We start from the raw sequence: 44,914 nt of genomic DNA on the forward strand, positions 1-44,914 counted from the left end.
CCAGCCATGATAATGGCACCAAATCCCCCAACCGCAGCATAAGTTGCTATTTTTTTGATGTGTTTCATATCTCTCCTATCAACTCTTTTAAATTTTTATGTCTTCTAACAAGTATCACGCCGCGTTTAAATTTAATAAATTTGGAGTGATGTATCGCTTTTATTATCTTTTCACTGATCTTTTTTGTCGCTTTTGGCTTTAAATTTAACTCCTTTAGATATTCGCTTAAATTTATCCATTTTGACTCATCCTCTATCTGCGCATCTATCGCCACTTCGCTTGCGGCACTTTCATTTTTAGGCGCTAAAAGTGGCCTTTGCATAGCATTTAGAAACTGCATGAGCTTCTCGTCTCTGTCCTTGTAAATTTGCAAAATTTCATTTTTTCGCTCGATAAGCATCTGCTCTTTTTCTTTAAAAAGCCTATCTTTATCGGCTTGCAAATTTAAATTTAAACTCTTAAGCTCATTTAGCTCATTTAGCAAATAACTTACAAACTCGTCATTTTGGAATTTAGTTTTTGTGCTTTTTGAAGCGGTTTTTGCGGGTTTTTCGCTACTTGGCTCCTCGTCAAGGATGACAAATTTAGTGCCATTTTCAATGAGCGTTTTCAACGAGCCTCGGCGGATTCTATTATAGACTGCTTCTTTTGTTATGCCTAAAATTTCTGCAGCTTCATTTACAGCTAGCTTTTGCATCGGATTTCCGTTTAAAATAAAATAAAAAAATTGCTTTGATTATAAAAAAATAAGGCTAAAAGAAGAGTTAAACAAAGAGAGCAAAGCTCCCTTTGTCTTGGTTTTAGAGTCTTGACTCGTAGCGTCTAAGCATATAAAGACGTTTAAGCATTTTCTTGCGAGCTGCAATTTTTTGTTTCTTGCGGATCTCAGTTTTAGGCTCAAAGAAGCGTCTAGCTCTTGCTTCAGTAACGACTAAGTTACGGTCAGTTTGTTTTTTAAACTTTCTGTAACCCTCGTCAAATGACTCGTTAGGATGTACCTTAATACCAGGCAACGTCCTCACCACCTTTCAGATTAAAATAAGCAGTGAGTATAGTTTAACTTTCATAAATTTAAGCTTTCAAGATATGCTCAGCAGCTATCAAACCAGAGCTAATGCAGTCTGGCGTAGAGCAGCTAGTTAGCCTTGCATAGCCGTGAATTCCGCCTGTTGCTTCGCCTATGGCATATAAATTTTTAATAGGCATATTATCTTTTAAGCCTAGCACTTCAAAATTTAAACTAACCCTTACTCCACCTGGCGTGTAGCTTATGCCAGGAGCCGCTAGTATGCCGTAAAATGGCGCTTTTAAGATAGGATTTACCTTGCTAAGGTCCTTTTTAAAGTCACTATCATCTTTTTTCTCGATATTTTCATTATATCGCTTGATCTCACTGTTTAAAACATCTAAATTTAGCCCAAATTCTTTTGCTAGACCTTCCAAATTTTGAAATTTCTTTATCTTGCCATCTTCTACAAATTTATTTAGCCTTTTTGGATCGTGGCTACTTTCAAAACCGATCTCATCGAAGATTATCACTGCAAATTTATCCGAGCTGTTATCTTGCATATTTTCTAAAATTTTATCTGACAAGACCTGCCTGTCGCCATCTTCATTCATAAATCTTTTTGAGTTTTTACCATCAACTATCATTGAAAAGACTAGGTCTTCAGTTGGAATTCCAAAAGAGTACCTGCCAAGACTTAGCTGTATAGGCGTAGCACCTGCTGCTAGCATGGTTTTTAGCGCTCCAGCTGTTGCACCTGGGCTTGAAGGCGTTTTGGCAAGAGCTAGTCTTGGATTTTGAGCGGCTTTAAATGCCTTATCTGCCGAATATCCACCACTTGCAAAGATGACAGCTTTATTTGCTTTATAAAATTTGCTATCACCTGTTGTATTTTGCATGTCATCATCAGCCAAGCTCTTATCAAATTTATACCCTTCTCTCACCTTTAGGCCTGCCACCTTACCACTATCATCAAATATAATTTCTTCAGCCTTTACGCGCTTAAGGCTCGCCCCGCCTTTGCCTTCAAAGTGCGAATTTAAAGTCTGAATAAACGCTCCACCGCCGCCCTCTGTCTCTAAGCTTCTAGCTACGCTATGACCGCCAAGATGTTTTAGCTTGTTAGCAAATTTAACGCCCCTTGCCTTTACAAATTCATACGATCGTTTCGAATTTTCAGCTATGCGCAAAGATTGCGCAACGTCGTTAAAACCCTTACCTGCTTTGTTTAGGTCTTTGACAAAAAGTTCTATGGAGTCTTTTATGCCAGCATTTACCTGTTCGTCTGATCCAACGCATGCAAAGTCAAGCTGTGAAATGACTGAGTTGCCACCAAGCCTTGACATCTTTTCAATCAGCGCTACCTTTAGTCCAGCCTCTGCCAGAACTATACCAGCAACATTTGCACTAAGTCCGCTACCAACGATAAGTACGTCAAATTCTTTATCCCATTTTGGCTCATTTTGTGATGCCTCTAAATTTAAAGCAGCTAGTGTTGTGGCTGCTAAACTTGTCTTGATAAATTTTCGTCTAGAAATCATGCCCGCTCCTTTAATAAATTTGTCAAAATATAACTTAGAAAAAGGGCAAAAAAGGGTTTAAAGCGGTTTTAATGTATAATCACAAAAAATCAAAAAGGCTCACCATGTCAAAGGATGTTCATCTTAGCTACGCCAAGAGGCGTTACATTTTTTTTGCCTGTATCACGCTGTTTGTATTTATTTTGCCATTTATCAGGATAAACGACGCGCAGCTATTTTTGCTGAGCTTTGATAAGAGCAGAGTTGATCTATTTTTTACAAAATTTGACATGCAAGAGCTATATTTGCTGCCATTTTTGTTTATAACTTTGTTTTTGACTATATTTTTCTTAACGACGCTTGCAGGGCGCGTCTGGTGCGGTTGGAGCTGTCCGCAGACCATTTTTAGAACGCTCTTTCGTGACCTTTTGCAAACTAAAATTTTAAAGATCCGAAAAAATATCCAAAACAAACAAAATGAGCCACAAGGTCAAATTTTTAAGCGTGCATTAGCAGTCGGAATTTGGTGCGTTTTAGCCCTTATCATAGCTGCAAATTTTATGTGGTTTTTTGTGCCACCATTTGAGTTTTTAGCCTATATAAGCGAGCCAAGCGAACATAAAATTTTACTTGCATTTTGGCTTAGCATCGCTGCTTGGCTAGTCTATGACGTGGTCATTTTAAAAGAGAATTTCTGTGTCTATGTCTGTCCGTATGCGAGAGTGCAGTCAGTTATGTTTGATAGCGACACGATCCAAGTTATCTATAATCAAAAACGAGGCGGCGTCATATATGATGGCAAAGAGAAATTTAAAAAGCCAAAAGAAGAAGGCGCGCTCTGTACTGGATGCGAAGCCTGCGTGAGGATATGCCCAACGCATATAGATATAAGAAAGGGCATGCAGCTTGAGTGTATAAACTGCCTTGAGTGTAGCGACGCATGCGCTAAAGTGATGGGGCATTTTAACGAAAGCTCGCTCATCGAGTGGAGAAGTATAAATTCTCAAAATGAAAATAAAAAGGTGAAAATTTTTAGATTTAGAACGGTTGCTTATCTTGTCATTTTGTGCGTAGTTTTGGTAGCTGCAGCGCTGATGAGCGGCAAAAAAGAGAGCATGCTTTTAAATATAAATAGAACAAGCGAGCTTTACAAGGTTTTGGATCAAGGTGAGGTTGAAAATTCTTACGTTTTTTTGGTACAAAATACCCAAAGCAAAGAGCATAAATTTTACTTTGAGATAGATGATAAAAGCATAGAAATTTCTCGTCCAAATAGGCCTTTTACGCTAAAATCTGGTGCAAAACAAAAGGTCATCGTTACGCTAAAATCAAAAAATGAAAACACAAGCGAAAAAGATCTTTTAAAACATATAAATATAAGAGCTTACGCCACTGACGAGCCAACTATCAACGTGCAAAGAGCTAGCACCTTTATCTATCCTAAAAGATGATAAAATGGCGAAAATTTAGCGGGAAGTGAAATGGCGATCTCAGAAAAAGGCAAAAAACGATACGAGCTCATCGTAAAAACAGCGCTTGAGCTATTTTTAAAAAATGGCTACGAAAAGACAAGCCTTAGCGATATCGTGGCGATAAGTGGCGGCTCGCTTGCAAGCATTTACACATTTTTTGAGAGCAAAGAGGGGCTTTTTCAAGCGATCATCGAGCAAGAGATAGACGCTCTTATAAAAGAGGTCGATGAGAGGATAGATCTTAAAATTTCTCACAGCTTGGAGGAGTTTTTAACCAAATTTGCAACCATTATTTTTTCTATCGTCTGCACCAAGAAAAATATCTCACTTGGTAGGATAATGATGAGCGAGGGCTCTAAAAATGGCGGCAAGCTTGGCAGGGTATTTTTAGATCAAATTTTAAATAGGATCGACCTTGTGCTTATAAATTTCTTTGAAAGAGATGAGATAAAAGCACAGCTAAATCCAAAATTTCCAGCCAAATTTGCTGCAAAGTGCTTTATGAAAAATGTAATTGGTCTTTATTACTTCGACTCACTTATGGTAAATGAGGAGCCAAAACTAAGCAAAAAAGAGCGTGAAAAGCACGTTGCTTTATGCGTGGAGCTATTTTTAAATGGCGTTAGAAAAAAGTTGGATTGACTTTTAATTTATATTTAGTTATAGTCAGTGACTTTTATGATTTGTAATGAAAATTACAAAACTAAACTTGGGATTAAAATTTAAAATTAAGAGAGGTTTTTATGTTGAAATTTAAAAGTTTTCTTGTGCTTTCAGCTGCCGTTTTTTTGCTTTCTGGCTGCTTTGAAAGTGGCGACAAAAAGGCTGCTGCAGGCCGCCAGATGCCAACATCTCATGTTGATATATTTGTTGCACAAAAAGCAGATGTGCCTATTAGCTTTGACTACACAGCCACAGTTACTAGCAACCAAGATGTCATTATCTATCCAAAGGTTGGCGGCACGATCATAAAGCAGTTTTTTAAGCCTGGCGATAAGGTCAAGGCTGGAGAGAAGCTATTTCTCATAGATCCAGAGAAATATCAAGCCAGCTACGACTCACTTGACGCAGCTGTTGGCGTGGCAAATGCAAATTTAAAAAATGCCGAGACTGAGTTTAAAAGAATTTCTGCCCTTTATAAGAAAAATGCAGTATCTCAAAAAGACTACGACGCAGCCGTTGCAGCTTACGATATAGCAAATGCAAATTTAGTAAGCGCAAAAGCAACTTTAAAAAATGCCAAGATCGATCTTGGCTATACAACTATCACGGCTCCATTTGACGGCGTTGTTGGCGATAATAAAGTCGATGTTGGCTCACTTGTCATAGCAAGCCAAACAAAACTTGTAAGGCTAACTAAGATAAATCCGATCGAAGCTGACTTTTACATCGCAGATGTGGATAATCTAAGTAGAAAAGCAAATTTAGATAGTGGCGCTTGGCAGCAACTAAATAGCGAGGCTGTTTTAAATTTAAACAATGAAAATTTCACCGGCAAAGTGACATTTATAGATAATGTCGTAAATACCGCAACTGGTAGCGTTTTGGCAAAGGCTAGCTTTGATAACAGCGAAGGTAAAATTTTACCAGGTGCGTTTGGTCATATAAAGATGAGCGGATTTGTTCAAAAAAATGCCTTTAACATCCCGCAAGTCGCCCTTCAACAAAGCGCTACAAACACTTATGTTTTGGTCGTAAAAGATGGCAAAGTAGGACAAAAAAATGTAAAAACAGGATATCAAACAAAAGATATGGTCGTAGTGACTGAGGGTCTTGAAGAGGGCGATAAGATAATAGTTAATAACTTCCTTAAAATCGGAGTTGGCGCACCAGTTGAAACTGATAAAGACCTAAGCGCAAATTTCTTAAACAAAGATGCAAACGCTACAAGTAGCAAGTAAAGGCAGATAGATGTTTTCAAGATTTTTCATAAACCGCCCGATATTTGCAACTGTTATATCTATCATCATAGTTATAGCAGGTTTTATGGGTATCAAGGGGCTTCCTATAGAGGAGTATCCAAGTCTTACTCCGCCTACTGTCTCTGTAACTGCGACATATAGCGGTGCAGATGCGCAGACGATCGCTGACTCGGTCGCAAGTGCCATTGAAGATCAGATAAATGGTGTTGAAAATATGCTTTATATGCAAAGCACCTCAAGCTCAGCTGGTACTATGAATATAAGCGTATATTTTAAGATCGGCTCATCAGCAAAGCAAGCTACGATCGATGTAAATAACCGCGTGCAAGCTGCCCTTTCAAGATTGCCTCAAGAGGTGCAAAGCATGGGTGTAACGGTGCGCGAAAGAAGTGGCTCGATCCTTCAAGTAGTTGGCTTTACAAATCCAAATATGAACCAAGTTGAGCTATATAACTATGTAAATTTAAACATCGCTGATGCGATCAAAAGGGTAAATGGTATCGGCGATACAGTGCTAATTGGCAACAAAGAGTACTCGATGAGAATTTGGCTAAAGCCAGACAAGCTCGCTCAGTTTAAACTAACTCCAAGCGACGTCATCTCTCAAGTAAGAATTCAAAACTCACAATACGCCGCTGGTAAGATCGGTGAGCAGCCATCAAAAGGTGAAAATCCTTATGTTTATTCAGTAGTTTCTGAAGGACGCTTTAAAGATCCAAAACAGTTTGGTGAAATTTTGATAAAAAGTGATGACGGCACAGTCGTCAAGCTAAAAGAGGTCGCCACAGTCGAGCTTGGAGCTGCTAGCTACGCATCTGAAGCTATGCTAAATGGCAAGCCAGCAGTGCCACTTTTGCTATTTTTACAAAACGACGCAAACGCACTAGCAACTGCTGAAGCGGTCAAAGCAAAGCTTGAAGAGCTAAAGAAAACCTATCCAGTTGGCCTAGAGCACACCATAGCTTACAACCCAACTGAATTTATCACCGTCTCAATAGACGAAGTCATAAAAACTTTCATCGAGGCGATGGTGCTAGTTCTTATCGTAATGTACTTCTTCTTAAAGAGCTTTAGAGCTACCATCATACCGATGCTTGCTGTGCCAGTCTCTATCATAGGCACATTTGGCGGGCTTTATGTGATGGGCTTTAGTATAAATTTGATCACACTTTTTGCCCTGATCCTAGCCATCGGTATCGTCGTTGATGACGCGATCATCGTTATAGAAAACGTCGAGAGAATTTTGCATGAAGATAAAGAGATAAGTGTAAAAGACGCGACATTTAAGGCGATGGAGGAGGTGCAAACTCCAGTCATCTCTATCGTGCTCGTGCTTTGCGCGGTTTTCGTGCCAGTTTCATTTATGGAGGGCTTTGTTGGCGTTATACAAAAGCAGTTTGCGCTAACACTTGTCGTTGCTGTTTGTATCTCAGGCTTTGTCGCTCTTACTCTTACGCCAGCGCTTTGTGCGGTTATGCTTAAGAAGCAAGAGAGCAAGCCATTTTGGATAGTTCAGAAATTTAACGACTTCTTTGACTTTAGCACTAGGCTCTTTACAGCAGGCGTGGCAAAAATTTTAAAACATGTCATCATTAGCTTTATAGTCATTGGCATAATGGGATTTGCAACGTATGGCTTGTTTCAAAAGGTGCCAAAAGGACTTGTGCCTTCAGAAGACAAAGGCGCTTTGATGGTTATCACCTCACTTCCACCTTCAACAAATATGCTAAAGACTAAAGAAGAGGTAAAATCTATTAGTAACGCCATTTTGAGCAACCCAAATGTCGAATTTACCATGGGATTTGCAGGCTATGATATGCTAGCTAGCTCACTTAGAGAAAACTCGGCCATTAGCTTTGTCAAGCTAAAAGACTGGAACGAAAGAAAGGGTGCAACGGACGGTGCAGATGCCTTAGTGGGTCAGTTTAACGGCATGCTTTGGGGTTCAAAAAACTCAATGACCTTTGTCGTAAATGTGCCACCTATCATGGGTCTATCAATGACTGGCGGCTTTGAGATGTATCTACAAAATAAGAGCGGCAAGAGCTACAACGAGATAGAAGCGGACGCTAGAAAGGTAACTGCAGCTGCAAACGCAAGGCCTGAACTAACTGGTGTAAGAACGACGCTTGAGACAAACTACCGCCAGTTTAAGATAATTGTTGATAAAGAGAAAGCAAGGCTATTTGGCGTAAGCGAGAGTGAAATTTTCAGCACGATAGCGGCTACTTTTGGCTCTTACTACATAAACGACTTCAACCTTGCAGGCAAATCTTACCGCGTATATGCAAGGGCAAGTGATAACTTTAGAAACAACCCTGAGGATCTAAGAAAAATTTTCGTTCGTTCAAATGATGGTGGCATGGTGCCATTAAATTCAGTAGCAACGCTTACAAGATCGATCGGACCTGATATCGTTGATAGATTTAACCTCTTCCCTGCGGCGAAGATCATGGGCGATCCAAAACCTGGCTACACATCAGGCGATGCGATAAGAGCGATACAAGAGGTCGTAAATGACACACTAAGTAGTGATGAGTACGCTATAAGCTGGGCTGGAACGGCGTATCAAGAGGTAAATTCTCAAGGAACAGGCACGGTCGCCTTTATCTTTGGTATGGTCTTTGTCTTTTTGATCCTTGCGGCTCAGTACGAAAGATGGCTCATCCCACTTGCAGTCATCACTGCCGTGCCGTTTGCGGTATTTGGCTCGTTGCTAGCTGTTTGGATAAGAGGGCTGACAAACGATATCTACTTTGAGATCGGACTCTTGCTACTCATCGGTCTAGCGGCCAAAAACGCCATTTTGATCGTAGAATTTGCTATGCAAGAGCGCGAGAGTGGAAAAAGCATATTTGAATCAGCTGTAAATGCGGCCAAACTTCGCTTTAGACCTATCGTAATGACCTCGATCGCATTTACTCTAGGCGTTTTCCCAATGGTTATAAGCACTGGTGCTGGCGCTGCATCTCGTCACTCACTAGGAACTGGCGTAGTTGGCGGCATGATCGCTTCTACTACGATAGCGATATTTTTCGTGCCTATGTTTTACTATTTGCTTGAAAATTTAAATGAAAAATACTGGAAAAAGGGAGCAAAAAAAGATGAAAAATAAGGCGTTTATACTTATAACAGCGGCGTTTTTGGCTGGTTGCTCGTTTCGCCCAGATATGCCAAATGTGGATACAAATTTTACCTCAACATACACTTTCGAGACAAGCGATATAAGAGATCTTTGGTGGAAGGAATTTAAAGATGAAAATTTAAATATTCTTGTTGAAAGTGCGCTTGAGAAAAATACAAATTTACGCATTGCCTATTTAAATTTAGAGAAGGCAAAGGCGAGCCTTGGCGTTGCTGAGGCTAGCTTGCTCCCTGGGGTAAATTTAAATGTAAGTTATACCAAAGCAAAAACCAGCGGTGAAACTTACACTGGGCAGCCTCAAACACGCTATAGAAGCTCTAGCATAAATTTAGGGCTAAACTATGAGATAGATCTCTGGGGTAGAGTGCGAAATAGCGTGCTTGCAGCTAATGAAAGCTTAAATGCTAGCAAATTTGACTACGATAGCGCCAGACTAAGCCTTAGCTCAAGTGTGGCGAAAAGCTACTTTGCTCTAGTGTCGCTAAACATGCAAGAAGCGGTGTTAAAAGAGACACTAAAAACCTACGAAGATACGCTAGCGCTTCGCAAGACGCAGCTTGATCTTGGTGGCATAAATGAGATGACCTATCTGCAAAGTAAAGCTGAGGTTGAAAGGGCAAAGACTAGTCTAACTTCAGTGCTAAACTCAAAGTCGCAAGCGCTTACTTCGCTAGCCATCCTAACTGGCAAGAGCAATGATGAAATTTTAAAAGGAGCCATTGCTAGTGCGCAAAATTTACCAAGCTCGCCAGAGATAAAGGCTGGCATCAGCTCAGATGTCTTACTTAGAAGAAGTGACGTGGCAAAGGCGCTAGCAGATCTAAAAGCTACAAATGCTCTTGTGGGCGTGGCAAAAGCTGATTATTTCCCTACGATCTCACTCACTGGACTTTTGGGCTTTACAAGTATTGATTTTGAAAATATATTTGTAGGAAATGCCAATACTTGGAACATAGGTGGCTCTTTAGCTCAAAAGATATTTGACTATGGCAGGACAAAAAACAATGTCCGAGTTGCTGAGACAAACGAGCAAATCGCGGCCGTCACTTACGAAGCGACTGTTAGATCAGCCCTTGGTGAGGTTAGAGATGCCCTTATATCAAGGCAAAACGCGAAGCTCTCTTTGGATCAGGTAAAAAATTTGCTACAATCGCAGCAAAAAATTTATTCGCTTGCTAAAGATCAGTATAACGCTGGCTATATCGGTCACTTAGAGCTTCTTGATGCACAGAGGAATTTGCTTCAAGCAAAGCTTCAAGATATCTCAGCTAAGCTTGATGAGGTAGATAGCGCGGTTGAAGTTTATAGAGCACTTGGCGGCGGATTTAAGGTAGATAAATAAACTCAAAAAGGAGAAAAGTTGATGACTAAGATTTTAAATTTCTTATTTTCTTGGGGATTTTTTGTTTTTGCTATCGCTCTTGGCGTAGCATTATGGTTTGCGATAAATTACGTGGATACCATTAGGCTTGAGTCAAGCTTTTATGATATCGGCGAGATATTTATGATGGCAGCTGTTTTTGGTATCGTTTTTTACCTTATTGCAGCGATATTTGTTATACCTATTAGGGCGATGACAAAAAAGGCCTAAATCCTCTTTTCATCTAAGAATTAAATTTCTTAGATGAATCCTCAAAACATCTTATAATTTTCTTTTTACTTATTTAAATTTGAAAGAGTAGAAAGGGCGAAGATCGCCCCTTGAAGCATAAAATTTGATTATTTTGCGCTTTTGCAGCCGCATGTGCAGCCTAAGATCCTATAAATGATAGCTCCGATAATAGCTCCAACGATAGGTGCAACCCAGAAAAGCCAAAGCTGCTCTAGTGCCCAAGTGCCTTGAAATATCGCAACGCCAGTTGAGCGAGCTGGATTAACCGATGTGTTTGTGATAGGTATCGAGATAAGGTGTATCAGCGTCAAGCCAAGGCCAATAGCGATCGGTGCAAAGCCTTTTGGAGCACGCTCATCAGTCGCACCTAGGATAATGATAAGGAAAAACGCAGTTAGAACGACCTCTGCAACTAGCGCTGAGACTAGATTATAGCCATTTGGTGAGTGCTCGCCGTATCCATTACTAGCAAAACCGCTCGCAGTAGCGTCAAATCCAGCCTTGCCTGAAGCGATAAGATATAGCACGCCAGCAGCTGCGATCGCTCCGATAACCTGTGCGATGACGTAAGGCACGAAGTCTTTTTTGTCAAATCTTCCGCCGACCAATAGACCAACTGAGACAGCTGGGTTGAAGTGTCCGCCACTGATGTGACCAACTGCGTAAGCCATCGTAAGAACTGTAAGACCAAAAGCAAACGCAACACCCACAAAACCAATACCAAGCTCTGGAAAAGCCGCGGCAAATATCGCACTACCGCAACCTCCAAAAACTAACCAAAATGTGCCAAAAAACTCGGCTAAATATCTCTTCATTTTCTCCCTTTTAGGTAAGTTAAAAAGGGCGATTTTAGCAAAAACGTGTGACATTACAAAATATTGTAAAGGTAAAGTTTTATGTAAATTTACTTGTGGTTTTGGGTTAAAATTTTTAATACTTTATTCAGCCAGTATTTATTGTTCTATCATCGTAAATTTTTTATTTTAATGCTGACTGACATAATATCGACAACTCACACAAAACAATATTCAAAATAGGATATAAATTTCAGCAGCATCAAAACTATGTTGCTTATCTAAAATCTAGTAAATTTACCAATTTTATGCGCCGCTATCGCCATCCAAAATTACTTCTATTCCATTATTAACTTTTTTAAAATCAACATTGAATAGAGATTCGTTAGAACAGTCATTGTATTCTAGTTTGAGATAGTCTTTACCAGCTCTTGTTAGGTTGAAATAGCATGTGTTTTCACTATCTTCTGGTCTACTTTTAAATTTATATTCAAGTCTTATGGTTTTATTTAAATTTGGCATTTTCATCTCTTTGGAGGCGCTCTTATATATCTCTTTTCTATCGTCTTGAAAGTATTGTTTTAAATATTGCTTGTACGCCCCAAGCAAATCTGTATTTTTATATATACACTTTGACGCAACGCAGCTATAATCGCCATTGCAAATTTTTTCTTCATAGCCCTCATCACAATCAACTACAATCTCACTTGACCAGCAAAACATAGATATTGCACTTACTGTAAGCAGTATTTTTTTCATAATTTCCTCCAGAATACTTTTATAAATTTATAACTACTTACCTGATTTTACCCTTTATAATGTCTAATCACAATATAGATAAAATTTAAAAATTAAATAAGACACAAAGACTAACATGCTCCATATAAAGTCTAAATAAGCGAAAATGCTGTTATCGCTTAATATTGAGCCACAAACAACCTCTGAATTTATATAAATTAAGCCAAGCAATCCAATAAAAATCATTTATGATAGTTAAATTATCGTAAAAATGATGCTAACCTTACCCAACTACCTAACCATATCTTGTCACGTGTTGCGTCAATAATATATTTTCTCATTATATTTTGGCACTATAAGTTCATTTTCTCCCAGTTTTATTTCATTCATATTTATTTGATTATTATTTTTTACATTAAACATAAAATTTTTAATATTTTTGCATTTATTTACCTCTTCGGTTAAGCACTCTACCTTGTATATAGCTTTCTTTGTTAGGAGATTATAGTCCAAGTTTTGATCTCTTACATTTTTATCTAGCATATCTACGGTAACGCCTATTAATTTCCAAATTTTATCTTTTAAGTCAAGTCTGTATTTATAGGCATAGCTCCACTCAAATCTACCACCACCGCCACTATGGTTTATTGTGATCACTCTATTTTTTATCTCCAAACCTTCAAAAGGATCTCCCATGGCACCACCATCATCAGACTTCATTATTACATTACTAAATTCTTGCCATTTTATCCATTTATTTTCACTATCTTTTTTGAAAATTTGCAAAACTCTATGCAAGTCACTATCTTGCCAAACCACTACCCTTTCATTCACGCTATCACCGTCTAAATCCCCAAAAGCTTCTGAAATTTCAGAAGCAAATAAAAATCTGCTTAGTAAAACTACTATATAAAATATTTTCATTCGAACACTAAACTTTCTCGATTATCATCCATTAATTTTTATCCTCACATACATATACTATTTTTATGTTTTTAATTTTAAATTTATCCAAGAAGTATTTTTAACAAAAGCTCTTTCAAATATTGAAGTGGTAAGTATATTTCAAACTTTACCGTCTTTAAAAATAATAATACAGTCATGTCGTCTTAAAAAAATAAAATAGAATCTTACTTAGCAACAAAAACAGACAATACACTATCCATAGCAATACAACGCCAATCCATTTTACTTTTTTCTGAAGATTGCTTAAGTTTTAAGATTTATGATAGTAGTCGTCAAAGGTCTTATATAGTTATCAGTCTTTTATCATAATCTCAAATTTAGCCACTGTGATATAAATTTAAATTTTTATATTACTAATCATTTTTATTTTTTAGTCTTGAAGCTATTTCCATAACCAATTCTTAAAATTTCTAAAGGATCTGATAAATCACTCCTTCTTTTAAATTTATTATTTGGATCGCGAACAGTCAATGGATCTCTTGTGTTATTTCCATCTGTGTAATATTCAAAGTGAATCATATATATTGTGTATCCTGAAACAACATTAATATGTTGATTTCTATCATTTAATAATTTGCCAGTTTGCCCTAAGAATTGACCTTTTTTTACCCTATCTCCTGCTTTTACAGGAATGTTAACTAACTCCCCATATCTTATTATAATTTTACGGCCTTTGAAATAATGCATAATGGTAACTTGATTTGTTTTACAATAAAAGAAGCTTGTATTTAAGACAATTCCATCTGCTATTGCAACAATCTCTGCATTCGCTAAAGTATATAAATCCCTACCCGCATGTCTTCTCTTGCCACCGCTTCTGCCACTACCAAAAGAGGCCTGATGTGCTCCTGGCGCACTAGCCCAGTAATACCTACTATGAACTCCATCTTTATCATTTAATGGCTTTACTTTAAGAGGGAAGATTATCTCATTATCCTCCTCAATAACTTCAAGGCTAACACTCTGGGTATTTTCTAGTTTAACTCTTTGCTTTACTTCATTAAATTTGGAGATAAATTTACTTTTATTTTCACTATTTATTAAATTTATTCCATTTTGGAAATTAGATATTGAGCTTTTAGTGTTGTCACCTGATGCATAAATTTCCAGAAGTGCTCTAGCAGGTCTATTGCGATCATTTATAGAACAATAAGCCAACTCTTTTAACTTATGATCTTTATAAATACTTATGCTTTGAGAATTTATATTTGAGCTTATATAGTATCTTCCCTTGGCATTATCTGTTTTTTTAGTGTCATTAATCTCATTAATAAAAGCATTTGACAAGCTTGCATCAAAGCTTAAACTCTTATCCGTATGCCCAAATTCATATATATAAAGTTTATTATTTTCATATTTTAGCTCCATAGGAACCCTAAAGTCTGCTCTTATATGTGTCTTGCCATATCTTGTCTTATAAGATGGGCTTCTTAAATATGCAAAAAATACTATCGTGCTGTTATTTTCTTTTAGTTTTTCAAGCAACTCCTTATCTTTTATGTCATTTTGCGGAGTAAAGCTTATCTCTTTACCTTTAAATTTATCACCTTCTAATACTATATATCCTGTAGGATTATTATCCTTTATCTCTTTGTTGTATTCATCTTGTCTTATGATCTCATAAGCCCAGTTTATATCTTTATAGTTATCATCGCCTTTATTTGGTTTATACATTGCCTTTAGTTTAATAGCTTCTTTTACATTTAGCTTGCCTGTATTTTCTATAACAACATTAGTTATGTTATTTGCGATATCAACAAGTGAAGTTTTTAGATCATATGTAGTACTGCCTTCAGCTTTTTTCTTTGCTTCGACTGATATAACGCCATTATCACTCATGCTATGAATTTCTTCTGTGGAGTGATCCTTACTAAGATCTCGTGAAGCCAATATCATCTTTGTAGTCTTTTTAAAAGCACTTTGATCTTTATCCTGTATGAGATTTATATTAAATTTAGCCGTATATGAGTCTTTATCTGCTTCATTGTCGCTAGAACCATTTTTTTCTAGATAGTAAGACTTATATACCTTTTTATCTTCTCCATTATGCAAATAAATTTTTTTGATATCTGTGCTGTTTTGATTTTCATCAGTGATAATTAAATCCGAAACAGTCAGATCGAAATTTCCTTTATGAGTAGTTGAAACACTTGGCTCTTTATCTGATAGTTTTAACTTTATATTAAACATTGAAGAAGCTTTATCGTTTCTTAGATTAAAGTTATTTTCTTTGGCAAAATTTAGTAGATTAAAGTTTAGGTTGTTAAAGAAATTTAAGGTTAACTTATTTGTATTATCAAAAAAATACTTTCCATCTTGAGAAACAAACTTGCCAGTATTATCTTTGTAAAGAGTTACCTCTGTACTTGTAGATGGAACTATAAATTTTATATTGTCGTTTTTATTTGTATTGTAAGGATTATACTTATAGTTAGTTAGTATGATCTTGCTCTCTTCTTTTTTTCCTGATGGATTTAAATTTACACAATCAAGATGTGTCTTATCCGCTAAGATGATGGTAAGTTTTGTATGTTTAGGCTGATATGGTGCTATTGGTTGAGCTGACTTATAAGGAAGTATTAGTAAAATTTCCTCTTTAGACTCTTCTTTAAATTCAGAATTTCTCTCTCGCTCTTCTAATGCCTTGTTTATCTTTGAGATGTTATTGGTGCCATCGGAATTTAAATTTACAACATATATATTTTTAAAATCAAAAACAGTACTTGTTACTTCTTTTATAAGAGAGTGGAATTTATTCAAAAAAGGTGCAACCACATCTTTTATCTTGCTATATTTAAACGAAAAATGGCCGGTAAGATTCCTGCTTGTAGCATCTTTTTTAAAAGAGCTAATATTTTCTTCTGTAAAATTTCTTTTTTCATATGCTTGTATATATTTAATCATTCTTTGTTCATTAAATTTAAATATATTTAAGCTACTAAAAATATTTATTACCGCTTCAAAATCATCCTTATATATGAGATCAAAAATATCTGATTCCCACAACCTTCTTTTGGTTAGACCGTTTAGCTCCTTGCCTCTTTGAGTGTTTATGGTATAACGTAGATGAAACCATATTAAAAATCTATCTCTTTGCGATACAGCTTTCATAAGATCTGAGCCATAGTGATTGTATGCTCTTGAGACTAATGCCAGCCTTTCGTAGGATTTTGGAATGTTACTATTGACTTTATTTTCATAAGTACTAAGAGTTAAAGAGTATAGTTTATATGCATTATCTCTTGTTTTTAAATCTAAGCTTAAATTTTGAATAGAGCCAAATTTACTTAATGCTGCTGAGGTTGTTATTTTTCCATTTTTATAGTCTTTTAAAACCAAAGTCTCTTCTTGCGTTAATTGCCATTTATCTCCAAAGACACCTCTATACATTTTTGTAATTTGAGCTATATCATTTACTTTTAAATCAAATCCATAGCCAATAGCGATATTTCCTTGATTAACATTTTTATAATTATCAGCGTAAGGCTTGAGAAAGCGTCCTGACTTAACTAATTCAGAGTTTGGATGCACTTCTATGTTGCACATGAATATGCCCAATAATTTGCCATATTCATCTTTGCTTAGCTCTTTAAAGATCATTTATCTTTCCTTATAAATTCTCCATTCCAATATGGATCAGTTCCTTCTCCGCAACCATAATCTATAAGTATATTTGCGCACTCTTTTGCATTTGTTTCTGGTTTGGTAAATTTAAAGCCTTTACCTGTTTTTATGATATTTGCACTGCATTTTTTACTTTTATCATTTGTTGCTAATCTTAAAACCGCTTCTTTAGAAGAAAGAATTTGTAAATTCATCGCTTTATCATCAACTTCTATCAGGCAAATATTTGCACCTTCGCTATCTTCATCTCCTTTAACGCCATATGTACGGTAACTTTCAAACCTAACATTACAAATATTGTTTTTGCACATCGATATATTCAAATCCTGAATATGCCCACGATAATTTTTTTCATCTAGCATAATCTGATCTTCAAACGAGTAATTTCCTGCCCACTCTTTTGATTCAAAATTTTCATTATCCGAGTATAAATTTACGATTAAAAATAGTATAAAAAAGACATTCTTCATATTATCCTCCGGTTATTTTTACAACGCCTTGATATCTCCGCCGATGACTCTTAGTCCCATGCTGTCAAATATCGCTTTTATGCCGCCAACTTCTATCACGACACTTGCGCCATTTATGGTTACTTTGGTGCTGCCTACTTGGTGGATGATCTCATTTTTAGCATTGACCTCGTATGTCGTCTCGATCTCGCTAAACTTAGAGTCTGCCATCTCGGTGTGCTGCGCGGCTGTTTTTGTTGTGAAATTTGACTTAGCATTTATGTCGATGTAGTTGTTTGCCTGAAGCACGATATGCTCGTTACTAAACTCATTTATACCCTTTTGAGAGTTTAGCTTGTAGCTACCATCTATGTTTTGCTCTTTGGTACCTTTTATCTCTTTAGTCTCATCGTTGTGTATGGTTGTGTTGAGGTTTGATTTTATCTCGACAAATTTGTCATTGCCGACAAACTCGTGTCTATCTTGACCAACTCTAGTTGTATCATCAACAGCTACATTTAGTGTATTTGAGACGCCTACTACCGTATCTTTTGAAAGTCCAACCGTCGTTAGATACTCGCCACCGACATTTACGTTTTTAGCAAGATCTATCGTTTGGATATGTGCTTTTTTGACCCTCTCTGTATAGCTGCCGTGTACCTGCGAGCTCTTGTCATTTAGTATCGTTTGTGAAAAGTCGTTATTTACTAGCTCATCGTAGTCTTTCTCGGCTTTTACATAAATTTGCTCTTTGTTTTTTAAGTTTGATAGAGTGATCTCGTTTATACCAGTCTCGTTTGCGCCGATCGTTTTTGAGCTAAGCGATGTTTGATGGTAGTTGTTATCTACATTTACTAGTGGCATATTTGAGGCATTATAGAGGCTACCGCTTACCACTGGGTTGTCTATGTCGTTTTGCAAAAATGAGATGATCACCTCATCGCCGACCCTAGGTATCGCAAAGAAGCCAGAGCTGTTGCTTGCGATAGGTGTGATCACTCTTAGATAGGCACTTTTATGATAGCTTGCGTTTATGGTGTCGTCTTTATCTATCTGCTCTTGCGTGCTAAAGGCGTTTAGTCTTACCTTTACTCTGCCGTAACTATCCGTATGGATGGTGTTTGTTTGGCTATTTAGCCCATCTTGTCCTACGACAAGGCCTAGAGTGATGTCAGGCGCTTTTGGCTTTTGCTTGTAGCTTGGTACAAATTTCACGCTGCTTGGGATGATGCTTAGCTCATTTGTATATGAGCTTATAAATTTCTTATCTTTTAAAGGGACATTGTCACCTAAATTTAGAGTATTTTCTAAAACACTTTCGTCTATATAAGTGTGTTTTATAGCTATTATTTTAAACTCATACTCGCCACTACTTTGATCTATGGCGACTGAGATATTGTCGTTTAAATTTAGAGCAAAGACGTTTGAGCTAGCGACAAATTCTTTCAAAAGCATATCGCTTCTTAGCTTTTTAAGATAGGTGCTGACCTCAAGCAACCTCGTATCACTAAATGAATACTCATCTAAATTTATATGCTTATCATAGATATTTACCTGCTCGTCAAATATCTTCTCATTTTTGCTCTCTAGCACGTTTGGATAGGCTGTGTTTTGAAATGAGTGGGTGAAGCTGTTTGCTTTTAGAGTTTCGCTCTTTGTTATTTTATTTATGTGTTCGCTTGCAAGGTTGTTATTTAAATTTACATTAAAGCTTACTTTTCTAGCCTCTTTACCTTTACTCGGTTCGCTTTGTGTTAGGCCTTCAGCTTGGTTGCTGTAAGCTAGGATAAAGGTATCATGAAAGTAAATTTTCTCATTATCTTCGTAAAAATATATGCCACTATCATGGCAAAGTCTTGTTATAAAGGCTAGGTCGCTTTCGTTGTACTGCGCTATAAATTCTTTTTTATTGTAGCTATTTTTGATATTTGAGAAGTCTAGCTCTTTAGTTAGCCTTTGCTTGTTAAAAGACAAAATTTCTTTTACTACTTCAAGCACGCTTTGGTCTGTGTAAATTCTATTTGCTCTATTGATACTTAGTCTATATAGCGAGGATGTGAGTTTAAATTTGAAGAAGTATTTTTTGTCTATATTTGTACTGCTATCGTCATCAACGCCTAGATACTCGACATCGCTTACTATGCCGCTAAAGTAGATATAGTCGCTGCCATTATTGCTTGGGATTATACTCTTGTTTGTAGAAGATGGTCTTTTTATACTTAGCTTCATACCCTTATCAAGGTATCTATATATACCAGTTTGAGCGTTATCATTATATATGCTCTCTAAATTTTCATAAAGCGGGTTTTTGACTAAATTTATATAGGCAAAGCACTCTATGCTAAATATATCTTCTAAACTCTCATTTATATCAGCCCTTGTAACTATAAATTTATCGTTTGCTATCTGAAGAGTAGAGAAGGCATCGTTAGAATCATCTTGTTTAAGGACATCAATAAGCATTTTTTTATTATTCAATGTATCATTATTTATGGTCATGGTGTAATCCTGTTTTTTAAAATCATATAAGCATTTGTTAAGTTCTTCAATAGATTTATGGCGCTCTCTAGCTTCAAAAGCCGTATCTGCTATATCTTTTGACAGCTTATCTAAGGTGTCTTTAGAGTTATCCATAAAATTTTCTACTCCTTTTGGTCCTAAATACGATCCAACAATTGCAGAAGCAACTATTAGATGCGGTTGTTTTGTAAATTTGCTCATGCTTTTTACTCCAGCAATGGCACCTTGCATGCCAGCCCAAACTTTGGCAACTGCCTTTGGCACCTCATATGTCGGATTACTTGAGGATATTGATTGTAAAACACTTGCCGTATCTGATACTTTTCCAACTCTACTAGATACAATACCAACGGCAAATGTTAATGTTTTACCATCTCTGAAACTTTTTGTTGCTTCATCAAGCCCTGTTGCAACAGTACCTAAACGATCCAATAAGTTATTATTTGTTGTTTTATTTATGTCTTTTATTTCCTGAATTGCCACAACTAGTCCTTAATTATCTATATGCATATTTTTTATGCCAAAAATTTTATAAAAGGTAACAGATATTGATACTGCTAACAAATAAACCCCAAACCCTGAAAAAAGAGCTTGAAAAAGAGAGATAACTATAAAAATTTCGAGCTTGCTTTGAAACATTACACTATAGTCCCAAGCAAAAAAGCTTATACCATCTGTCACTATATAACCAGTAGAATATACATAAATAGCAAAAATGCTAAATGAAAATCCAAAAATTAGCCATTTAAAATCAAGTCTTTTTATTGTTTCTGATGTTTCAATGTTATAAAAAATAAAGAAACGGCATATAGTATAAAAAACAGCTTCCAAAGCCCATAACAAGCCAACTATCCACATATAACTTACATAAAATTCTATCTCTTCTTTAAAAGAGCTAACTCCACTAAAAATTTCTATATTAATAAAATACTGCTTCATAAAATTTACAAATTCTTGGCATGTTTGAGACTTACTTAGTAAATCGCTTGGCAATATAAAGATACCCAAAGAAAAAACAAAATAACTTATCAAAATAAAAATAGTAACCATCTTATCATGAGCTTTATAGTATCTCACAAGCAAATTACCTATTATATTTTCTTTTATATTTTTATTAAATTTCATTAGTTTGTCCATGAAATACTAAATACACTGGCTTAGTTAGTGATGATGTTGGTGATGTTATGTTTTTGTCCATTTGTTGCTCTTTCAATCTTTTTTCGTTTTCTTCTTCTTGTAATCTTTCTTCAAATTCTTTAATATCAGCATCATTTAATTTAATCGTAGGCTTTGACTCTTCCAGTATGCCAAGCCTTTTTGCCTCTTTATATTTTCTGAATTTAATTTCTGTTTGATCGTCTATGCCTCTTTTTACTCCTTCTCCAGCAGCATCAAAAATTTTGTCCATTAGTGGAGGTTTAGGATAAGCTCTTATAAAAGCATCTACATTGTCTTTTGCATTTTGTGAGGTAGTTTTTTCTTTAAAGTCTTTCAAATCAGTGTTATCATTTTTTACTTCAAGTTTCTTCTTGCTTATATTAAATAAATCCATTACCTATTCCTGCCTTCTACTAACTCATCAAATTCTTTTTCGTCATTTACAATTTTTAAAATAGATTTTAAAACGACATAATCTTTTGGGTCTTGCCCATGATCTAATAGTTTTTTGATCAGTTTAAATTTCTCTTCTTTAAATTCCTTATATTTTGGTGTTTTTATAAATTTAAGCAATTCTTTACTGGCTCTTTTATTCTCTATTGGAACTCCATTACTATTAAAAAAAAACGAAAAGTCAAGCCCTATTGACGTAGATAGCCAGCCATTTGGAGTAGCACCCTTGTCTAAAAGCATGTCAATAGTTCTAGTTTTGTTTGCATCGTAAGCAAATTCTAATAAATTCGATCTAGCCATTAAATTATTTAATTTTACGCTAGCATTAGCATCACAACCCAGTTTGTCTATATAATATTCTATGTATTTAGCGGTATTTTCATCAGTTATTTTTTTATCAAAAATAACCCCAAACATATCCGTGCAATTTGCTTCGTGTGAATATAAAGATGTTATGAGAAATATGATCATAGCTAGGTGTTTCATATCGCATTTCACATATCATGGTGTTTTAAAAGATAATGATAAAAAGGGCTCATTTGTGTCCTTCCAACGAGAAGATTGATATCCCTAGGGAGGATCCCTAGGTTATTTTTTAAGCTTTTTTAGTAGCTTCTCTCCAGTCATCGCTTCCGCTTGTACCTGCAGCTACGTGCTCCCAAACTATCTTTCTATAGTTCATTGAAACTTTGAAAAGCTCAGTTTTGTCGCTGTTTAGCTTGTCTTGAGCATTTGGACTTACTAGAGTGATATCTGTTATAGTTGCATCTTCTAGTTTTGTAGTAAAGAAGTGCTCAGCGCCACCGCTAGTTGATGTTCTATACCAGTGGATCTCAACCTCTGGAAGTCTCTCGCCTTGAGTTAATGCGTTGTAAAGAAGTGGAACAGCTTTGTTTAAAGATGTTGTAAAGCTAAATGGCTTGTGTACTCTTTGTCCTGATGGTTGGCCACTTTGTGGATCCACTGGAACAGTTACGATGTGAGAAACCTCTTGTGCCATGATCTCATCTTCGTGACCTGACTGATAGCGATTACCGATACTAGCTTCTGTTGAAGCACCACTTGAGATAAGTCCTTGAGTAGAACCTTTCACCTTAATATACACTGGTTGTGACATATTTACTCCTATTAAAAAATTTGGTTATTTTAACTTTTATTAACTTTCTATTTTATTAAAAACATTACTTTTTTAACATATAGCTTTCAAGTGCTTTATGTAATAAATAATTAAACGCCTCTTTATCTTCTTTGGTGCTTTTTGTTACAGCACCAGAGAGATATTTGAAAAATGAATTATTCTCGACTATATCGTACATTTGACTATATAGCTCTTTGCAAATAAGCTTAAGTAAAACAGCATTAACAAGCGTCGTGTTGTCGCTTAGAGGCAGCGTTTTTATAATAGTTTCCATATCTTTTGTATTTAATGTCCTGCTTTGCTCACTTATAGGGCTCATATTTGGCTGTACTTTTATGCTCTCAACTAAATTCATCAAAAGCTCATCCATGCTCTTTGCTGTTAGCATCCTTTGACTATTTATATCTTCTTCGTCAAAATTTTGAGCACTCTCATTTAAATTTAAAGGTACATCATTAACATTTTCATTTAAAGTGATATCTTTTTCTTCATCTATGAGAGAATTTATCTTTGGCTCTTCTTTAAAATCAACATTTGAGATTTTTCCAACTGGCTCAAATTCTTTATTATCAAGCTCATCAAAATTTTTGGTATTTTCTATGATCTTGTGAGCTTTACCGACATATTCGTCTATCCTAGAAGGATCTATAAATATAAATTTAAGCTCTCCTATCCTAAAAATATCTCCTGGATTTATCACGCTTTCATAATCATCAGGTAACTTCGAATAAGAATCGCTATAAAATATCTCGCATCCTTCATATCCGCAAATGGTGAAAACTCCCTCTTCAAAGCCTATATGAGCGTGCTTTGAAGCTATAGAGCCGCTTGTATCACTGCACGGAAATTTAACCGTATCTAGCGAGCCTATGTCCCCACCGTTTTCATCAAAAATGACATACTGCGCCAAAAAGCTCGAAGCTTTATCAAAATTTTGTATAACCGCTGCTATTTCTTGCATATTTTTTCCTTAATAAAGCATCTTTCTTGGCAAATCAATCGTTGGTATGATATTCATAAGCTCTAAAAGCTCTCCGCCATTTGGAGTAACTTCAAAGCCAAAATATGACTCTTTTTTACCATCAAAGTTAAGCGTACTAACGCCAATGCTGCTGAAATTTGAAGCCTTTAAGAGCTTGTACCAGCCCCACTCACCATCAAAGCTGATCTCTTTTTTATCACTGCCTGCATTTGAAACTGCATTAAATTTAAACTGCGTTGAGATATCAAAGCTTTTACTTGAGACAAGTAAATTTGATGGGATCGTATGATCATACGCCAAAGAGTTATTTGCGTAGCCTATATTTATATGGCTGAAATTTGCCGATAGATCAACTGCTTTTAAGTTATAGTTTAGTTTTAGCTCGTCATTTGAATCAAGCATTAAATTTGAAATTCTATCGATATAAGCGATATTTTCAAGGAAACTTTTATTAAATCTTAGCTCTTTTGCATATTTTGGTCTTACCTTATAGCCACTGCCAGTTTTACTTAAAATTTGTTTTAGATATTTATCATAAAAGCTATTCCAAGTTCCGTCCTTGCCAAAAAATCTCTTAAATTCTTCGATGCTAACGGCCTTTGCTGAGTTTTCATTAAATGGATAATAAGGTTTTATAAGACTTTCAAAGTCGTCAAGAACATCATCTTTATAAGCAGTTGCTAAAAGTGATGAAGCTCCGTTTTCTACCTGTTTCCAAGCAAGCTTTGATAGCTTTTGATAGTACTCATTTAGCTCATCAGGAAGCTTTTTAGCGTCATTGTTTAACACAATAAATGGGTCATTCTCATTTTTTATGCCATTTATCGCATAAACTATCTTGTCGTCACTGCTTTGAAGCATCTCAAAGTTATAGTCGCTAACTTTTTTATATACATTTGTGACGTCATTGCTGATAAGATCTAGCGATCCGTCAGAATTTAGCGCATGATAGTTTGTAAATTTAGTACTAAAGTCTGCAAATACACGTTTTATCTCGCTTGAAGCAAAACCTAGAGAGTAGATGTATTTTAGTAAATTTTCATCATTTAAATTTGTATTTTGATTAGTTAATTTTATAAGAGAATTTAGTGGGTTTTCTCTTTTTGACAAAATTTCAAGCTCATCGATAACCTCTTTTTTAGTAGCAAATTCATTTGGCTCGATCGCTCTTAAAATTTGGTTCCATTTATCAGCGTAGTTTTGCAAGTAAAGCTCTACAACTGCAATGCTTAGCTCTTTTTTCTCATTTGAGCCAATATCTTTTAAAGATGAGTTAGTATCCATAAGCCATGACTCGATGCCCGCGGTCTCATCGATGTTTGAGCTAAGTTTTGCCAAGAAATCTCTTAAATTTTCTTTTGTATAAATTCTATTAAATGGATTAAATGCCTCTTTTTCTTGAACTACCTGGTTTAAATTTTCAACCTCTTTTTTGATGTCGTAGAATGATTTTTCATCTTTAAATGATATAAACTCAAGTATCGAGTAGAGCCTTTTTGCTCTTTGAACAGGTGTTAGCTTGGTATTTGCTGCACTTTGGGCGCTCTGATCTGCTGAAATGCTTAAATTTTTAGCATTTAAAATAGCTTCAATGTGTGCTAAAAACTCATCCTTGGCAACGCCATATTTTTCAAATTTATCCCAGTTTGCAGCTATCCAAATTTTAAATAGATCTACGTTTGTATAGTTTTTATCAAAAAGTGAATCATACATATAAAAGGCTTTTATAAGTTTATCTGGATCACTCTCTGTTTTTAGGATATTTTCCATCTCAGTTAAAACTGTATTTTTGAAAAAGTCAGCGCTAAGATCGTAATAAAGCGCTTTAACAGGTGCAAAACCTTTATAAGAGGTATCAAGAGTGATGTACTCAAATTTAGTATCGCCGCTAAAGATCCTTGGATAGTCGTTTAGACTTTGTTTTAGCAGATTTAAAAGCTCGATCTTTTGTGTAGCAGTAAGGTCTTTATACCTTTTGTTATCAAGATAGTTAGAAATTTTATCTACGTTGTTAGCCGCAATTTGCTCTTTTGTATTTTTGATATTTAAAATATAACTAGAAGCAAAATAAACTCCCACACAAAGTGCAGCCACTAGGGCGAAATTTACAAATTTAATAAATCTATTTTGTGCGCCAAATTTCGTTACATTTGCTTTAAAAGCAATCTCTTTTAAAAATGATTTTACAAAGTAGCTTTGTTTGCTGTAATTATTTACCGCTCTAAGAAGTGGTTTTTTGATGCTATATTTATCACAAATTGTATTTGTAAGGTAGTTTATAGGAATGTTTTCTTGATATGCACTTACAAAATAAACTCCGTTTATAACAGATGTGTTTTTAAGAGCATTTTGAGAGCTTAGTTTTGTAACAAAGTCTTTTACTAGCACAAAGAAATTTTCAAGCTGTTTTAAGAACAGATATGAGCGTTTTTTATCTTCTAGCATGTGCGAGATCGAGTTTTTGCTCATTAGGTGTTTAAATAGTGAGTTACTTAAGCCCTTAAGCTCTGTCTCAAGTGTTTGGGCGGTGAAATTTGAGTCTAAATTTATACCAAGTGCTTTGTTTGCCACGTCTTCATTAAATAATTTGAAATAATCACCCATACCATCTATAAGATCAAGCTTGCTAAAGACTACGTAGATAGGAAATTTAATGCCAAGGTGCTTCTCGCAGTCATTTATCCTCTTTACCATATATCTGATGAGCTCGTCAAAATACTCTTGAGTGCCTTCTAGGAATTTTTTAGTATCGATGATAAGCACGGCGCCGCTTAGTCTTGAGTTAAAATCATTTCTCTTTAAAAAGTGTAAAAACTCGTTCCAAACGCCTTTTTTAAGTAGATAGTCTCTATTTTTCTCTACATCATCTTCAGGAAGCTCCTCTGTTGCGGTTGGCTGATAGAGGCTCTCTTGCGCAAAATGAATGCCCTCAGTATCTAATAGTGCTCCAAATTTTGATACATAAAGGTTAAAATTTGTCGTACTTTGGTGTATCTTTTTATAAGTATCCAGGCTATCAGATAGAGGAAATTCGATATTTGAATAGTTTATAAAAGCACTTTTGCCAGCGCCCTCGTTGCCTATTATCATTATTAATGGCAATTTTTTAAAATTTATATCTTTCTTCCAAGTCGTTTTGGCGTCTTTTAGCGAAAGTAAGAAATTTCTCTTTGCCTTGCCAAAACTATCCATTGACTCTTTTTTTATCTCTTTTAGTTTGTCGTTTTTCTCATCTTTGCGTGATGCAAAATAGTTCATCAGCGGTCTAAGCAAGACAAAAAACAATATAACTGCCCAAAAAGCAACTAGCACGCTAACTCGTGAGCTAACGCTAGCAAAGCTGTATATATCGTTAAATGCTACAAGCGGGGCATAGAGCCAAAACAAAACACTAAGAGCGATAGAAGTTACTAAAACAACACTGTGTTTAAACCTAAAAAATGTGAAAAATCTGCGTAAGTAGTCGATAAATGCCATAGCTGCAAATCCTTTTACAAATAAATATATTTCTTTTATGTAATTATATCAGATTTTTTTGATTTTGGAGTTAAATTTTATGAACAAAGTCTAAATTTTATAAAATTTGACATTTTTTTATCATTTTTAAGCCTTGAACCAAAGCCAATTTGACTACTTGTATATTTTGATCCAAGCTTAAACTGCATCTTGTGAGAGTAATTTATCTTCAAATATAAATCAGAAACAAATTCATCATTAGTAAAATAAGAAAGAGTCTCTTGAAGCTCTTTAAATTTATCTTTTGTGGGGAAGAAATTCACAGCCTCTTCGTACTCTATGCCGTTTATAAAGACTGCGATCTTAGTTTGTTTTTCAAAAAGCTTTTTTCCAAGGATGAAATTTTTACCAAGTGTCCTATTTTTATGGCCTAAAGAGTTTAAATTTGATGGGGCTATGAAAATTTGGTTTGGTAAATTTTCAAGTATAAAAAGCTTATCTTTTAGCCCAAAGTGGCTCTGAAGCGCAAATTCAACCTCTTTTTTTGGCCTTCTTTGGCTAACTGCAAGTGGCGAAAATGGCAGAAACTTCTTTGCCAGCTGCTTTTCTTTTATATTAAGCATATCAAGTAAGATCTTTGAAATTTTATCATCAAGCTCATCTTCAAAAGATCTTGCGTAATTTTTCAGACTAATGCTGTCAAAAAATAGCCAAAGCAAGTAGTTGTCAAAAAAATCAAAAAATAGTTCATAGCTATTGTCATTAGTCTTTGAAATTTTCTCTAAAATGTAGCTTGTTAGGTGCGAGCTGCTTCCTAAAAGGCCCATAAAATTTACAATTATCTTTGTAAGCTCCTGCTCATCTAAGCTCTCGAGCTCTTTGATCGGGTAGGCAAAACTTGAGCTATTTTTTAAAAATATCTCGCTTCTATCCCTATTTTTTAGGATATTTTTTATCAGTTTAAAAAAAGAAGCTTGGCTTATCTCTTCGCTCATACTAGCTCTTTCGTGCCGCTTAAAAACCCATAATCAAATAGAATTTTACTCTTTACGCACTTGATCTTAAGCTCGCAAAATGAGTTGATAGAAGCAAATTTTGATAAAAACTTAGCCAAATTTATACCTAGGACATAGACATTTCCAAGGCTTTCAAACTCGCTCTCATCTATATAAAATATACAAAGCACTCCTCTTTTTGCAAAGCCTCCATCGACCCTGTGGATCTGTTTTGTTTTTATCTCATAAAGTGAGCTAGAAAATTTCTTCAAAAACTCATCATCAGGTAGCATAAAGGCATTAAGCAGTGCCAAAAAAGAGCCCTTGTTTAGTATGCTTTGATAGCTAAATGACAAGATACTAACTAGCCTCCAGAGTAAATTTCCATCTACATTTACACGTTTTACGCTAGTTGGGATAGTTAAATTTTTGGTTACTACGCCTTGGTGATTTTGGATTTTGTTTATCTCGCCTAGTTTTAGACTAGTTGGCAGGTCACCGTTGCAGCAAAGCGTCTCGATGCTCACGGTCTGCTCTTTAGTGTCATTTTTAAAAAATGAAATTTCTTTGTAAGAGTTTAGCTTCATATCTATTTTGTTGCTTACAAAGTAATAGTCCTTTGATCTTTGGCTATTTAAAAACTCAAACCTCTCAAAGCTTTTGTAGTTTTTAAGTATCCTTTTTTCATTATTGCTGCTGTGAGCGACGACCTTTGTGATAGAGACTATCTCGTAAGCGTTTATGTTTGAGCGGTCGATGAAAATTCTATATTCGCTTCGTTTGTTGTTATTTTGTATAGGCTCGGCACCTTTGGCAAACAAATTTATCGCTGGCGTGGCAAAAAGGGAGAAATACTCTAGCCTTGGCACATAACCATTTGGCATATCTTTTGAAAAGACAAATTTGATGTTAAAGCTTTTTGTGTCAAATCTCTTTAAAAAACAAAGTCCGTTTATACGGATGAAATTTAGTTTAGATGAAAAATACGAAAGCTCTTTTATAAGCTCAAACGCCTCAAAACCAAACTCATCGCTATTTATCAAAGCTTCATCAAATTCATCCAAGCTAAGCTTATCAGCTCCAAGTTTTATCTCCTCATCGCTATCTTCAAAGCTTACGACTATAAATTTCAAGTAGTTTTTTAGCCACATCAAAAGAGTTGAAGAGAAGTATATGTTATCGCCAAGATATAAATTTAAAAAGCTGGTATCAAGCTCTTTGGTGCTAAGTTCATCTTTGGTGATAGATATGTTTAAATTTAAAAGATAGTCGCTTTTGTTGTTTGACATGAAAGCTTTTGATATCTTTAAAGGAAGCAAATTTACGTCATATATCGTCTGAAATTTACAAGCCACGCCGTTTATTGGCTTTGACTCTATGATGCTGCCCTTTGGTATAAATTCTTTTTTTTCTGAAAAGTCATCTCTTAGAGCAAATTCTTGCATGCAAACTGAGGGGAAAGGGTTTGTGTAGCTTGGCATTAAGATATTTATCAAAGACTCAGCTATTAAGGGGATATTTTCATCTAGCTCTTGCCTAATCCTTGAGGTCAAAATAGCCATATTTTCTATGATACTCTCAACATCAGGATCTTTGCTCTTAGTATCTAAAAATGGTGCAACTTTTGGGAAATTCTTTATAAAAAGTGCTCTTGTTTCATCAAGATACGCCATCTCTTTTTGAAAATAAGCTAAATTATTTTCATTATAATCCATTATAAAATCTCACAATATCTATTGTTTTTAAAAATAACCTTTAGCAAATACTCTTTGAAATTGTCGTTTTTATGCTTATAGTTTATGTTAAAGATGATACGCCAAGGCTTTAGCGAGTCATCATAGCCGATAGAGGTTATCTCTATTCTATTTTCGTTTGAGGTGATTAGTTCATATATCGCCATGCCAAGTCTATGGCCAAGCTCGTTTATCTCGACCCCGACCGACCAAAGATCGATGATACTATCATTTAAACGGCCGTAGTTTCCAAGCCTTGAGTTTAAGATAGTATCGATGTGATCTTTGATGTCGCTGTCTAGATCTTTAAAATATGGACGAAATTTTGACTCATCACTAAATTCATATAAAATTTTATCTATCAGCGACATGCTTAAATTTACTCTTTATCCAGCTTACCAACCAAAGAAAGCTCGAAATTTGCCCCCATAAATTTAAAGTGAGGTCTAGCTAGAAGCTCTATCTTATACCAGCCTGGCTCGCCAGCTATATCGCTAACGATGACTTTTGCACTTCTAAATGGCCTTCTACTTCTTACATCAGCTGGTGGGTTTTCTTGATCTGAGATGTACTGTCTTAGCCACTCATTTAAGCCACGTTCAACGTCACTGCGCTCTTTCCAAGTACCGATCTCTTCTCTTTGAAGTACTTTTAGATAGTGAGCCAAACGAGAGATCAAAAATACATATGGAAGCTGTGTGCCAAGTCTGAAATTTGTCTCAGCAGCTTTACCTTCTGGAGTATTTGGGAAAACTTTAGGTTTTAGCACTGAGTTTGCAGAGAAAAATGCTGCGTTGTTGCTATCACGTCTTAGCGTAAGTGTGATAAAGCCATTTTCTGCAAGCTCGAATTCTCTTCTATCTGTGATCAAAACTTCGGTTGGAATTTTTGTCTGAACGCTTCCGTAGTTTTCATAAGTGTAAGTTGGTAGGTCTTTTACAGCGCCACCACCTTTTGGTCCGATGATGTTTCCGCACCATCTATAGTCCGCAAAACTCTCTGTAAGTCTTGTAGCAAACGCATAAGCGCCGTTGCCCCAAAGCATATCATCGTGCTTATCAATGCTTTCGCGGTAGTTAAAGCTTTTTATAGGGTTGTCTTCTGGGATATATGGAGATCTAGTAAGAAATCTATTTACCATACAACCTGTATATTTTGCGTCTTCGTTCTCTCTAAAAGTTCTCCATCTTGTGTATTGAGGACCTTCAAGTAGGCTCTTTAGATCTTTTATGTTTTCAAGTTCGCCAAAGTTATCAAGTCCAAAGAATTTAGAAGATAGCGAAGTTAGAAGCGGAGAGTGGCTCATCGCTGCAATTGATGACATTTTGTTTAAGAAAGTCATGTCTTGGTTTGACTTATCTAGCTCATAGTCAGCAACTATCGCGCCAACTGGCTCACCACCAAATTGACCATATTCAGCTGAGTAAATTTGCTTATAAAGTGTGCTTTGAGTTATATCTAGATTGTTTTCAAAGTCATCTAGAATTTCTTCTTTTGTAGCGTCTAAAAGGTCGATCTTTACGTTTTCGTTGAAATTTGTTCTCTCAACCAAAAATCTAATGCCACGCCAAGTAGACTCTAGCTCTTGAAAAGATTTGTTGTGTAAAATTTCATCCATCTGAGCTGATAAAAGCGTGTCTATATGGGCTATCATCTCATCAAGTGCTAGCTTATTTATCTTCTCTTCAGCATTGTTTGTTGTGATGATATTTGAGATAAACTCGGCAACTCCTTGCTTTACTACGCTATAACTTTCATCATCTTTTGTATATTTGCTCCTTTGCATTATGCTTTCAATGATAGGAGTTTTTACTTTAGTTTCAGACATTTTTATTCCTTATCTTTTTCGTCTTTAAGCTCTAAAAGAAGCTGTTTTCTACTATCTTCATCCTTAATAGCCTCTAAAACCGCTTTTCTAAAATCAGGCATATTGCCCATAGGTCCTTTTAACGCAACTAAAGCTTTTCTAAGCTGCAATAGCTTTTTTAACTCAGGTACTTGGTTGATGATATTGTCTGGATTGAAGTCTTGAATGCTTTCAAAATTTAGATCGATATTTAGATCTTCGCTACCAGAATTTAGTCTATTTTTCACTGAAAATTCAGTATGAATGTCCAAACTTTTCATAACCTGATCGAAATTTATCTTATTTATAGAGACAACTTCGCGATCTTCAAGTGGAGTTTGGTTTTCACCGGTTAAATTTGAAACTACCATCAGCTTTAACGGAAGCTCAACATCTGCTTCTTGGTTGTTTGTTTTTGTTCTATAAACAATGTTTATACGTTCTTTTGGTGGGATTGAATTCTCTGCCATAATAACATCCTTTTTTGAGTAAATGATTTAAGAATTATAATTAAATAAAATTAAAGAAGTTTTAAAAAAACATATTTTATCACAAAAATGTTTTTGCCTTTATATAAATATCTGACAAATAATCCTTAAGCTCAGTGTTTTCTATAAATTTAACTATTTGCGAATATACAACTTTTGCATTATTATCCATGCCTTGGCTTGTAAAAATTTTGGAAAGCTCTAACAAAAAGCTGAGCTCGCTTTGCGAATTTGTTGTATATTTGCTTCTATCAAGGGCTTTTATCAGCTCTTCAAAGCTCATATCTTTTTTCATTTCGTCACTAGAGATAAAATTTGCAGTCTCTTTTTTACTAAAAAATTTAGCACTCTCTTCACTGAAAAATGCCTCTTCACTTTGAAATTTGAGCTTTTTCATATCTGGGAATTTTTCTATAAAATTTAAAGTCATATTAGAAACTAGTTCGCTTTGCTCGCTTAGCCCAGATGATCTTAAAAACTCGCAAAATATCCTAACGCCATCTATCCAAAATGGATTAAGGGCTAAATTTCTTATAAATTTCTCCAAATTTTCTTGGCTTGCTTCTTTCATATTTTTAAAAAGTAAGATCAAATTTTCATCAGGATAGCGTATCTGCGTCACTTGCTCGCTGCTAACTGACAAAGCCTTGATCCTGCCCCACATCGCCTCAAAAACAAGCGAGTAAGCGGTCAAATTTTTTATATCATTTTTTAAAAGAGAGACGGATAAATTTACAAAGTACTCCCTAAACTCTCTATCGCTAAATGTACTAATGTCGCTACTGCCAAAAGAGACGCTTTGTGAGTAGTTTGGTTCGGTCTTTTGCGGCTGTTTTGGCTCCTCTACTTTTTGAGTTTGCTTATTTTTCTCTTCTATATAAAGTGTGTCAAAGTGCGTGCTAAGCTCGCGTGAGAGCTCAGGTACAAGCTCATTAAAAGCTCTTGCGTCCGTTTCGTCTAAATTTATACCGTCCCTATGGGCTTGCGTAAAAAGCTCTATCGTTTGAGCAAATATCTTTTTTTTAGCAGGCACTTGCTTTTCATTTTTGGCTAATAAACTTGGCTCTTGTTTTAGAGTAGTTAGAAAAAATGAAAAAGCACTGATTAAACTTTTAAAAGCATATTTGTCATTTAAATTTACAGCAGAGATCGCTAAGAAATTTAAAAGCTTTACATCGAGGCTAAATTCGCTTAATGCCTTTAAAGACGAGCTATAAACAAAGTCCCATTTTATCGTATCGTGAGTCAAAGTCTTATATTTTGACATCTCGTCTATAAGGCTGATGTAGAGTTCGTTTTCTGAAAAGTTTTCGCTAAATTTGTTGAAAAACTTATCTTGCACTTACTTTTTGTCCATAAAATTTTCTATTTTATTGTTTAAAACGCTGTCGTTTTTAACGTTGTTTTGATCCATCGAGTAAGTGCTATATAAAAACGCAGCTGCAATCGCTACAAGCGCTATAAGGATAAAATAAAATTTCAAATGCCTTAGTGAAAATATCTCAAAAAAGCTTCTCTTTTTAGTTTTTAAATAGCTCTTTTCAAATACATTTTCATCAGCTTTGATAAGTGGCGAAACGGCTGAGGCTATATTTTCACAAAGGTATGAAATTTTCTCGTTGCAATCTTCTTGCGCTTCGTATTTGCCCTTGTATCCAAGCACCAAACAAGCGTAGATAAACTCTAAAAAGTCCTTGTTTTTACCAACGTTTTCAAACCATTTATCCATGATGCCAAAGAATTTGTTGCCACCTAAATTTTCGTTGAAAAATCTTGTAGTTAAGGTGTTGTTCGCCCAAAAACTGTTCATAAAAATTTCATTTTTAAGCAAGCTTTCATCGATAAAAACGCAAAGGCAATATCTAAGCCTAATGATGTCATCCTCTTCATAAATGCCTAAATTTGAGATCTTTGAAGTGGTGCTTAATATATCATTTATCAGCTTTTCACGTAAATTTTGCATCTCACTTTGTGAAAAATTTTGTAGTTTTGATACTCTGTTTGCCAAAAGAAGCAGTGGTAGCACGTGATCTAGGGCAGGATTTGCGCCAAGTCCTAGAAGCTTTGTCTGGCTTAAAACTGAAATGTCATTTTGATTTTCACTCATTTTTTATCCTTATAATAAAGCCCACATTTTAATGTCAGCGTTTGATAAATTTGCTGTTATATAGACGCTAATAACGCTTTGATTTGCGAAGCTTTTGAAAATTTCATCTTTTTTATCGATCTTGTAGTAGATATAGTCATTTAGCTTTGGCAATGTACTAGGTATTGCTGAAATTTGCTCTACATTTATGCCGCGAAGCTGTGATGAGACGATACTTTTGATGTTTGATTGGGTGTGGATTTTGCACTGTTCTTTGAAATTTTTAAGCAGGTACTCATTTTTTGTATCGCTATGGATAGCAAAGTAAATTTCTGAGTTTTCTATTATGCTTGGGTTATCAAAGACGCAGTCAAAAAAGCCGTGATTGTTTTTGACGATCTGTGCCATGACGTATTTTGGCGACAAGATATGCGAGAATAAAAGCCTAAGATTGTTTATTAACGGTACGAAAGTTTGACTTAAGTTGTTGTGATCATAAGCTATAAATTCGCTAAAACTATCATCGTGACTTAGGGCTAGCAGATCAGCTTGAAAATCAACTAGCTTTTCATATAGATACTCTGGATGAATTTTGTCTCTTTTAAAAAGATATGAGAATATCAAGTGCCATTTTTTCAGCATATTTAGCGTCAAATATGTTGAAATATCAAGCCTATTTTTCGCCTGATCTATGCCGCCTAAAAGCCCAGTATAGCTCTCCTGGTGCTGCTTTGTAGCAAAGCTAAACTCATCTATAAAGCTAGTGATAAAAGAATTTTTACTGATATCGATGCAGGTTGGGATAAATTTCTCATCAAGCGTTATTTGCTTGTTTAGGTCAATGTTTTTTATCCTGCAAATAGGCACGCTAAGCTCATAAGGCGTCTTTGAGCCAAGCACTCCTAGAGCCGATCTTTGGCTTGCTAGGATCAAATTTTCTTTATCCTGCGTAAAAGCAGACGAAAGCTCAAAGTCGTCTTTGTCATCTAGCTCGTTCAAGATATCGTTGCTAGCTTCATCATGCACTCTTGAGCTAATGAGCGCTTGTTTGGCTGTAAATTTTAGATTTGGCAGGTTGTTTTGCAAGCTAACATCAACAAGTCCTGAGCTAACTGGTAGCTTTAGCACTATGACAGCAGAATTTAGCTCACTAGGGCTTATCTCAAGTGGCTCTGGTAGGTCATCTTGATCTGGGGCGTTAAATATCGTACCATCTTGTGAGATGCAAGAAATTTTATTTAGCCCTATCTTGCCTTGAAGCAAAAGCTCGCTTGAAATTTCAAGCTCCAAAACTCCATATAAATTTGAAAAAGACGAGACGGTTTTTAGGTTTAAATTTCTCTCAAAATACCTCTCTTGCTGCTCGAAATGAACCTTATCAACGTTCATCCCGTTGTACCAGACAACTTTTAATTTATCAGACATTTTATTTGCTTGCTTGGATCTTAGAGCCGCTAGCGTCTATGGTATTTACGCCATTTTTAGTTATCTCAAAAACTATATTTTTCTCTTTTGCTTCTTTTGTTGATTTGTAAGCTTTGATATTTGTCTTGCTTTGATCAGCATAAAGCACCAAAATGCCCACGTATGGTACTTCGTCTGGATCGACATTTGTAAAAGCGTATCTGTTTGTATTTGGCTGAATTTGCGTTTTTATCGAGTCTATCTTGTCTTGACCAAGTATGTCACCATTTTTCTCAGCTAGATCAACTATGCTAGCTTGCTGAAATTTTGCCACATCTTTCAGCTTGTAAGCGATGATAGTCACTGGTACGTTGTCACCGTGGTAGTTTAAGTTTGAATTTGGGGTGTTGCTTATGATAAGATCTTTTGCACATCCTGCGATAAATAGCATAAAAATTAAAGAACAAAGAAATTTAAACGTTTTCTTCATGGTTTCCTTTACCTCACGTTAATAATATTATTTTTATGTAATTCTATCTAAAATTATTTTAGAAAAAACTTATTTTAAAATCAATGTTCTTAAATAAAACTTTAATGAGCGTTAATCAATCCTTTATATTATGTTCTTTGGCATAGCTTAATATCTTTTGCCTAAGATCTTCAGGGAAGCTATCTCTATACATTACTGGTGTTAAAGGGTTTAGTTTTTTGTCTAATTTACCAGCCTCATATAGTCTTGTTAGCTCTTCTGGTGTGTTGTAGTATGGTGCATTTGGATATCCCTCTGGTGGGGTTAGGGACATTATTTTAGCTTCTAGGAGGGTGGAGTCGATGTAAAGAGATAGCCTTCTTTCATCCCATTCTGCAGGGAAACCACCTTTAAAATCCTCTTTATTGTCATCTAGGACTTTCTTTATAAAGTTATCAAATTCGTTTCTCGTAGTCTCGTTTGCATCTAGGTCTCTAGGATCTAGTAGCTTGCCTTTGTCTTCTACAAGCTCTCTAAGTCCAGCATGAAAACCACCACTTGGTATAACTACTAAATTGTCCCTATTAAAATCCATCACGAAATAGCTTCCTATCATCTCATCAAGATAAGGTATCATTCCATATTCGTCTAGTGGGGGATTTTTATATAGTTTAAGAATTTTTTCGTAGGTATCTAAATTTTTATTTACTCCAACTGTATATGTATAGTATTTAAAGCAATCTGCTAGTACATGTAGTGCTTCTACTTCTCCTAGTTGGGCTGCTAGAAATACTGCTTGAAATTCTCTTGCTTTAAATCCACCTTCATTTCCATTGCCTAGCGATTCACTATCTCCTAATACTCCAGCGCAAATTCCCCACTCTCCTATAAAGAGTTCTGATTTAAGTGTATTTTTATTTCTATCTACTTCATCATAAATTTCAGCATATTCTGGCTTTGTTAGTTTGCCACTACTATCTACTCTACCTATGGCATCATCTGGGATATCTATCATAGTGCATTTTAGATTACTTCTTTTTACTAGATAGATATATCTATCTCTCTTATCTTTTAAGCTTTCATAGTAGGCTTTTTCTGATTTAGTCCATGGAGCTATCTTAGTTGAGCTTGGTTTATAGCTAATGTCTAGCCATGGTTTAAAAGCTAAATAATCTGTTTGACCTAGAGAGTTTGGTTTAGGGTTATAGTATAGTGGTTTATAGTTTTTATATGGAGATGAGTCTAGGATGGAGCGAGCTTGAAGGAGCATTTGAGATTTTTCTTTTAGATAAGCTTCATCATTTGCAATATTTTTTGAAACAATTAAATTTGTCTTCTTATCGATCTCAATTATATTTCCATTTGGCGCTATAACCGTATATGTATTATCCATTAAATTTTCTTTACTCATTAAATTTCCTTTGTTTATTATTAATAGTGATCCAGCTACTAAGATAGCTATGATGATAAATATGATCTTTTTCATCTCTTATCCTATATATAGACCATCTTCCATTACTATGGTAGTGGCTAAACGACCTATTAGGCGTGGTGGGATTATAGCCTTAGAAATATTAAATTTACCGTTACTATAGTTATCTTTACACCCCACATACATACCCTTTACATTATTGTTTCCTATAACATCTAGTGCTTTTAGTAGTCTTCTTGATTTATTATCTACCTCTGAGCCAAAGGTGTTTAAATTTCCATTTTTAAAGTCTTCTAGTATCTCCATAGCTTCGTTGTATTTGTCTATTGGCAGGGCTTGTTTTGAGGTGCCTTTATTTGCTTTATACATCTCATAAATTTCACCTCTTTGTTTTATATCTATTGAGTTTGATGGACTTATTGTTAGCAATGTTTTAACTCCTTGTAGCATAAGCTCTTTTGGTGAATATGCTAGTTTTTTGTTTCTTTTGTTAAGGTTATTAAAGAACTCTTCATCAGTTTTATTATCTGTTCTTAGTTCATCTAGGCATAGATAAGATATCATAGTATCTAGGCTTATATCTTTTGATAGGTTAGAGTCTAGTTTGTTTGTAGTAGTGTTTATATCATAGTAGAAGAAGTTATGATAGTCTAGTCCTCCACTAGATAGTCTTCCTCCTATGATAGTTCTTTTTAGATCTATATTTATAAAAGATGAGTATATCTCTATAGGATAGTAGGTATATTCACTTGTTTTATTTGAATTTGGTTCATAAGATGTATTCTTAACAGCATAGGTATCATTAAATTTATTTGTGAAATACTTATGAAGTATTAGTTCATAAGATCTTTTTTGGTGTTCGTAAGATGAAGTATAAGCACTATCTACCAAGAATTTAAGTCCAGCTTTTGCAATATTACTCAGTGCAGTTTTTCCGGCGTTTTTAGCAAACTCTTTTCCTGCTCTTATATATATGAGTTTTGGAACATTTATTTTATGTTTATTTATAAACCTTTCTACCTCTTTAGTACGGCTATCTGTTTTCATATTATCGTCATAAAGTGCAAGTAATACTCTGTGTTTTACTTGTTTTATAAGGTCAAAAGAGTTTTTTTCTTTTAAAATTTGTAAATATTTTTCACCAGTTTGGTTCCACAGTACAAAAACAGGTTTTTGGTCTAATATTGAAGCTGTTCTAAGTTCGCCACATAATAATAAGAAAAACGAATTTTTTGCAAAATTTGTTTCAAGTGTGGTTTCACCTATTGAAAATAACGCCTTTACAGCATTTTTCCATAAAAAGTCGCCAACTTTATCCATAAAAATTCCGCTAAAAGGGAAAATATCAAATACAATATCTTTCATTATTGCTTCTAAAGAGAAATCTATTATATAGTTATGTTCATCATCGCTCAATTGCTTTATTATTGCTTTAGACTTCTCATCATCTACAATACTACTTGTATCTATTGTGTTAGGTTTTCTAAATACTTTTTCAAGTTCTTTATATTCTTTGTCGGTTAAAGAGTTTTCGTGCTTGAATTTTTTTGCAAACTCTTCATCGTTCATATCATATTCACCTAGATTTACAGGCTCTTCAAGTATCTTTCTTAACTCCTTGTATACATTATTGTCTAATATATGTTCATTTTCCCCTACTTGATTTTTTTCTATTTTCTCTACTATCTCCTCAATACAAATTGCATTTGCTTGTTTTTTTGCTTCTTTTGTTTTTTTGAAGAAATATACGGGCAATAGTGTCTTTTCACCTTGTAAAAAATAGTTATTGGTTGTAAAGACTATGCAAGTTTCATCATATATTTTTAAACTTTCAAAGGCTTCATATGAGCTGTACAGCTCAATAAAAGAACTATGAAGGACTTCATATGGGTTGTACGGCTTAATAATAGAACTATCAAACATTTGTCTGATAGTATAATAACCCATAACTAAAAGAAATATCTTTGTTGCAGAACAATTGTATTTGTTTTTATTCATAGGAATACCCCTCAACTCACCGGATTTAGGTACTATATTGGTTTTATCTAAATCGTCATATATAACATCTTCATCATCTCTTCTATTAATATTTAAGAAGAAAGTCTTAAATTCTTCTATATTTGCCTCCAAAAATTCTTTCTCATTTTTGATTATCTCTTCCATATCTTTAGCATTTCTAAAGTGCCTATCTATATGACTTAAATAGTCAGTAGCTTGTGTAAATTCAAAGAATCTATCCGTGTTTCCAAAAATTTCTTTACCCATTGGTGTGTCTAATATGACATTCTTTGAAATAATGTTTTTAAATTTCTCGATCTTCTCTTTACTAACCCTTGTAAATGGACTTAAGCTTAATAAATATAGATCTTCATCATTTTTGGCGTCTATTTGTATAGAGTACTGACTATAGTCTTTTATGCCTTTTAGTTGTTTAGGATCGGTCATCTTCTTATCATCAGTTCTATTTAGACTATCTACTATCTTGTAGTTTAGGACGTTTTGTAAAAGGTGTTCGTTTAGCTTTGCGTTTTCTCTTATAGGGGCGTTTGAAATAACAAGATAGTTTTTAGAGATACCACTACTATTATTTGTATTGTGAGTATTGTCTTTTGTGGTTAAAGATTTATCTCTTAAAAGATTTGCAAATTTTAAAGAGTTAAAAAATGGATATTGCATATAGACAAAATTTGCTCTATTTGCGATCACGCACTCTTCTATCCTTTTAAGTAAACTCTCTTCAGCATTATCCTTATCGTTTTTGCATATTGATATATTATTCTTTTTGTCTATATTTTCATATTTACTTATCTTTGCATCAAATAGACTTTTTTCATCACCTTCTAATGAAAAATTAGAACAAATTCCAATGTACTCATTATAGTTGCTTTTTGTCCTAGTAGCTGTTATATCAAACCCTGAAAAGTCTATAAATGCTCCACTCTTTTGATCATCATTTGTAAAAACTAAGATATTATTAAACGACACTGTATTTAATAATCCTAGAGTAAAGCCAAACTTAGTAGCTAGCAAACTCATAACCGGACCAGAAAAAGCATAAAATCCTCTTTTTTGAAGAAATTCACTTACATTTTTTATAGCAGAAAGGGCATCTGGCACGGCAAGCAGTAGTGTTAGTGGTTTAAAGGTAGACCTTAAATCAGTTATATCAATAAGGCTAAAAAGAAATTTAAATATCTCTTTTGCTATGTAAAGCTTGCCATCATTTGAAGCTTTTTTAAGATTTTCTTTGATTTCTGTAAAGCCGCTCTTGATTGCCTCTATGCTCTCTTTTTCCTTATCGAAATTTTCATGCTTTAATATTATGGTGACTTTTTCTATTAGCGCGTTTTGTAGGTTATCCAGCAATGAATTAATTTGTTGATCTAATTTTTTATAGTTGCTCACTAGCTCACTAGATGCTTCTTCGAAATTTTTAACTTTATCATCTTTATCCCTAAACGAATTTGCAAGGTTTGCTAACTCTTTAGTAAATTCTTCTATAATATCCTTTTCTTGACTAAGCACCTCTAAATTTATACTGCTGTTTGCGACTTTTATTTCATCCGTTCTTTCAAAACCACGCTCATTTTTAAATAAACTAAACTTATCAAAGTACTTATAAGTCTTTATGCTAACATTTTTGCCTGCTTTTTTTTGATCATATAGCTTGGTAAATATCTTATTATATAAAGCATCTCCATTTAGTATATTTGTATTATAAAAATGATTTAAATCACGACAATAAAAGGTTATATTTTTATATGTCTCACCATTAACACTAAACTCGAAAAGCAATTCCTCTATGCTTCTAATAATTTTCGTATTATCTAGTCTCAAGAACGATCCTTATCTTTAAATTTATCAACTAACAAGCATTGTAAAGCTAGTTGTGTTTATGTCGTTTTCATAACCACTATCTAGCCCTTTAGCTATCTCAAGCTCTATACTTTTAGCCCCAGTTGGAGTTAAAAATACATTCGTATAAGTTTGCTTGTTTTTATCTGTGCTAGAGCTGTTAAACTCGTCTAAACTAGCAAAAAATCCCACGCCACTTTCAGGGCTATTTGCTTTTTTATAGTTCTCTTTATCAAGTGCGCTAAAATTCTTTGGAGCAACAAATACCAAATTTAGCTTATCCGCTCCATATCTTAGTTTAAATTCTTTGATATCATAACGCTTATCGTCATAATTATCCGCCAAAAGAGCCTTTAAATTCTTATCCTCTACGTCTATTCCCTCATCTAAGTTGAGCTTGATCTTACTAAAGCCATTTTTATCTTCAAATTTTTTATCAAATAGATAGTACGTAGCCACCAAAAGGTTATCACTTTGAGAAGCAAAAGCCTTTACATGCAGTCTTATGTGAGCACTATTTAAATTTGGATTTACCACCGCTGCATTATTATTCTCAGATGTTGGGCTACCTATGCTATGAGCTAGCTTTATCCTATTCTCTTTTTTGATACATCTTAGCGGTGAGCCAGTGTTGCTTAGGCACGCTGGCACTAGATCTTGCATAACAGCATAGTGGTTATTCATACTTTTTAGACTAAGAGCCGCTCTTGGTACGTATGCTACCTTGGTGCAAGGGTTTTTAGCCGAGCAGCCAACTATCGGTGAGTTTATAAAGTCAATATCAAGTATCACACCTTGATCATCTGACCTTATGCTTTTGCCCGCTCTACTTTTTAAGATCACATGGCCGCCATGTGGGCAAACTACCACATCATCTTCTATTATTGGATTAGCAAAGGCAGTACCGCCAGCACTTAGCGCACTACTTCTCTTTTCTAAATTTAGTCTCTCATTTGCCCGCTCAAGCGATTCTTTGGTCTCTTTGTTTGTTGGTTTTAGGTCTATATTTAGGCTTTTGTTTAGCAAAGAGTAGTTTAGTATGCTTGCCTGTGAGTTTTTATAGCTAACACTTAGTCTTCCTTTGTCTTTTTCCTCATCCCTTGGCTGATGAGTGAAGCTTAGTAGGTTAGAATTTGACTCCTCCCCGTCCTCTTCTTTTTTAAAGTATAGCGGATAGTCTGATTGCTCTGTGGCGGTGTTTAGAAGCATAGAGCCTAGATATACTCTTTGCTCCATACTTTTACTATCTAGTTTAAATATATCATTTAAGACCGCCGCGTCTATGATGCTTTTATCTTCAGCACTTACACTAAGAGTGTTTTCTTTTTTATGAAAGATATCCCCAAAGCTCTCATTTGCAAGAGCTCTTATATCCTCAGTTGCTAGTTTGTTATTGCGTGCTATATCGTTATTGCTTAAAGTTGATGGTTTATGCGCTATAACTATCGCTTCATCGCTAGAGCTTGCCTCATTAGAGCTAACGCTAGCTAGGAAATTCTCGTTTTCTTCAAGTTTTTTGTAGTCGGCATATTTTAGGCTTATTATGCTTTTTAGTATCTCTATCCTATCTTTTACGTACGTAGTAGCAAGCTTCATATCCACCTTGTCATCACACAGGGTTGTTATGCTCTTATAGATATTTTTATTATAAGCGAAGTATTTACCTAGTTCGTCTTTTTCTATCTTCTTATCAAAGACAAATAAATTTAAAGCACATATCGCCACTAGCATATCTATATCACCAGCTCTAGCACTACTTACTATCTGCAAGGCATTTAGCTTCTCTATATCCTCGGCGTCTAGAAGCTTAACTAAGTGAGCCTCTTTGTCGCTATTTTTATCTATATTTTTGCCTAAATTTTCGATGATATATCCAACCATATCTTGTTTAAATTTATCATCGCTAAATTTCCCTTGCTCATAAAAGAGGTTTAGATAAGCATAGAAGATATATAAAGGCGTATCAAGCATCGAGGTGTTACTTATGCTATCTATATCCACATCTAAATTTAGCTTCATCCTTATGCATCTTAGTTTAAATTTAAGCGACTGGATATACTCATTTAGGTAGTCTAGGGCACCTACGATATCTTTGCCCTCTATCTTGCTTGCGTTTTCTTTATGCTCTAAGAGATAGCACATCAAGTATAGTATCATCACACTTTCTTTTAAAAAGTGTGACCTAACTAGTATGTTGATCAAGTGTCTATTATCAGTGTTTTTATAGTCTATCTCATCAGCCATACCGACACCTAGCTTAAATCCAAGATCAGATATAACAGAAAGCGTAGGCTCCCACATTACATGCCAGTCTTTTGTATAACCATCCTCATTTTTACTGATACTTTGCTTTACACTTTCTATATGATGTATCTCTATGCCTAGATCATCACCCTTGCTAGCTCTTTTTATATTTAGGCTTGTATCTTTGTTTGACAGAGTCTTGCACGCCTTATCGTTCTTCTCAACTGCATTTACGCACTCTTTCACCGTGCTCTTGTCATCCTTAAAACCAAGCATGCCTTTTATCTTATTAAAAGCAGAATTTACTAGCTTTCCTAAAAAGCCATCTGGATCAATAAGTCTTGCTACATACTTTGCCCCTCTTACTATGCCCTTAGCTATAAGACTAAGAAACCTTACCACCCAAGTAAAAGCCGAGCCAATTATCCCACCATAAATTCCTGGAGCATTATAAGTATATAGCTCTTTTACTCCGCTATCTTTAAATGTAACAGCATATATCTGTGCTAGGTGTCCGCCTAGTGAGTGGCCTGATAGGATGACCTCTTTAGGGTCATGAGAGGCTTGCTCTTGGTTTAAATTTAAAGAGCTCTCATCCCCACCATCCACACTATTTAAATTTAAACTATGAGAATTTATAGCTTCAACCATACTTGATTGGAGTGATTTTAGTGCAGATATCTGCATAAGAGCCCTAGAGGTAATAGCCATAAAACCATCATCTAAAAGGTCGTTCGCCTTCATCTCAGTTCCTCTAAAGCCTATGATATAGTTTGACTTTTCAGTGTCATAAAACACTGACGAGCTAAAGCCTGATTTTTGATTTGGTATATGTTTTACTATCTCGTAACGATTGACAAAGAGCTTTGTACGAGGAGAGAGGTCTTCTTTTTTGTAAAAAATGTAAGGATCTCCAACCACTTGTCCATTTTCATCTACTGGAAAGTCTATAAAATTACTTATATCATTATCCAAAGTAACATCTTTTTTACTATCTGGCTTAGTTATTTTTTTATCTTGCATAAATCTTGCTTCTATTGCTAGAGCATAAGCAGTAGGGTCACCAGCATTTTTAATGGTATTATTATTTTCATCTTTTTGATCTGATTTTAGGACATCTCCTCTTGTGATACCATCTGCATATCTCCAAACAGGATTATTAATTTCTTCTTTTTTACACGAATTTATTGTATTTTCTGACAAATTTTCTAAGCCATGCTTTTTTGATAATCTATCTAGCTCTCCCTCTTCATTCTCAAAAATGTTATGAAGCATTGCATAACTAGCATCAGCTATATCCACATAGTCTTTAAAACAATTTATTAGCTCTTTGCTTGATTTTTTAGGTTGCATTACTTGTCCTTGCTTGCTCTTTCAAATTTGCCATTTATTATGTGAAATTCACTT

At 35.0% G+C, this 44,914-nt stretch carries 34 protein-coding genes; 7 read left to right on the plus strand and 27 right to left on the minus strand.

Going from position 1 to position 44,914, the window contains the following annotated elements; translation table 11 throughout:
* Positions 1-64: 64 nt before the first annotated feature.
* The 3 genes from F3G88_RS01265 to F3G88_RS01275 all read right to left on the minus strand — a co-directional run bounded on the left by F3G88_RS01265 (position 65) and on the right by F3G88_RS01275 (position 2,547).
* Entirely contained in the window at positions 65-697 is a 633-nt protein-coding gene (locus tag F3G88_RS01265) for a DNA-binding protein (protein ID WP_103570118.1), read from the minus strand.
* A gap of 103 nt (positions 698-800) precedes the next feature.
* Positions 801-1,013 (minus strand): 30S ribosomal protein S21, encoded by a 213-nt coding sequence (gene rpsU, locus F3G88_RS01270; RefSeq protein WP_009294994.1) that lies wholly within the window; start codon positions 1,011-1,013, stop codon positions 801-803.
* Positions 1,014-1,071: 58 nt separating this feature from the next.
* Positions 1,072-2,547 carry an FAD-dependent oxidoreductase gene (locus tag F3G88_RS01275; RefSeq protein WP_149715164.1) on the minus strand — a complete coding sequence of 492 codons (1,476 nt, stop codon included), beginning with the start codon at positions 2,545-2,547 and terminating at the stop codon, positions 1,072-1,074.
* 104 nt (positions 2,548-2,651) lie between these two features.
* On the opposite strand from F3G88_RS01275, the gene ccoG reads away from it, so the two are divergent.
* The 6 genes from ccoG (at position 2,652) to F3G88_RS01305 (ending at position 10,656) form a co-directional block, all read left to right on the plus strand.
* Positions 2,652-3,977 carry a cytochrome c oxidase accessory protein CcoG gene (ccoG, locus tag F3G88_RS01280; protein ID WP_149715165.1) on the plus strand — a complete coding sequence of 442 codons (1,326 nt, stop codon included), beginning with the start codon at positions 2,652-2,654 and terminating at the stop codon, positions 3,975-3,977.
* A gap of 30 nt (positions 3,978-4,007) precedes the next feature.
* Positions 4,008-4,640 carry a TetR/AcrR family transcriptional regulator gene (locus F3G88_RS01285; RefSeq protein ID WP_149715166.1) on the plus strand — a complete coding sequence of 211 codons (633 nt, stop codon included), beginning with the start codon at positions 4,008-4,010 and terminating at the stop codon, positions 4,638-4,640.
* A 101-nt stretch (positions 4,641-4,741) separates the two neighbouring features.
* Positions 4,742-5,899, plus strand: coding sequence for an efflux RND transporter periplasmic adaptor subunit (locus tag F3G88_RS01290; protein WP_149715167.1), 1,158 nt, complete (start codon positions 4,742-4,744; stop codon positions 5,897-5,899).
* 10 nt (positions 5,900-5,909) lie between these two features.
* A complete protein-coding gene (locus F3G88_RS01295) occupies positions 5,910-9,035 on the plus strand; it encodes an efflux RND transporter permease subunit (RefSeq protein WP_149715168.1) in 3,126 nt (1,041 codons plus the stop codon).
* Positions 9,025-10,407 (plus strand): efflux transporter outer membrane subunit, encoded by a 1,383-nt coding sequence (locus F3G88_RS01300; protein ID WP_149715169.1) that lies wholly within the window; start codon positions 9,025-9,027, stop codon positions 10,405-10,407. The genes F3G88_RS01295 and F3G88_RS01300 overlap by 11 nt, the downstream gene beginning before the upstream one ends.
* Positions 10,408-10,428: 21 nt before the next feature.
* The gene (locus tag F3G88_RS01305; protein ID WP_004318043.1) at positions 10,429-10,656 is read left to right on the plus strand and encodes a hypothetical protein; all 228 of its coding nucleotides are present in this window, start codon (positions 10,429-10,431) and stop codon (positions 10,654-10,656) included.
* A gap of 128 nt (positions 10,657-10,784) precedes the next feature.
* On the opposite strand, the gene aqpZ is transcribed toward F3G88_RS01305, so the two are convergent.
* The 6 genes from aqpZ to F3G88_RS01335 form a co-directional block, all read right to left on the minus strand.
* A complete protein-coding gene (gene aqpZ / locus F3G88_RS01310; RefSeq protein ID WP_103614782.1) occupies positions 10,785-11,492 on the minus strand; it encodes an aquaporin Z in 708 nt (235 codons plus the stop codon).
* Between the two features lie 285 nt (positions 11,493-11,777).
* A complete protein-coding gene (locus F3G88_RS01315; protein ID WP_149715170.1) occupies positions 11,778-12,230 on the minus strand; it encodes a hypothetical protein in 453 nt (150 codons plus the stop codon).
* A 300-nt stretch (positions 12,231-12,530) separates the two neighbouring features.
* On the minus strand, positions 12,531-13,133 hold the full coding sequence (locus F3G88_RS01320; RefSeq protein WP_103608370.1) for a hypothetical protein: 603 nt from the start codon (positions 13,131-13,133) through the stop codon (positions 12,531-12,533).
* A 405-nt stretch (positions 13,134-13,538) separates the two neighbouring features.
* Positions 13,539-16,775: a peptidoglycan DD-metalloendopeptidase family protein gene (locus F3G88_RS01325; RefSeq protein ID WP_149715171.1), complete on the minus strand. Its 3,237-nt coding sequence runs from the start codon at positions 16,773-16,775 to the stop codon at positions 13,539-13,541.
* A complete protein-coding gene (locus F3G88_RS01330; protein ID WP_149715172.1) occupies positions 16,772-17,269 on the minus strand; it encodes a hypothetical protein in 498 nt (165 codons plus the stop codon). The genes F3G88_RS01325 and F3G88_RS01330 overlap by 4 nt, the downstream gene beginning before the upstream one ends.
* 18 nt (positions 17,270-17,287) lie before the next feature.
* Positions 17,288-19,726 carry a type VI secretion system Vgr family protein gene (locus tag F3G88_RS01335; protein WP_223228704.1) on the minus strand — a complete coding sequence of 813 codons (2,439 nt, stop codon included), beginning with the start codon at positions 19,724-19,726 and terminating at the stop codon, positions 17,288-17,290.
* Positions 19,727-19,781: 55 nt separating this feature from the next.
* Between F3G88_RS01335 and F3G88_RS01340 the strand changes: the two genes are divergently transcribed.
* Entirely contained in the window at positions 19,782-20,243 is a 462-nt protein-coding gene (locus tag F3G88_RS01340) for a hypothetical protein (RefSeq protein WP_141090774.1), read from the plus strand.
* 17 nt (positions 20,244-20,260) lie between these two features.
* On the opposite strand, the gene F3G88_RS01345 is transcribed toward F3G88_RS01340, so the two are convergent.
* From F3G88_RS01345 to F3G88_RS01430, 18 genes are all read right to left on the minus strand, one after another.
* Entirely contained in the window at positions 20,261-20,893 is a 633-nt protein-coding gene (locus tag F3G88_RS01345; RefSeq protein ID WP_149715173.1) for a hypothetical protein, read from the minus strand.
* Complete coding sequence (locus F3G88_RS01350; RefSeq protein ID WP_149715174.1) at positions 20,883-21,320, minus strand: hypothetical protein; 438 nt, start codon at positions 21,318-21,320, stop codon at positions 20,883-20,885. The genes F3G88_RS01345 and F3G88_RS01350 overlap by 11 nt, the downstream gene beginning before the upstream one ends.
* Positions 21,320-21,796 carry a hypothetical protein gene (locus F3G88_RS01355; RefSeq protein WP_087582106.1) on the minus strand — a complete coding sequence of 159 codons (477 nt, stop codon included), beginning with the start codon at positions 21,794-21,796 and terminating at the stop codon, positions 21,320-21,322. Before F3G88_RS01355 ends, F3G88_RS01350 begins: the two co-directional genes overlap by 1 nt.
* Before the next feature lie 178 nt (positions 21,797-21,974).
* Positions 21,975-22,496: an Hcp family type VI secretion system effector gene (locus tag F3G88_RS01360; protein WP_012001093.1), complete on the minus strand. Its 522-nt coding sequence runs from the start codon at positions 22,494-22,496 to the stop codon at positions 21,975-21,977.
* Positions 22,497-22,560: 64 nt separating this feature from the next.
* A complete protein-coding gene (locus F3G88_RS01365; protein WP_087583799.1) occupies positions 22,561-23,478 on the minus strand; it encodes a hypothetical protein in 918 nt (305 codons plus the stop codon).
* 9 nt (positions 23,479-23,487) lie between these two features.
* A complete protein-coding gene (gene tssM / locus F3G88_RS01370) occupies positions 23,488-26,976 on the minus strand; it encodes a type VI secretion system membrane subunit TssM (RefSeq protein WP_149715176.1) in 3,489 nt (1,162 codons plus the stop codon).
* Positions 26,977-27,053: 77 nt separating this feature from the next.
* Positions 27,054-27,950, minus strand: coding sequence for a type VI secretion system baseplate subunit TssG (locus F3G88_RS01375; protein WP_149715177.1), 897 nt, complete (start codon positions 27,948-27,950; stop codon positions 27,054-27,056).
* Positions 27,947-29,665, minus strand: a complete 1,719-nt coding sequence (gene tssF, locus F3G88_RS01380; protein ID WP_149715178.1) for a type VI secretion system baseplate subunit TssF — start codon at positions 29,663-29,665, stop codon at positions 27,947-27,949. Before tssF ends, F3G88_RS01375 begins: the two co-directional genes overlap by 4 nt.
* Positions 29,665-30,054 (minus strand): hypothetical protein, encoded by a 390-nt coding sequence (locus F3G88_RS01385; RefSeq protein ID WP_012001091.1) that lies wholly within the window; start codon positions 30,052-30,054, stop codon positions 29,665-29,667. Before F3G88_RS01385 ends, tssF begins: the two co-directional genes overlap by 1 nt.
* 8 nt (positions 30,055-30,062) lie before the next feature.
* Positions 30,063-31,511 (minus strand): type VI secretion system contractile sheath large subunit, encoded by a 1,449-nt coding sequence (tssC, locus tag F3G88_RS01390; protein WP_021089502.1) that lies wholly within the window; start codon positions 31,509-31,511, stop codon positions 30,063-30,065.
* Positions 31,512-31,513: 2 nt separating this feature from the next.
* Positions 31,514-31,999, minus strand: a complete 486-nt coding sequence (gene tssB / locus F3G88_RS01395) for a type VI secretion system contractile sheath small subunit (RefSeq protein WP_012001089.1) — start codon at positions 31,997-31,999, stop codon at positions 31,514-31,516.
* Positions 32,000-32,078: 79 nt separating this feature from the next.
* Positions 32,079-33,359 (minus strand): type VI secretion system domain-containing protein, encoded by a 1,281-nt coding sequence (locus F3G88_RS01400; RefSeq protein WP_149715179.1) that lies wholly within the window; start codon positions 33,357-33,359, stop codon positions 32,079-32,081.
* Positions 33,360-34,124 (minus strand): type IVB secretion system protein IcmH/DotU, encoded by a 765-nt coding sequence (gene icmH, locus F3G88_RS01405; protein ID WP_103637820.1) that lies wholly within the window; start codon positions 34,122-34,124, stop codon positions 33,360-33,362.
* Positions 34,125-34,133: 9 nt separating this feature from the next.
* Positions 34,134-35,528 carry a type VI secretion system baseplate subunit TssK gene (gene tssK, locus F3G88_RS01410; RefSeq protein ID WP_103598938.1) on the minus strand — a complete coding sequence of 465 codons (1,395 nt, stop codon included), beginning with the start codon at positions 35,526-35,528 and terminating at the stop codon, positions 34,134-34,136.
* A 1-nt stretch (position 35,529) separates the two neighbouring features.
* Complete coding sequence (gene tssJ, locus F3G88_RS01415) at positions 35,530-35,997, minus strand: type VI secretion system lipoprotein TssJ (RefSeq protein ID WP_103636743.1); 468 nt, start codon at positions 35,995-35,997, stop codon at positions 35,530-35,532.
* Positions 35,998-36,112: 115 nt separating this feature from the next.
* On the minus strand, positions 36,113-37,462 hold the full coding sequence (locus F3G88_RS01420) for a thioredoxin reductase (protein ID WP_149715180.1): 1,350 nt from the start codon (positions 37,460-37,462) through the stop codon (positions 36,113-36,115).
* Between the two features lie 3 nt (positions 37,463-37,465).
* The gene (locus tag F3G88_RS10155) at positions 37,466-41,245 is read right to left on the minus strand and encodes a hypothetical protein (protein WP_188117443.1); all 3,780 of its coding nucleotides are present in this window, start codon (positions 41,243-41,245) and stop codon (positions 37,466-37,468) included.
* Between the two features lie 24 nt (positions 41,246-41,269).
* Entirely contained in the window at positions 41,270-44,860 is a 3,591-nt protein-coding gene (locus tag F3G88_RS01430; RefSeq protein WP_149715181.1) for an alpha/beta hydrolase family protein, read from the minus strand.
* Positions 44,861-44,914 lie beyond the last annotated feature (54 nt).

Source organism: Campylobacter concisus, from assembly GCF_902460675.1.
GTDB classification, from domain to species: domain Bacteria; phylum Campylobacterota; class Campylobacteria; order Campylobacterales; family Campylobacteraceae; genus Campylobacter_A; species Campylobacter_A concisus_AJ.

Bases quoted from the DNA above. Each gene is read 5' to 3' on its own strand.
- F3G88_RS01265 (WP_103570118.1), bottom strand. From the start codon at position 697: ATGCAAAAGCTAGCTGTAAATGAAGCTGCAGAAATTTTAGGCATAACA.
- F3G88_RS01275 (WP_149715164.1), bottom strand. From the start codon at position 2,547: ATGATTTCTAGACGAAAATTTATCAAGACAAGTTTAGCAGCCACAACA.
- ccoG (WP_149715165.1), top strand. From the start codon at position 2,652: ATGTCAAAGGATGTTCATCTTAGCTACGCCAAGAGGCGTTACATTTTT.
- F3G88_RS01285 (WP_149715166.1), top strand. From the start codon at position 4,008: ATGGCGATCTCAGAAAAAGGCAAAAAACGATACGAGCTCATCGTAAAA.
- F3G88_RS01290 (WP_149715167.1), top strand. From the start codon at position 4,742: ATGTTGAAATTTAAAAGTTTTCTTGTGCTTTCAGCTGCCGTTTTTTTG.
- F3G88_RS01295 (WP_149715168.1), top strand. From the start codon at position 5,910: ATGTTTTCAAGATTTTTCATAAACCGCCCGATATTTGCAACTGTTATA.
- F3G88_RS01300 (WP_149715169.1), top strand. From the start codon at position 9,025: ATGAAAAATAAGGCGTTTATACTTATAACAGCGGCGTTTTTGGCTGGT.
- F3G88_RS01305 (WP_004318043.1), top strand. From the start codon at position 10,429: ATGACTAAGATTTTAAATTTCTTATTTTCTTGGGGATTTTTTGTTTTT.
- aqpZ (WP_103614782.1), bottom strand. From the start codon at position 11,492: ATGAAGAGATATTTAGCCGAGTTTTTTGGCACATTTTGGTTAGTTTTT.
- F3G88_RS01315 (WP_149715170.1), bottom strand. From the start codon at position 12,230: ATGAAAAAAATACTGCTTACAGTAAGTGCAATATCTATGTTTTGCTGG.
- F3G88_RS01320 (WP_103608370.1), bottom strand. From the start codon at position 13,133: ATGAAAATATTTTATATAGTAGTTTTACTAAGCAGATTTTTATTTGCT.
- F3G88_RS01325 (WP_149715171.1), bottom strand. From the start codon at position 16,775: ATGATCTTTAAAGAGCTAAGCAAAGATGAATATGGCAAATTATTGGGC.
- F3G88_RS01330 (WP_149715172.1), bottom strand. From the start codon at position 17,269: ATGAAGAATGTCTTTTTTATACTATTTTTAATCGTAAATTTATACTCG.
- F3G88_RS01345 (WP_149715173.1), bottom strand. From the start codon at position 20,893: ATGAAATTTAATAAAAATATAAAAGAAAATATAATAGGTAATTTGCTT.
- F3G88_RS01350 (WP_149715174.1), bottom strand. From the start codon at position 21,320: ATGGATTTATTTAATATAAGCAAGAAGAAACTTGAAGTAAAAAATGAT.
- F3G88_RS01355 (WP_087582106.1), bottom strand. From the start codon at position 21,796: ATGTTTGGGGTTATTTTTGATAAAAAAATAACTGATGAAAATACCGCT.
- F3G88_RS01360 (WP_012001093.1), bottom strand. From the start codon at position 22,496: ATGTCACAACCAGTGTATATTAAGGTGAAAGGTTCTACTCAAGGACTT.
- F3G88_RS01365 (WP_087583799.1), bottom strand. From the start codon at position 23,478: ATGCAAGAAATAGCAGCGGTTATACAAAATTTTGATAAAGCTTCGAGC.
- tssM (WP_149715176.1), bottom strand. From the start codon at position 26,976: ATGGCATTTATCGACTACTTACGCAGATTTTTCACATTTTTTAGGTTT.
- F3G88_RS01375 (WP_149715177.1), bottom strand. From the start codon at position 27,950: ATGAGCGAAGAGATAAGCCAAGCTTCTTTTTTTAAACTGATAAAAAAT.
- tssF (WP_149715178.1), bottom strand. From the start codon at position 29,665: ATGGATTATAATGAAAATAATTTAGCTTATTTTCAAAAAGAGATGGCG.
- F3G88_RS01385 (WP_012001091.1), bottom strand. From the start codon at position 30,054: ATGTCGCTGATAGATAAAATTTTATATGAATTTAGTGATGAGTCAAAA.
- tssC (WP_021089502.1), bottom strand. From the start codon at position 31,511: ATGTCTGAAACTAAAGTAAAAACTCCTATCATTGAAAGCATAATGCAA.
- tssB (WP_012001089.1), bottom strand. From the start codon at position 31,999: ATGGCAGAGAATTCAATCCCACCAAAAGAACGTATAAACATTGTTTAT.
- icmH (WP_103637820.1), bottom strand. From the start codon at position 34,124: ATGAGTGAAAATCAAAATGACATTTCAGTTTTAAGCCAGACAAAGCTT.
- tssK (WP_103598938.1), bottom strand. From the start codon at position 35,528: ATGTCTGATAAATTAAAAGTTGTCTGGTACAACGGGATGAACGTTGAT.
- tssJ (WP_103636743.1), bottom strand. From the start codon at position 35,997: ATGAAGAAAACGTTTAAATTTCTTTGTTCTTTAATTTTTATGCTATTT.
- F3G88_RS01420 (WP_149715180.1), bottom strand. From the start codon at position 37,462: ATGAAAAAGATCATATTTATCATCATAGCTATCTTAGTAGCTGGATCA.
- F3G88_RS01430 (WP_149715181.1), bottom strand. From the start codon at position 44,860: ATGCAACCTAAAAAATCAAGCAAAGAGCTAATAAATTGTTTTAAAGAC.